The sequence below is a fragment of the Mesorhizobium sp. CA8 genome (assembly GCF_020164955.1).
Taxonomy (GTDB): Bacteria; Pseudomonadota; Alphaproteobacteria; order Rhizobiales; family Rhizobiaceae; genus Mesorhizobium.
The window spans coordinates 436,464-492,783 of sequence record NZ_JAIUHG010000001.1; the positions used below are offsets into that span (position 1 = coordinate 436,464).

General features: G+C 62.0%; 52 protein-coding genes and 3 pseudogenes (1 of these 55 running past the window's edge). 22 read left to right on the plus strand and 33 right to left on the minus strand.

What is annotated here, in order from left to right; translation table 11 throughout:
- Positions 1 to 11, minus strand: the start of a protein-coding gene (locus tag LB553_RS02475) for a hypothetical protein (protein ID WP_224510285.1). 295 nt of this gene lie to the left of the window's left edge; 11 of the gene's 306 nt are visible here — the first part of the coding sequence; the start codon lies at positions 9 to 11; its stop codon lies beyond the left edge, outside the window.
- A gap of 443 nt (positions 12 to 454) precedes the next feature.
- On the opposite strand from LB553_RS02475, the gene LB553_RS02480 reads away from it, so the two are divergent.
- Both LB553_RS02480 and LB553_RS02485 read left to right on the plus strand, forming a co-directional pair.
- The gene (locus tag LB553_RS02480) at positions 455 to 592 is read left to right on the plus strand and encodes a hypothetical protein (RefSeq protein WP_224510288.1); all 138 of its coding nucleotides are present in this window, start codon (positions 455 to 457) and stop codon (positions 590 to 592) included.
- 135 nt (positions 593 to 727) lie between these two features.
- Positions 728 to 895 (plus strand): hypothetical protein, encoded by a 168-nt coding sequence (locus LB553_RS02485; protein WP_224510291.1) that lies wholly within the window; start codon positions 728 to 730, stop codon positions 893 to 895.
- A gap of 11 nt (positions 896 to 906) precedes the next feature.
- Here LB553_RS02485 and LB553_RS02490 read toward each other — a convergent pair.
- Positions 907 to 1,488, minus strand: a pseudogene (locus LB553_RS02490) (sigma-70 family RNA polymerase sigma factor).
- 815 nt (positions 1,489 to 2,303) lie between these two features.
- Here LB553_RS02490 and LB553_RS30435 point away from each other — a divergent pair.
- Together LB553_RS30435 and LB553_RS02495 are read left to right on the plus strand one after the other, a co-directional pair.
- Positions 2,304 to 2,426, plus strand: coding sequence for a hypothetical protein (locus tag LB553_RS30435; protein WP_263483885.1), 123 nt, complete (start codon positions 2,304 to 2,306; stop codon positions 2,424 to 2,426).
- A gap of 73 nt (positions 2,427 to 2,499) precedes the next feature.
- Complete coding sequence (locus tag LB553_RS02495) at positions 2,500 to 2,781, plus strand: DUF6894 family protein (RefSeq protein WP_224510504.1); 282 nt, start codon at positions 2,500 to 2,502, stop codon at positions 2,779 to 2,781.
- On the opposite strand, the pseudogene LB553_RS02500 reads toward LB553_RS02495, so the two are convergent.
- A pseudogene (locus LB553_RS02500) lies at positions 2,771 to 3,091 on the minus strand (recombinase family protein); the annotation flags it as partial. The gene LB553_RS02495 and the pseudogene LB553_RS02500 sit on opposite strands and share 11 nt — an antisense overlap.
- Positions 3,092 to 3,416: 325 nt before the next feature.
- Here LB553_RS02500 and LB553_RS02505 point away from each other — a divergent pair.
- Both LB553_RS02505 and LB553_RS02510 read left to right on the plus strand, forming a co-directional pair.
- Positions 3,417 to 4,154 (plus strand): Crp/Fnr family transcriptional regulator, encoded by a 738-nt coding sequence (locus tag LB553_RS02505; protein ID WP_224510292.1) that lies wholly within the window; start codon positions 3,417 to 3,419, stop codon positions 4,152 to 4,154.
- 15 nt (positions 4,155 to 4,169) lie between these two features.
- Positions 4,170 to 4,409 carry a DUF6894 family protein gene (locus LB553_RS02510; RefSeq protein ID WP_224510294.1) on the plus strand — a complete coding sequence of 80 codons (240 nt, stop codon included), beginning with the start codon at positions 4,170 to 4,172 and terminating at the stop codon, positions 4,407 to 4,409.
- A 322-nt stretch (positions 4,410 to 4,731) separates the two neighbouring features.
- Here the strand turns inward: LB553_RS02510 and LB553_RS02515 are convergent, their stop codons facing one another.
- The 3 genes from LB553_RS02515 to LB553_RS30640 all read right to left on the minus strand — a co-directional run bounded on the left by LB553_RS02515 (position 4,732) and on the right by LB553_RS30640 (position 8,504).
- The gene (locus LB553_RS02515) at positions 4,732 to 5,139 is read right to left on the minus strand and encodes a response regulator (protein ID WP_224510297.1); all 408 of its coding nucleotides are present in this window, start codon (positions 5,137 to 5,139) and stop codon (positions 4,732 to 4,734) included.
- Positions 5,140 to 5,203: 64 nt separating this feature from the next.
- Positions 5,204 to 7,906, minus strand: coding sequence for a PAS domain S-box protein (locus tag LB553_RS02520; RefSeq protein ID WP_224510299.1), 2,703 nt, complete (start codon positions 7,904 to 7,906; stop codon positions 5,204 to 5,206).
- Positions 7,907 to 7,922: 16 nt separating this feature from the next.
- A complete protein-coding gene (locus tag LB553_RS30640) occupies positions 7,923 to 8,504 on the minus strand; it encodes an autotransporter outer membrane beta-barrel domain-containing protein (RefSeq protein ID WP_318011475.1) in 582 nt (193 codons plus the stop codon).
- A gap of 988 nt (positions 8,505 to 9,492) precedes the next feature.
- On the opposite strand from LB553_RS30640, the gene LB553_RS02530 reads away from it, so the two are divergent.
- A complete protein-coding gene (locus LB553_RS02530) occupies positions 9,493 to 11,676 on the plus strand; it encodes an acyltransferase family protein (RefSeq protein ID WP_224510300.1) in 2,184 nt (727 codons plus the stop codon).
- Positions 11,677 to 11,692: 16 nt separating this feature from the next.
- Here LB553_RS02530 and LB553_RS02535 read toward each other — a convergent pair whose 3' ends face one another.
- The 3 genes from LB553_RS02535 to LB553_RS02545 all read right to left on the minus strand — a co-directional run bounded on the left by LB553_RS02535 (position 11,693) and on the right by LB553_RS02545 (position 14,307).
- Positions 11,693 to 12,793, minus strand: coding sequence for a glycosyltransferase family 9 protein (locus tag LB553_RS02535; RefSeq protein WP_224510302.1), 1,101 nt, complete (start codon positions 12,791 to 12,793; stop codon positions 11,693 to 11,695).
- Between the two features lie 162 nt (positions 12,794 to 12,955).
- Entirely contained in the window at positions 12,956 to 13,654 is a 699-nt protein-coding gene (locus LB553_RS02540) for a hypothetical protein (RefSeq protein WP_224510305.1), read from the minus strand.
- Positions 13,651 to 14,307 carry a hypothetical protein gene (locus LB553_RS02545; RefSeq protein WP_224510307.1) on the minus strand — a complete coding sequence of 219 codons (657 nt, stop codon included), beginning with the start codon at positions 14,305 to 14,307 and terminating at the stop codon, positions 13,651 to 13,653. The genes LB553_RS02540 and LB553_RS02545 overlap by 4 nt, the downstream gene beginning before the upstream one ends.
- A 915-nt stretch (positions 14,308 to 15,222) precedes the next feature.
- Between LB553_RS02545 and LB553_RS02550 the strand changes: the two genes are divergently transcribed.
- The 5 genes and pseudogenes from LB553_RS02550 to LB553_RS02575 form a co-directional block, all read left to right on the plus strand.
- A complete protein-coding gene (locus LB553_RS02550) occupies positions 15,223 to 15,660 on the plus strand; it encodes a curlin (protein ID WP_224510309.1) in 438 nt (145 codons plus the stop codon).
- Between the two features lie 70 nt (positions 15,661 to 15,730).
- Positions 15,731 to 16,129, plus strand: a complete 399-nt coding sequence (gene csgH / locus LB553_RS02555; protein ID WP_224510311.1) for a curli-like amyloid fiber formation chaperone CsgH — start codon at positions 15,731 to 15,733, stop codon at positions 16,127 to 16,129.
- Between the two features lie 259 nt (positions 16,130 to 16,388).
- Entirely contained in the window at positions 16,389 to 16,805 is a 417-nt protein-coding gene (locus LB553_RS02560; RefSeq protein ID WP_224510313.1) for a curlin, read from the plus strand.
- 268 nt (positions 16,806 to 17,073) lie between these two features.
- Positions 17,074 to 17,376 carry a hypothetical protein gene (locus LB553_RS02565; RefSeq protein WP_224510315.1) on the plus strand — a complete coding sequence of 101 codons (303 nt, stop codon included), beginning with the start codon at positions 17,074 to 17,076 and terminating at the stop codon, positions 17,374 to 17,376.
- Positions 17,377 to 18,141: 765 nt separating this feature from the next.
- Positions 18,142 to 19,461, plus strand: a pseudogene (locus LB553_RS02575) (PQQ-dependent sugar dehydrogenase); the annotation flags it as partial.
- A gap of 229 nt (positions 19,462 to 19,690) precedes the next feature.
- Here LB553_RS02575 and LB553_RS02580 read toward each other — a convergent pair.
- Positions 19,691 to 19,993, minus strand: a complete 303-nt coding sequence (locus LB553_RS02580; protein WP_095765383.1) for a DUF982 domain-containing protein — start codon at positions 19,991 to 19,993, stop codon at positions 19,691 to 19,693.
- Positions 19,994 to 20,292: 299 nt separating this feature from the next.
- On the opposite strand from LB553_RS02580, the gene LB553_RS02585 reads away from it, so the two are divergent.
- Positions 20,293 to 21,750, plus strand: coding sequence for an NCS1 family nucleobase:cation symporter-1 (locus LB553_RS02585; RefSeq protein WP_224510319.1), 1,458 nt, complete (start codon positions 20,293 to 20,295; stop codon positions 21,748 to 21,750).
- A 144-nt stretch (positions 21,751 to 21,894) separates the two neighbouring features.
- Here the strand turns inward: LB553_RS02585 and LB553_RS02590 are convergent, their stop codons facing one another.
- From LB553_RS02590 to tpiA, 5 genes are all read right to left on the minus strand, one after another.
- A complete protein-coding gene (locus LB553_RS02590; RefSeq protein ID WP_224510320.1) occupies positions 21,895 to 22,440 on the minus strand; it encodes a DUF1697 domain-containing protein in 546 nt (181 codons plus the stop codon).
- A 22-nt stretch (positions 22,441 to 22,462) separates the two neighbouring features.
- Positions 22,463 to 24,100 (minus strand): CTP synthase, encoded by a 1,638-nt coding sequence (locus tag LB553_RS02595; RefSeq protein ID WP_318011476.1) that lies wholly within the window; start codon positions 24,098 to 24,100, stop codon positions 22,463 to 22,465.
- A 195-nt stretch (positions 24,101 to 24,295) separates the two neighbouring features.
- Positions 24,296 to 25,414: a L,D-transpeptidase gene (locus LB553_RS02600; RefSeq protein WP_224510325.1), complete on the minus strand. Its 1,119-nt coding sequence runs from the start codon at positions 25,412 to 25,414 to the stop codon at positions 24,296 to 24,298.
- A gap of 212 nt (positions 25,415 to 25,626) precedes the next feature.
- The gene (gene secG, locus LB553_RS02605) at positions 25,627 to 26,139 is read right to left on the minus strand and encodes a preprotein translocase subunit SecG (RefSeq protein WP_224510328.1); all 513 of its coding nucleotides are present in this window, start codon (positions 26,137 to 26,139) and stop codon (positions 25,627 to 25,629) included.
- Positions 26,140 to 26,440: 301 nt separating this feature from the next.
- Positions 26,441 to 27,208 (minus strand): triose-phosphate isomerase, encoded by a 768-nt coding sequence (tpiA, locus tag LB553_RS02610; RefSeq protein ID WP_224510331.1) that lies wholly within the window; start codon positions 27,206 to 27,208, stop codon positions 26,441 to 26,443.
- A 143-nt stretch (positions 27,209 to 27,351) separates the two neighbouring features.
- Here tpiA and LB553_RS02615 point away from each other — a divergent pair, with 143 nt between their 5' ends.
- The 6 genes from LB553_RS02615 (at position 27,352) to lexA (ending at position 33,611) form a co-directional block, all read left to right on the plus strand.
- Positions 27,352 to 29,247, plus strand: a complete 1,896-nt coding sequence (locus LB553_RS02615) for a peptidylprolyl isomerase (protein WP_224510333.1) — start codon at positions 27,352 to 27,354, stop codon at positions 29,245 to 29,247.
- Positions 29,244 to 30,254, plus strand: a complete 1,011-nt coding sequence (trpD, locus tag LB553_RS02620) for an anthranilate phosphoribosyltransferase (protein ID WP_224510335.1) — start codon at positions 29,244 to 29,246, stop codon at positions 30,252 to 30,254. The genes LB553_RS02615 and trpD overlap by 4 nt, the downstream gene beginning before the upstream one ends.
- 4 nt (positions 30,255 to 30,258) lie before the next feature.
- Positions 30,259 to 31,071, plus strand: coding sequence for an indole-3-glycerol phosphate synthase TrpC (trpC, locus tag LB553_RS02625; RefSeq protein ID WP_224510337.1), 813 nt, complete (start codon positions 30,259 to 30,261; stop codon positions 31,069 to 31,071).
- 1 nt (position 31,072) lies between these two features.
- The gene (moaC, locus tag LB553_RS02630; RefSeq protein WP_224510339.1) at positions 31,073 to 31,549 is read left to right on the plus strand and encodes a cyclic pyranopterin monophosphate synthase MoaC; all 477 of its coding nucleotides are present in this window, start codon (positions 31,073 to 31,075) and stop codon (positions 31,547 to 31,549) included.
- Positions 31,549 to 32,754: a gephyrin-like molybdotransferase Glp gene (gene glp, locus LB553_RS02635; protein ID WP_224510341.1), complete on the plus strand. Its 1,206-nt coding sequence runs from the start codon at positions 31,549 to 31,551 to the stop codon at positions 32,752 to 32,754. The genes moaC and glp overlap by 1 nt, the downstream gene beginning before the upstream one ends.
- Before the next feature lie 116 nt (positions 32,755 to 32,870).
- Positions 32,871 to 33,611, plus strand: coding sequence for a transcriptional repressor LexA (gene lexA, locus LB553_RS02640; RefSeq protein WP_224510343.1), 741 nt, complete (start codon positions 32,871 to 32,873; stop codon positions 33,609 to 33,611).
- Here the strand turns inward: lexA and LB553_RS02645 are convergent.
- Positions 33,605 to 36,064 (minus strand): ComEC/Rec2 family competence protein, encoded by a 2,460-nt coding sequence (locus LB553_RS02645; protein WP_224510345.1) that lies wholly within the window; start codon positions 36,062 to 36,064, stop codon positions 33,605 to 33,607. The genes lexA and LB553_RS02645 overlap by 7 nt on opposite strands.
- Before the next feature lie 101 nt (positions 36,065 to 36,165).
- Between LB553_RS02645 and gltX the strand changes: the two genes are divergently transcribed.
- Positions 36,166 to 37,590 carry a glutamate--tRNA ligase gene (gltX, locus tag LB553_RS02650; protein WP_224510346.1) on the plus strand — a complete coding sequence of 475 codons (1,425 nt, stop codon included), beginning with the start codon at positions 36,166 to 36,168 and terminating at the stop codon, positions 37,588 to 37,590.
- A gap of 182 nt (positions 37,591 to 37,772) precedes the next feature.
- Positions 37,773 to 39,101, plus strand: coding sequence for a citrate synthase (gene gltA, locus LB553_RS02655; RefSeq protein WP_224510348.1), 1,329 nt, complete (start codon positions 37,773 to 37,775; stop codon positions 39,099 to 39,101).
- A 39-nt stretch (positions 39,102 to 39,140) separates the two neighbouring features.
- Here gltA and lpxB read toward each other — a convergent pair whose 3' ends face one another.
- The 13 genes from lpxB to LB553_RS02720 all read right to left on the minus strand — a co-directional run bounded on the left by lpxB (position 39,141) and on the right by LB553_RS02720 (position 52,279).
- Positions 39,141 to 40,328 (minus strand): lipid-A-disaccharide synthase, encoded by a 1,188-nt coding sequence (lpxB, locus tag LB553_RS02660; RefSeq protein WP_224510350.1) that lies wholly within the window; start codon positions 40,326 to 40,328, stop codon positions 39,141 to 39,143.
- On the minus strand, positions 40,318 to 41,235 hold the full coding sequence (locus LB553_RS02665; RefSeq protein WP_224510502.1) for an LpxI family protein: 918 nt from the start codon (positions 41,233 to 41,235) through the stop codon (positions 40,318 to 40,320). The genes lpxB and LB553_RS02665 overlap by 11 nt, the downstream gene beginning before the upstream one ends.
- Positions 41,222 to 42,064, minus strand: coding sequence for an acyl-ACP--UDP-N-acetylglucosamine O-acyltransferase (gene lpxA, locus LB553_RS02670; protein ID WP_224510353.1), 843 nt, complete (start codon positions 42,062 to 42,064; stop codon positions 41,222 to 41,224). The genes LB553_RS02665 and lpxA overlap by 14 nt, the downstream gene beginning before the upstream one ends.
- Positions 42,065 to 42,079: 15 nt before the next feature.
- Positions 42,080 to 42,541 carry a 3-hydroxyacyl-ACP dehydratase FabZ gene (gene fabZ / locus LB553_RS02675; protein WP_224510356.1) on the minus strand — a complete coding sequence of 154 codons (462 nt, stop codon included), beginning with the start codon at positions 42,539 to 42,541 and terminating at the stop codon, positions 42,080 to 42,082.
- On the minus strand, positions 42,534 to 43,589 hold the full coding sequence (gene lpxD / locus LB553_RS02680) for a UDP-3-O-(3-hydroxymyristoyl)glucosamine N-acyltransferase (protein WP_224510359.1): 1,056 nt from the start codon (positions 43,587 to 43,589) through the stop codon (positions 42,534 to 42,536). The genes fabZ and lpxD overlap by 8 nt, the downstream gene beginning before the upstream one ends.
- A gap of 78 nt (positions 43,590 to 43,667) precedes the next feature.
- Positions 43,668 to 46,031, minus strand: coding sequence for an outer membrane protein assembly factor BamA (bamA, locus tag LB553_RS02685; RefSeq protein WP_224510362.1), 2,364 nt, complete (start codon positions 46,029 to 46,031; stop codon positions 43,668 to 43,670).
- Between the two features lie 218 nt (positions 46,032 to 46,249).
- Positions 46,250 to 47,392 carry an RIP metalloprotease RseP gene (gene rseP, locus LB553_RS02690; RefSeq protein WP_224510364.1) on the minus strand — a complete coding sequence of 381 codons (1,143 nt, stop codon included), beginning with the start codon at positions 47,390 to 47,392 and terminating at the stop codon, positions 46,250 to 46,252.
- A 104-nt stretch (positions 47,393 to 47,496) separates the two neighbouring features.
- Entirely contained in the window at positions 47,497 to 48,312 is an 816-nt protein-coding gene (locus tag LB553_RS02695; RefSeq protein ID WP_224510368.1) for a phosphatidate cytidylyltransferase, read from the minus strand.
- A 12-nt stretch (positions 48,313 to 48,324) separates the two neighbouring features.
- Complete coding sequence (locus tag LB553_RS02700) at positions 48,325 to 49,044, minus strand: isoprenyl transferase (RefSeq protein WP_224510371.1); 720 nt, start codon at positions 49,042 to 49,044, stop codon at positions 48,325 to 48,327.
- Between the two features lie 29 nt (positions 49,045 to 49,073).
- Entirely contained in the window at positions 49,074 to 49,628 is a 555-nt protein-coding gene (gene frr, locus LB553_RS02705; RefSeq protein WP_082037291.1) for a ribosome recycling factor, read from the minus strand.
- Positions 49,629 to 49,718: 90 nt separating this feature from the next.
- The gene (gene pyrH / locus LB553_RS02710) at positions 49,719 to 50,441 is read right to left on the minus strand and encodes a UMP kinase (RefSeq protein WP_040987265.1); all 723 of its coding nucleotides are present in this window, start codon (positions 50,439 to 50,441) and stop codon (positions 49,719 to 49,721) included.
- Positions 50,442 to 50,607: 166 nt separating this feature from the next.
- Positions 50,608 to 51,717 (minus strand): aldo/keto reductase, encoded by a 1,110-nt coding sequence (locus LB553_RS02715; protein ID WP_224510374.1) that lies wholly within the window; start codon positions 51,715 to 51,717, stop codon positions 50,608 to 50,610.
- Positions 51,718 to 51,751: 34 nt separating this feature from the next.
- On the minus strand, positions 51,752 to 52,279 hold the full coding sequence (locus LB553_RS02720) for a nuclear transport factor 2 family protein (protein ID WP_224510377.1): 528 nt from the start codon (positions 52,277 to 52,279) through the stop codon (positions 51,752 to 51,754).
- A gap of 114 nt (positions 52,280 to 52,393) precedes the next feature.
- On the opposite strand from LB553_RS02720, the gene LB553_RS02725 reads away from it, so the two are divergent.
- Entirely contained in the window at positions 52,394 to 53,320 is a 927-nt protein-coding gene (locus LB553_RS02725) for a LysR family transcriptional regulator (protein WP_224510379.1), read from the plus strand.
- A 54-nt stretch (positions 53,321 to 53,374) separates the two neighbouring features.
- On the opposite strand, the gene tsf is transcribed toward LB553_RS02725, so the two are convergent.
- The 4 genes from tsf to LB553_RS02745 form a co-directional block, all read right to left on the minus strand.
- On the minus strand, positions 53,375 to 54,295 hold the full coding sequence (gene tsf, locus LB553_RS02730; protein ID WP_224510382.1) for a translation elongation factor Ts: 921 nt from the start codon (positions 54,293 to 54,295) through the stop codon (positions 53,375 to 53,377).
- Positions 54,296 to 54,415: 120 nt separating this feature from the next.
- Positions 54,416 to 55,195, minus strand: a complete 780-nt coding sequence (rpsB, locus tag LB553_RS02735; protein WP_224510385.1) for a 30S ribosomal protein S2 — start codon at positions 55,193 to 55,195, stop codon at positions 54,416 to 54,418.
- A gap of 176 nt (positions 55,196 to 55,371) precedes the next feature.
- A complete protein-coding gene (locus tag LB553_RS02740; protein WP_224510388.1) occupies positions 55,372 to 55,983 on the minus strand; it encodes a LysE family translocator in 612 nt (203 codons plus the stop codon).
- Positions 55,980 to 56,258, minus strand: a complete 279-nt coding sequence (locus tag LB553_RS02745) for a DUF4031 domain-containing protein (RefSeq protein WP_140841277.1) — start codon at positions 56,256 to 56,258, stop codon at positions 55,980 to 55,982. The genes LB553_RS02740 and LB553_RS02745 overlap by 4 nt, the downstream gene beginning before the upstream one ends.
- Between the last annotated feature and the right edge of the window lie 62 nt (positions 56,259 to 56,320).

Consider the following 56,320-nt stretch of genomic DNA (forward strand, 5'->3'; position numbering starts at 1 on the left):
TGGCGTTCCATCGCAGCGGGCCTGCCGCTCCCTGATCACCGACTGGCGCGATGCATGACGATTCAGAACGGTGCCGTCGTCTGTTCCTGTTACGGACTTCATCACCGCGATTCGGGCTGTGGTGCTTTCGATCCGGCTGATGCCGACGAAAGCCCCGGCGCGGTTCTGATCGGCCACGCCATCGCCGGGGGCCAGCGAGGGCGCGATGGAATTCGATTCCTGTGCGGCCGCGAAGGCCGCAAGTATGGCTGGGGAGCGAAGGACCGCTGGACGGCGAAAAGGTTGGCAGCTTCGACGATGTGCCGGTTCCCTTATCCGCCGCGCCGGCGGAACATAACGTGCGGGCGGCAGTTCGGACCCGGTGTATCTCAGTGAATTCAAGGCCTCTGCTGTTTGAGTGAACGCGATGTCTCGCAGGAGAGAGGGCGATCTTTGCGCCCAGGCGATCCACAGCTTGGATCAGGAGATCGCTTCGCTGTTGACCGCTATCGGGCGGGAACATGTTTCTGACCGGCTCACAAAGCTTGCACTCGAACTGGAGAACGCGCTGATCGAAAAACGCAAGAGCGACATCACCGGCGAGCGCGGTTGAAGACGTCACCGGCGAAGATGCAGCATTGCTTGAGATTGGGCTCCAAGGCTCGTCGTTGCCGCTATCGTTGCGCCAGCGCTGAGCGGTGGAACGCTAAAATAGACGAGTTGTCGTAGCCGATTGCGAGTCGTGCCGATGGCGCAGGATAGCAGAACTCCGGAAGTGGACGAATTCGTTCGGCGGCTGGTCGCAAACACGGGCATCACCGAAGCGCAGGCGCTCGAACTTGTTTCTTTGCTCGGCCTGAATTGGGCCTCGTTGATGAGAGAAGCGAAGGCAATGAAGGCAGCTCAGCGCCGGTAGATTTGGCGGTCTTAGCGTCTTGCGCCTTCAGTGTCCCAATGGTTGCCCGAAAATTGAAGTCGTCGCTCGATCAGCTCTTGCGGCGAGCTTTCCCCGAGGAGCCCTAGAACACCGGCACGGGCACGGTTGAGACGGCTTTTGACGGTGCCGACGGCGCAACCGCATATCTCCGCGGTTTCTTCGTAGCTTACGCCTAGCACACCAATCAGCATCAAAACCTCACCCTGATGGGACGGCAGCTTCTGGATGGCTTGATGCACTTCCCTGCTTTAGACGGACCTATCCTGGGACGGTTCCGAAATTGGCCGGCTGGAGGCGCAGTCGAGCAGCCCTGGGGCCTCCCGCGCCGCGGCCTTGATACGCGTAAAATACGTGTTGCGCATGATCGTGAAGAGCCAGGACTTCAGGCGCGTGCCGGGCTCGAACTTGTCCACGTTGGTAAGTGCCTTGGTCAAGTTCTCCTGCACGAGATCGTCGGCGTCGTCGGCCCCCCGACAGAACGTTCGCGCAAATGCCCGCAAGGCAGGAATGAGATTGACGATCGAGATCTCACCGGCGCGAGGGTTCGACGGATTATGCTCTGTGGCTGGCAATTTTCCGGGCCCGGCAATTAGGAGTGGATGAGATGCAGACCGAGGAAAATGCCTGACAAAAGGGAACGTTCCTATTTTTTGTTGCCCGCCGCGAGCGCCATCGTGCAGGTCAAGCGCTTCGGAGCGAACGACCACGATCCGCAGTGTGGTGGGCCGCAGTCGGAGCGACATTGCAGGACTTATTCACGCGGCCTCCCCCGTGCACGCGTGACCGGCAGAGAGCTGCCGGAAGGACTGGCAGTGCCGTCGAGCCCGGTTCCTCTCGGCGTCAAGCAACTCATGCTCCCCAGTCAAGCCGTTCATAAATAGCTTGAGCAAATGGGAAGCTAAGCGCTCCCCCTGTTCCGAAACGGGTAAAATGCCGCGCTCTTTGCAGACTGTCTGAAGAACGCGAACGAGCATCCCGATTTCGTTCGCCTCCAAAAACCGACCTGGATACAGCATTGCGTCCTCGCCCGAAAAGCTCGTTGACCCAGCAATTACGCAAGGTGAGGCACCGCACGCGATTACATATGATAGCCTTTTTCGATTTTTCGGATTTAAGGCCGCCAAGTTTCGCTGTTCCGGCCGAGAGGCCGTTAGAACAGGATCAAATCCATTTCTGTCGTTCTAACAATCGATGGCGAGCCGATGACGCACTCTCGAGCTCACGACTGAAGACTTCATACGAGCAGGCGGTCGCAGCTCTCGCCAAGACCCGATTTCAGTTTCAGGTGTGCCTAAGCTCAGAAACAGTTTTTTCGTGCCCCGCTAACATGTGTTATTCCACGGGAACACGTCGCGGCCTAGCTTGGACACCAGAAAAGGACAGGGACATGCGGGGACGCACCATGAATTTCGTAAGAAACGGCGTCGGCCCGTTTGAAGCCGCAATGGTCGCGGTCATGACCTTGGCAGCGATCGGAATCATCCTCGTTATTGTCCTGGGGATTTACTGAGGCCAACCTCCGTCCGTCCCTTCATCATCAGATTACGAGTGCCCGCCAGTCACCCGCGGCATCATGAGGCGTCATGGCCAGGTTTTTCTTTGATCTGTCCCACAGCGGCGATGTCTACCACGATGCGCGAGGGACCAACCTTCCGGGCCTCAAGGAAGCCAAGGAGAGGGCCTTCGAGGTAGCGCGCAGGCTGGTAATTGGTGGAAAGGACCGCGATGTGGTGTGCACAATCCGGGATATCACCGGCAGCGAGCTGATGCAGCTCCGGGTTCAGTGCGCAATTCCGGTGAAACCGAAACATCCTTCGCTGACGAGATCAGCACTAGGGGCCGAGCAACGTGGTGCGACTGAATAGTGCGGTATACCTCCATTCTGGAGCAACCAATAACCTTAGCGATGCCAGCCATGCCAAGGCCGTCGGCCTGGAGGACCATAACACGGCTTCTATCCAGCCGCTGTTTACCTCCTTTGTACACGCCATCGCGCTTGGGTGCTCAAATGCCATCGCGTTGCCGCTCTCTGATGAACCGACGCTCCATCGAGCGACATGCCAAGGACAGTAAGCCCGATGTGGCCCAGCTTGCCGCGGGTCGAAACGTGTGGATCGAGTACGATAAGAAAGCGCCTTTTTGCTCACACCGGCCAAGCCGATCAAGCCTCGTCAAACGATGTCTTATCCCTTGTTGCGGTCATGCCTCTTTGAAGCCACGCCTATGCCAATTATCTCGGGCCGCGACCTCGTGCAGAGGCTTTTGGAAGAAACCGGGATTACCGAGGCACAGGCACGACAGTTGATCTCGCTACTCGGCACGAACTGGTCCTCGCTCGTTCGAGACGCGAAAGCCATCACCCATAAGCCGAGGCCGCCGCAACCAGCTCCTAGAACATTTGCAAGCGCTCTTTCTTGGAGGCAAAGCCGCTCGACAGACGCGATCGGGAACATTAGCGCCCGATCCATGTTCGGGAGGCAACCCAAACCGGTCACCCAAATTGGCACATGTCCCTTCTCCGAACCTTCTGATCCGTAAGCTTCAGAACATCTCCGATCTGACCCAGTCAGACGTAGCTATTTTAGAAGCCATCCCTCTTTCAAAAAGGGACTGTGCGGCGAACGAGGACATTGTGCGCGAGGGAGATGGCCCCACTCATTCGTTCGTCGTCCTGGAGGGGTTGGTGGGAACGACCAAGCTTACCGGCGAGGGCAAACGGCAGATCACGTCATTCTTTGTTCCGGGCGATATTCCCGATCTGCACGGAATGCATCTCTCGGTGCTTGACTGCACCTTCTCGTCGCTGACGCGCACCAGTCTCGGCTTCATGCGGCACGATACCTTACGAGCCATCTGTGACCGACATGCCTCCATAGCAACCATTTTTTGGCGCTCGACGCTGATCGATGCAGCAATATACCGAGAATGGGTTACCAACGTTGGAAGGCGCGACGCCTATACTCGTATGGCTCACATATTGTGCGAATTGATCGTCCGCCTTCACTCGATGGGAGTCATCGAGGATCATGTGGCCAATCTTCCGATTACGCGGGCAGTCCTTGCCGACGCGTTGGGCCTATCAACCGTCCACGTGAACCGAGTGCTTCAGGAACTACGACGCAACGGGCTGATATTTACCGAGGGCACCCGGTTTCATGCTGTTGACTGGGCCGGCCTCGTCCGAGCAGGAGATTTTGACGCCACCTACTTGCATCAAAGGACCGCAAACACATTCTGATGGCGAGCTGGTGCGATGGCGAGATACTTCTTTGACAGCGGTGATCGCGACGTTGTCCTCAAGGATGAGGTAGGCATCGAATGCGATGGGATCGCGAGCGCGCGTCATCAGGCCATAGAAGGTCTGATAGACCTGACGAGAGAATTCCTCGAGGACATCGATGGCCAGGAGTTGTTCATCGAAATCCGCGACGAGCATGGAGAGAAGCTGGTAAGGTTGAGCCTCTCGCTGCATGCGCAACCGAGTGGTCAATGAAGGTTAGCCATTTCCGCGACTGATTGCGGTCACGCCGCCTGTGAAGCTCACGTGCAGGCTGTGTCAACTCGCTGCCCTAGCCCTCTAACGCGAATTCGCGTCGGGGGTTGCCTTGCAGCAGGGGCGGCCAGACCGGAGAGTCCTACCTTGGAGGCACCCAAGCTCGCGAGATGAACAACGACGGCTTTCAGGATCAGGTCTGGCGCAAAGCTGCTATTGGCCGTTATGCAACCTGTGCGGATTCCGCAACGGCTCGCCTGCGCGCCGTGCCAGGCACCGGCCGAGCTGAAGTCCAACTGCTTAAATGGCCCTCCCCGCGCGTTCAGCTCTCCTTTTCGAGCTCCTGAAAGGCATCTCGAATGGCTGCGACTAGTGTCGCTATGGAATAGGGTTTCTGCACCCAGCCCAGCGGTCTGGCCGTCTCGGCTCGAAGCCTCAAGTCGCGATCACCGTGCGCCGTCGTAAAGATGCATCGTATCCCGTGATCGCGGTACAACTCCACGGCCGCGTCGATGCCGTCCCGCTCGCCCAACAAGCGGATATCCATGAGGGCAAGCACCGGCTTGGTCGAGAGCGCCATACTGATCGCCTCATCGGCGCTGGTCGCGAGGCCCGCTAGCGAGAAGCCTTCGGCCAGCAGTCCGGCTTCTATATCCAGCGCGATCAGGTAGTCGTCTTCGACGACCAAGATCAACTGGTTCCGGGTGATTTCGCCCTGTTCTCCGCTCACCTCATCTCGGGAAAAGACGACCTGCGGCTTGAAGGACCCATTGATGTCCCCCGCACGGCTCAACTCAGGTATCGCTGCTCTTGGTCGCAAGGCCAATCTCCTGGGGCATCTGGCAAAAGGTCACGATACATCTGGACGGCTGCCGGCCGACTTCGAAAGCCCCGCCGATCTGTCGCACCAAGCCTTCGACGAGTCGCAGGCCTGACGAAGACGAGCGCACAGAATTCAATTCGAAGCCCGGGCCCTCATCCTCGACCGCCAGGCTAATAGCTCGGCCATTTTTTCTGATGGAAACGCGAATGGTTCCATGCCCATTTCCAGGCAAGCCATACTTCACGGCGTTGATCAAAAGCTCGTTGATAGTGAGCGCCAGCGGCATTGCAATGTCGTTTGGCAGTTGGATCGGATCTGCCTCGCAGATCAACTGCACAGCCGGGGGGAACATCTGTCTAGCGGTCTCGCAAACAGCTTCCAAGAAAGGTCCGGCACCGAAGTTGACGGCGTCGGGCGTGTCATAGAGGACCCGCTGAGCGGCAGCCATGGCGGCCACCCGCTTGCTGGCCTCATCCAGAACGGTCCGCGCCTCCGAACTCTTGCTGGTCCTCGCGGCAACCGAAAGCAGGGACTTCAGCATCATCATGTTGTTCTTCACGCGATGATTGAGCTCGTCGAGCAATATCCGTTGCTGGGTTTCGGCCTGCTTACGCTCGCTCACATCGACCAGCATGTTTATGGCGCCGGTGATGTTTCCAGCGGCATCGCGCATCGGGGTCGGATAGGGAATGAATGGAACCCGGGTTCCATCCGGCCGCTCGGCCACCGCTTCATATCCTCGGATGGGCCGGCCCTCGCGCAGTGAGATGGCCATGGGACACTGATCGTGGGGAAGCGGGGTTCCATCCGGCCAGTAGAGCTTCCATGTCACGCACCACTCGTCGGTGCCAATGACGGGCGTGCGGCCGGCGAGTTGCACCGCAGCTTCATTGAAATAGGTGATCTTGCCGTCGCGGTCGGTGGTGTAGATGGCGGCAGGAATGGCAGCGAGCAGGTCTTGAAGGTGGCGCTCGCTGTCTCGTATCTTCGCTTCCGCTATCCTTTTGTCAGTTATGTCTCGGGCGATTTTGGAAGCTCCGACGATACGGCCGGACGCATCCCGCACCGGCGATATTGTGAGAGAGATATCTATCAGCGTTCCGTCTTTGCGGCGGCGAACCGTCTCGAAATGATCTATGAGTTCGCCATTGCGGATGCGACCCAATATCAGCGGCTCCTCATCCAGCCGATCCTCGGGAATGATGGTGGTGATGGGCTTGCCTACCATCTCCGCGGCCGTATAGCCGAAGAGGCGCTCGGCGCCGCGGTTCCAGGTCGAGACGACGCCTCTGAGATCCTTGCTTACGATGGCGTCATGGGACGACTCCACGATTGCCGCCAGTCGCTGGGCCGCATTCTGTGTCTTAACACGCTCAATGCCGAACCCGAGCTGGCGTGCGATTGTCCGGGCGACTTCGATCTCTTCTGCCGAGCATTCATGCGGCTCGTCGAAATAGGCCATGAACTTGCCCAGCAGACGCCCGCCTTCGATTATCGGAATGAAACAGACCGCGCCGATGCCTTCTGTTCGGATTGCGTGTCTTAAGTTGCTGGGGAGCTCGGCCTGTTCCACATCGCGCAAACAAATTGGCTGCGGATCGTGGTCTGCTGCGGACCAGGGCGAATGGCCTTCCACGGCGCTTCGATACGCGTCCGACAAGCCCCGCCAGGCGACAAACTTCATGATCCCGCCTTCCAAAAGCAGAATAGAAGCGCGCTGACATCTTAGCCCGCGCTGGATCGCATCGAGCGCAGCTTCGTAGACGTCTTCGCGGGTATGGGCGTGCTGCAGCATTTCCGTCAATTGATGCAGCGCAGCCTGCTCCTCGGCCCTTTGCGCGAGTGTCGCCTCAATCTCTTTCCGCTCGGTGATATCGTGCTGCACCCGTACTGCGTAGTGAAACCGCCCGGTGCCGTCGTAAACGCTGGAAGAGGTTACGACAGCCCAGAAAAGCGACCCGTCCTTGCGGACGAACCGCTTCTCGATCGTGTAGCTTTTGATCTCGCCGGCGACCTGTTGGCGATATTTCGTGCGATCCGCCTCGACGTCGGAAGGAAAGGTTCGATCGAAAATAGATCGGCCAACAAGGTCCTCCTGCGTACAGCCCAAAAGACGGCACAAATGTCCGTTCACCCGCAGCAGCCGGCCTTCGGCGTCAGCTTCCACGATTCCCACGCCAGCGCTGTGATAGGTCAGGGCAAGTCTGTGCTCCTGTTCGCGCAACAACTCTTCCGCTTCGACCTTTTCCGTCACGTCGATGGTGATGCAGCGGGTGTTGAGGAACCGACCCCCAACTGAACGCGCGTTCGATGATATCTCCACCCAACGCATAGAGCCGTCTTTGGCGCGCAACCTCGCGCGATAGTGTTGAAGCTGCTCATGCCGAGAAAGGCGGTTCAAAATGTCGTCGATTGCGGCGGCATCCGCGTGAAATTCCCGGATGTTGCGGCCGACGTATTCCTCCGCGGCATAGCCGAGCAAGTCCAGTTCGGCTCGATTGGCGCGCAAAATGGTGCCGTCATTGGCCACCAGGTGGAGAGCCACGGCTGCATTCTCGAAGAAATCTTCCAGCTCGCTGCCGGAGTGGAGGGTCGCGATGTTTACTTCACGGCCCTCGCCACCCGACAGGGTTCGCGGGCCAGAAATGCTGGAGGGCAAAGCTCGTTGTTCCATGAGAGGCTAAAGTCCCCTAAACTCGGTTTAACACCCGATTTCGCAAGAGGTTCCAACGAGCTGCACTATTCACACGACCAGTAACGGCAAGTGCTGATGCTGGAACGCGTTCGCCGGCGCTAGGCCAGCAAATCCGGCGACTAAACGATGCGCTATTTCGAGCTGTTCGCCGCAGCTTGCACGGCACCACGCCCAGACCTATGCAGAAAAGCAGCCAGTCAAGGACCAGCGTACGAGTTGATGTCGCTGTCGTACCAGTCGCCTGGGCCTGCGTATCGACGTAGAAGCCGCTGTTGCCGAACCAGGTCAGCGTGCCGCCGACGCCGTAGCCGGTGGCCGAGATCGAGCCGGTGCCGAAGGTCGACGAGACGTCCGACGAGACGGTGCCGTAGTGGACCGCTGGCAGACACCCGAAACCAAGCACACTGAGACTGGCGGGATTGCCCGAACGCCGACCAATGCGGATCGCGGGGTCCGAGTTCGCATCGTCTGCTTCTGGCGCACGGCGACCTCCAGTATTGTCACCTGCGATGTCCGCTTCCGGCCAAAGGCAAAGTTTGCCCCAATGGCCGACATGAGTCGCAAAGCCGCCGTTCATTGTCGGGAGATGCGTGCTGACGCGCGCTATTCTAACAGCGCACACGCCATCAGCCGGGCCTTAGAAGTCGTCCAAAAAGCGTATCTAGTATCCTGCTTTGTCCAGAACAACCGCAATTCGGGCTGAGGCCTGCCCAGAAGTTCGAAAAGCTTCCAAGAACCCCAGGGAAATCGGACGCCCATCGGACTTTAAGGCCGATGGGTATCGCAGCGAACGTACGCGATGGAGCGGCCAACATCGGCGGCAAGAGAGCATCCGATTAGGACTGTCGACGGCTCCGTCGTGAGAACGAAAAAAGAAAAGAAGCAGAACTTTCGTGTGTGATTTTTGCACACGGCTTCTTGCAACTATTTGATATTGCATATCCATCCGTCCAGTCCATCATGGGCGCAACGGCTACTCTATGCTCTTGGTTTTAAGCATTTTTTTAACATCAACTCGTTTAAATCTGCCGAGTGCACACGAATTTACGCCAGAATACCACCCTTTTCGGCCGTTGACCGGGAACTCAGCAACGGAACCCCTTCGCCAATCTGGTTGGATCGGTCGTCGAGAAGCGCCTCGATCGGCCACTTTCGCTCTTCTCCCCGACGTGGACGCAGCCCGACGCGAACACGCCGCGTGACGTGCTGGCCAACGAACTCCAATCGGCGCGCCTTGCCGTTCGCGCCGACGCGGCGGCCGCCGGTTGGGATGGGCGGTCCTGCTGCTACGCGAACGTTGCCTCCAACGGGCAGGCAACCAGTGATCGCCGCTTGACGGTAGCGCCGCGAGGGTTCGGTCACAAGCCCGAAACTGTCTCAGGACGTCGCCTGGCAGAGCGAGCAAGAAATATCAACGAGTTTGCCGCAGAATCCCGAATGAGACAGGTTGACTGTTCAGATAAGTCGCCGAGCTTGTGAAAACCCCGGAGGACGGACGCATCGAGCTTCGTACCGTAACCGGCCCCGGAATGGCCTCGCCCTTCGTCAGAAGATCGAGACCAGTCATGCTGAAGCCATACTGCGCTTATAAAACGCCTGCCACCGGCAATATTTCGGGAAATAAACGTTTGAATCTCGTTCTCAGGCGTCCATTCGCCCAGGCTTCAATTCACGGGGATGGGCAAGCGGGGCTTACTTATCGTGGGGATATTGACGGGCTGCGTGCCTTCGCAATCGTTCCGGTGATGCTGTACCATACCGGCATTCCGGGTTTCGGCGGCGGCTTCGTTGGCGTCGACGTGTTTTTCGTCATCTCTGGCTTTCTCATGGCATCGCTGATTTCGGGGGAAATCACTCGGGGCGGTTTCAGCTTGCTGCGTTTTTACGAGCGTCGCATCCGGCGGATCTTTCCGGCGCTCTTTGCGGTTCTGGCGGCCTCGTCCATTGCCGCATGGTTCCTGCTGATGCCCGCCGAGCTGGAATATTTCGCCCGCAGCCTGAAGGCCGCAGCGTTGTTCACATCGAATATCCAGTTCGAGAAAGAAAGCGGCTATTTCGACATTGGTGCGCAGATGAAGCCGCTGGTGCACACATGGTCGCTTGCGGTCGAGGAGCAGTTCTACATTCTGTTTCCGCTGCTGCTGGTCGCGGTCAACCGGTTCGCGCAGCGACATACGGTGTCCATCCTGATCGGGTTGCTGATCGTCTCGTTTGTGGCGAGCGCATGGACGGTCTTCCATTCGCCGATCGCGGCGTTCTATCTGCTGCAGTTTCGCGCCTGGGAACTGCTGGTTGGCTCGCTGATTGCCTTCGACGCGATACCGAGGCCGAAGCGGTCGATCATGCGGGGAGGCTTGGCAGCCGGCGGCATGTTGCTGATCGCCTTGGCCGTGTTCGGATTTGATGATCGCACTCTCTTTCCCGGCCCGACGGCACTGCTGCCCTGCGTTGGCGCCGCGCTGGTGATCTATGCACACGACGAGCAGGGGCCGGTCGGCCAAATCCTGCGATCGAAGCCAGTTGTATTCATAGGCTTGATCTCCTACTCGCTTTATCTGTGGCATTGGCCCGTCATCGTGTTCAGCCGGGAGATGGCCGGGCGTGAACTGTCCTTGCTTCACGGCAGCCTGATCGCCCTGACGTCGCTCGCCATCGCCGCTTTTTCGTGGTGGTTTATCGAACAGCCCTTCCGCGGTCGCAATGGCTGGATCGGCCGGCGTTCGCTGTTTGCTGGAGCGGTCCTTGTGATTGCGGTAGCCATCAGCTTTGGAAGTCAGATGATCCACGACAAGGGCGACCCATCCCGTCTTCCGGTTGATGCTCGGAATGTCTACGCCGCGACCTACGATGAAAGCCGGTTCAGCGTTCCGCCCTGTTTCGCCGATTCCGACACAACGGGACCGACGCCGGCCGATATACGCATGGGCAAGCTGTGCCCGCTCGGCATCGAAGGTTCGGACAATCCCGCTTTCCTCGTGTGGGGAGACTCCCACTCCGGCGCAATGGCTCCGGCTTTTGATGCAGCCGCCACGCAAATAGGCGTTACTGGTCTCTTTGCCGGACATTCTTCATGTCCGCCTTTGCCAGGTGTTCAGCTCACACCGCGCGGCGAGACCAAACGGTGCGGCGACTTCAACGGAGCAGTGCGCGATCTGATCGCATCCAGGCACATCCCGCTCGTCTTCCTAGTCGCCTACTGGCCCAAATACGTGCACGATGCCGAATTGCCGAACGAGGGTGTTTATTTCGACCCGTCGGTGCCGCCACCGCTTGAAGACAGATCCGCCTCGGTCGTCGAAACGCTCGACCGCCTGATGGGAGAGTTGACGCAACAAGGCAACAAGGTTGTCTTGGTCATGGATGTCCCTGAGATGGGACATTATATGCCGGAGGCGGTCGCCAAGGCGATGATAGCAGGACGTTCCACCGATGTGGCCGCTCCTTGGGATTATGTCGAGAAACGGCAGGCGCTTTCGCGTGCGATCTTGGCGCGCCTGGCTGAAAAATACGGTGCTGCCATTGTCGATCCACTTCAAACGATCTGCAGCAATGGACATTGCGACGCCGTTCGAAACGGCTTGCCGATCTATAAGGATGCCGATCACATTACCGCAACCATGGCGAGGAGCCTGAGCTCTCTGTATGTGCCCTTGCTGTCAACGGCTCGTCAGGCGCCGGCCCAACCCCTGAAGATCCAGGTGCGTTTGGTACCGCCGAGCGCCGCGGCTGGCAGGTTAGATGCGCAGTGAGAGACGATGGGATGGTTCAAATGGCCGTCTCATCCGCCTGTCGTCTCACTGCATCTATCAAGTCTCTTGTCGCTTGAGCGACCTTGGCAACAGGTAGCCGATGAACGCAGTAGACTGCACTCGGGTTGCCGGGTTTGCACAAATCGGGCGCAACACACTGGCAAGGCAACGGCGGCTCAACGGTGCGGTGAAGCACCCCCAAAGGCCCCCAGATGTCGGGCGACGTGAGGCCATACAACCCCACAACTGGGGTTCCGACCGACGCGGCCAGGTGCATTGGGCCACTCTCGTTTCCCAGAAAGATAAATGCGTCCGCAAGCAAAGCAGTGAGTGTCTCAAGCGAGACCTTACCAACAACGCTCACCAAAGGTGACGTTGCCACATTCAAGATTGCTTTGGCGGTCGCACTTTCATCGGGTCCACCAACCAGTAGTGACCGCAGGCCCGTCGTTGCATAAACCTCGTCGATTACTGCAGCGAACCTCTCAGGTTGCCAACGCCGCCCTTCGAACCCTGCTCCAGCGTGTACTGCGACGAAAGCTTTTGTAGCCAGATTGCTTCGCGCCAGAACCTGGGCAGACGCGCTTCGCCCGACTGGTGTGGGTTCGAGCCTCGGTATCACTTCGCGTATTTCTATCCCAAGCGCTTCAAGCGGGGACAGATATCGGTACAAATAGTGTGCGCCTCCATGGCCGCGTGCTTCAGCAAATATGTTAGCAGGCTGAACTTCCCAAAATTTCAGGCGCCTGTCCGGGGGATTGTATCCAACGCGCAGCGGGGCGCCGATTGCCCTCTGCACTATCCTTGATGTCTTTGAGTCAGTCACATCAATGGTAAGATCGAATTTTCGGCGGCGGAGGTCAGCAGCCAAGCTTGAATATTCCTTCACTCGCTGAAGCAGACTTCTACCAGCACTTCGACGGTCGAATCCGATGGCCTCGTCTGCGATATTCTGGGTGGCCACGAAGTCTCGCAGGCCAGCAGCGCAAAGCATGGCTATCGCAGCGTTTGGACAAGCGAGGCGCAGATTTCGCACGAGCACCGAGGTCAAAATGACGTCCCCGATGTACTTCGTCTGAATAACGAGAATGGACCTAATGCTCTGCCGATCAACCATCGAAGTATTCACCGCACCGAACTCCCGAAGGTGGGGGATGCTGGTCGTTGGTCGGCTCGCACTCCGAGAAATCTTTGTCCCATTTTTCAACGTCGGAGCCAGCTCATCTTTGCTATAAAGTTCGGAATGGGCTCATATTGCGGTTTGTCTAAGAAACACTCGTCAGGGCATCTGTCCCTGCCACCAGGGCAATCCGGTTTCTGCCGCGAAGTCTCTATCCTCCGCGTAGATTGGCTCTCCTCTTCTCACGACCAGTCGCAGCAAAGCCGCATCTTCGTCGGCGTGATATCGAAAGGCATTTCGGGTGTCGTATCCATGCCCGGCCTGAGACAGGGAAAACCCGCTGACTACAACAGGAGCGAAACCAGCGAAACGCGCCAGCATGATCGCGAAGACTCCGGTGGAGATTTTCCGGTGCCAACGGCGGGACACATGATATTTGCCGCTAAGCCGCCAGACGATGTTGGCAAGCTGCCATTTGGTAAGCCCTTGCAAGGTGTCATAACGATAATTGAAGGTACGACAACCGGCTTTCAGCTTGTCCTCAACGTCCGTCCAAACCGGGATGATCAGATGCTTTGCCTGTCGTCCTTTTAACAAATCACGCTTGTAACAATCCTGCTCGCCCGCACCGACTAAAATGCCGCGGCGTATCAGGGCGACATCAGGAACGGGAAGACCGAAGGTTTCCGCCAAAAGCTGGGAAGCGTTGACGGTCACAAGTGCCCAATCGGCATCATGTCCCTCGGGGAGGCGAAAATTCGGTGCCGACCCCATCACCAAAGCGGGACCCGTGACCCTGGACAAGCGAAGAATGGGCTTTGAGAAAGTTGGCAAGTGATTCAAAAGCCGAGTTTTCATGGGGGAATCTGAACCGCCTGTTCCTCAAACGCGCGCAGAATGCTTTCTTCTCGGCTCCACAATTCGTCCCATTGCGTGGCGCCAGACCAGCCCGCAAACCAAGGACCGCCGAGCGTGTAGTGCGCCAGCGAGACATCGGCGGGGTCGAGTTCCGAAGCCGAAGCCCCTACGAGGTAATTCCATGCCAAAGGTAATTCCCCGATCTCATGGTCCTCAAGCCATTTGAAGGCGTGGAGGTCACGTCCAGGCCACGTATTGAGCATCTCGTTGGTCAACCGTTTGTTGGACGGATGATCCAGGTTCCACAAAACGACCGACGACCAGTTCTTGCGGCGATAGAACGTCTGCGTTTGTCCGTCCATCTTGACCGCTTCGGATTCGCGTTGCTGGTGCTTAACCGCCATAATCGCGTAGGAAGGATCGACTAGGTCGAGCAGCTTGACTGGATCCTTCAGAAACAGGACGTCACAATCGCAGAACATGGCCCAGCCGCCTTGCCTCATAAACGGAACGGCAAAGCGCGATATGGCAAACTCGGTCGCCATCGGTGCCTCGGAAATCGGGCACCAGAGCTTCCCATCACGAACCACCATCGGTCGCTTCATGATTCCCTGGGCTTCAAGCTCTTTGAGCACGAGTGGCTGTATCTGCAACGGCCTGCTCGTCCGCCGATAGGCGCTCCATCGCGCTACCTCTAGAACTCGGGATTCGCGTGGGTCATACCCAATGTAGATTGGTATCACGTGGCAACTCTATAATTGGTGCGGATTTACTCGAATTAAGCAGGGAACCACTGCAAGCGGAAGACCCGAAGTACAGCGGATCACTTTGACGCGGTGGCGACCGTGCACTGTGAGCGGCATCCATCGCGCTGTCGGGAAAGCTCTCGGCGTAGAAGCGGCTGCGGCCTCCAAATCGCATTCTCTGGCATTGCGTGTTCCTTTCGATCTGAAGCCAGGATTCCGTCTTTGTTCCTACCTAGCGAGTGGGGGGAAAGGCGGTAGCGCTCCTCCGATTCGAACCCCCGATGGCGAGCGCACGGCCCGAGTTTGCCCCAATCCGTGACAGGAAGTCCAATCTCTTTCATAAGCGCACGCAATTCGGCTGGAGGAGCAGACAGAACGTTCGAAAAGCTTCCAAGAACCCGGCCAAATTGGATGCTCTTTGGATACGTGCCTCCACGAGTTTCTTTAGTTGCCGCAGCCGTTGCTGTTCTGCAAGCAAATCAACGGGTTGCCGAGGGCCCCGCGAACTCGCCTAGTGTCATTTGCAGTCGACAGCACCAGATCAAAGCCGTTTTGACCAAGGGTTAATCGCTCATCTGCTGGTCTCCAAACACAGTGACCGTGGCTGACCTCGTTGGACCGGCACTTGGCTGGTGGTGCGATGGTTGAGCGCCTGGGCGGGATGGCTTCAATTGAAGGGAGACGCGCTACCAGTTCTGCAATGTCTGAATGAAGCGGCCATGAACTTTCGCTGAATGGAGCCTTCAGCCTCCATTCGGGCCGAACCTCCTACAAAGGGGCCGTCCAACCCCGCGGTCCCTACCGCATCGAAGGAGAAGTCCCATGACCCGTACATCAGTCGTCGCCGCAGCCCTTGCCGCCGTCGTCGGCTTCACCGCCGTCGCGCCCGCGATGGCCAACAACGTCAACATCGAACAATATGGCTGGCGCAATTCCGCCGGCGGCGCCCAGCACGGCTACCGCAACCGCATACACGTTTATCAGGATGGCCGCTTCAACACCGCCATAGGCCAGCAATATGGTCATCGCAACCGGTCGGTGATCGGGCAGCAGGGCGTCAACAATTACGGAGCGACCTATCAGTACGGCAGCCGGAACGCCGCAGGTATTGCCCAGTTCGGCTCGAACCACACCGCGATCCTGACACAGGACGGCAACGGCAACATCGCCGCCGGCGTCCAGGTCGGCCACGGGTGCAATGCCGACGTCAGCCAAGGTGGCAGCGGCAACGTCGCCGCCTTCGTCCAGGACTGCCCCTGAACCGTGGACGGTCGGCAAGGTCGGCAAGAGTGGTGTCGGCCACCGTCCTGCAATCACAAGGAGATGATCCATGACCAAACTGGATAAGCGAACAGCAGCGGCATCTGCCGCGTTCCTGGCTGTGATCGTCGCCAGCGCGACTGCCGCGACGGCCGGCAAGGATGGCTCGAATTCCGGACCGCTGCGATGCGAGATCCGGGACACGCTCCAAGGCGACGCCATCCTGCTCGAGCCCATGGTTTATGCCGACGAGAGCATTAACGGCACCTACAAGGTCAGCGTCTCCCGTGGTGGCAGATCCGGCTCCGCCAATATCCGGCAGGAGGGCGCCTTTGACGCCCGTCCGGGCAATCCGGTGTCGCTTGGCCAGATGAGTGTCGAGGGGAATGGCGCCTATGAGGTTGAGCTGAAAGTGACCGCAGGCGCGGCGAGTGTCAGTTGCGTCAAACAGGTGTCCGGCGCGACCTGAGCGCCGGCTATCTTCGAGCATCGAAAGGAGGGCTCTGGGCAACCGGAGCCCTTCATTTTCATCAAACCGGAACGACTGCAGTGCGCGGTGGATTTCCACCCGGAGTGATGCAAAACCAAGTATTTAAGGCTTCGGCGGTTCCGTCGAAGGCGGCGCCGCTCCAAGTCTTGAACCGCGGCTGAACGAACCCTTCCACCACGGTTCAGCTTCGCCGTGCGACTGTGGCGCATCAGATGATGAAGCCACAAGGAGAGGCATCATGAACCGCCAGGTCACAAAACTTATCGCCGCCATCGCGCTCGCGAGCGCCGTCGGCCTGCCCCTCTTCTGCGCTCCGGCGAAGGCGGGCGGTTCGATCGGGTTCTACTACTCGCCTCCGACGGCTCGCGATGCGCGGGCGCTGGATCTCGGCCTGCGCGCCTATTCGGTTTACAAAGGGCTGCGTAGCGCTGCCCATATCAGGCAGCGCGGGTGGAACAACCGTGCCGGCATAGGTCAGGACGGAGCCGGCAATCTCGGCATAATTCGACAGGAGGGCAGCGGACACTCCGCTACCCTGCGCCAGAACGGCAACGACAATTCCTACGGTATCTTCCAGTTTGGCCGAAACACCGACGCCGACGTCGTGCAGGCCGGCGACAGGCAGAGCGGCGCGGCTTTCCTGTTCGGGTGGTAGGCAGAAATCGCCTGGTTGCGGATACGTGACGACTGTCCGGCACGCATCCGCCGCCGATGATCGATTGCGCCCGCGAGGCCCGCAACCATTGCCTCGGAGACGCTATCGAGGGCTGCGGTCGGAACGCCCGGCGAGACGAACGTTTCCCGCCAGACACAATCCAGAAACATCCAGGAAAAACTCCAGAAATCATTCAACCGTATTGTGCTCAAGAGGGTCAGTTCATCGGCTGCAGCAGTGCTGCACTTGCTCGGGTTTGCGACAAGCGATGCACAGAATCTCGATCAACTTGATGGGTGCGTTGCTCAGCTTGTCGCTTACCGCGGCAGCGACCGGAATCCCCACCTCAAAGGTGGCACCGCTCACCCGGACCGAGCGCTGCACCAATCTTAGCCGTCAAGTTGACGAAGCCCTCAAAACGCATGCCGCGGCAATGCAGGTCACCGCGGCGAAGGCTCTTCAGAGAAAGGGAAACCGGTACTGCGCCAAGAAGAAAGAGGCGCAGGGGATCCGGATGTTCGCGAAAGCTTTGAAGCTGCTCGGAGTGACACCCATCGATCCAGATGAGTGACGCTCAAACCCGACTTGCCAAACAAGGAACAGGCACATGAAAAAGTCTCTTCTGTCCGTCGTCGGTCTTGCATTCGCGCTCGCCGTCTCGATGCCAGTTCTCGGTCCCAACAACGCCGCTGCGGCTACAAAGCCGGCGCCGGCAGCGACGGCCGCAACTAGCTCAGCGCCCGCTTCGGATGCTATGACCACGAAGAAGCACGTCACGAAGGCCTGCAAGGTGACCAGGAAGCACAAGTGCCCAGTCAGGCACAAGAGGGGCGCCGCCAAGAAGGCAGCCCCCAAGAAGGCCTATTAAGCCTTGCAGTATTGCAAAAGAGGCCATCGATCTCCGCATTTACCTGGATGGCCTTTTTTGGCTTTTCCCGCTGGCGACTGACTGGGCGCAACTATCGCATCTTCGCGCCGGTCCGCTCTTTTGGTCGCGGACAGGAGCAGGCTGGTCAAGCGCCCTTGTGGCGTCCTCGATCAGCCTGACCCCTAAGTTGCGGAATCTCTGGCCAGACTTATCCCTTATATTTCCAACCTCCTCCGCCACCATTCCGGGTGCAGAAGCAGACACCTCTCCACTCAACTAAGCGCTGACCGCGAGTATCTTTTCTGCTACCTTTTCTGATCCCCGGTTCCTGTAGGTTTGGAATCGAACAAGGGGTGTTAATGCTTCCAATTCACCGCGCGGCATGGTTTTCGATGTCAATTTGGAATAAAACGCCGCTGGATGGCGTTTATGCGAAGACCACGGCGCAATCCGTGCGGAGGACGTCCGATGTACGCCGACTTCCCGCGAAACTCGGTCCTGGTCGTATTGGTTATCCTCATGGCTAGCTGCTCCAGCGTTCCGGTGCAGCAAACGCCGGCGGCAGCCGGCTACGGCCCCAACCCCACTCTGCCGAAACCAACACCCTCGCTGATCCCGACTGTTAACATCGCCCAAGCAACAGGCTGGCAGGAAGGTGATATGCCGACCCCGGCGGAGGGGCTGAGAGTGACGGCCTTCGCCACCGGCCTCGACCATCCGCGCTGGCTGCATGTGCTCCCGAACGGCGACGTGCTTGTTGCTGAAACCAATGCCCCTGCCAAGCATGACGATGGCTTCAGCCTCAGAAAGCTCTTCATGACCCAGGCCATGAGGCGGGCCGGCGCGGCGACGACCAGCGCTAACCGCATCACTCTGCTGCGCGACACCAATGGTGACGGCATCGCCGATGTGCGCCGGATTTTCGCAGAAGGCCTTAATTCGCCCTTCGGCATGACGCTTTCCAAGGGCAAGCTCTATGTCGCCGACACCGACGCGCTCGTCGCTTTTCCCTACTCCAACGGCCAGACCCGAGTAACCACGCCACCAGAAAAGATAGTCGACTTGCCGGCCGGAGACATCAACCATCACTGGACCAAGGATGTGATCGCAAGTCCGGACGGAAGCAAACTCTATGTGACCGTCGGCTCGAACAGCAACGCTGGAGAAAACGGCATAGAGGCGGAAAAGAACCGCGCCGCCGTCCTTGAGGTGGATCGGTCCAGCCGCAGCATCCGGGTCTTCGCATCGGGGCTGCGCAACCCGAACGGGCTTTCCTGGAACCCTGAGACCGGCAAGCTTTGGGTCGCCGTGAACGAGCGTGACGAGATTGGCGACGATCTCGTGCCCGATTACATCACCTCAGTTCGCAACGGCGCTTTCTATGGCTGGCCCTACAGTTATTATGGACAGAACGTCGACGAACGCGTCAAGCCGCAACGCCCCGATCTGGTGGCGAAGGCGGTCAAGCCCGACTATGCGGTGGGTTCCCATACCGCCTCGCTGGGACTGGCCTTCTCCGGCCGCGCGTCGCTCGGCCCCGCCTACGGCAACGGCGCTTTTATAGGCCAGCACGGCTCATGGAACAGAAACGTGCACAGCGGTTATAAGGTAATCTTTGTGCCGTTCCGTGGAGGCAGACCGAGCGGGTCCCCGAAGGATGTGCTCACGGGCTTTCTCGGACGTGATGGCAAAGCCATGGGCCGTCCGGTTGGCGTTGCTGTCGACAGGGCCGGAGCGTTGCTCGTCGCCGACGACGTTGGCAATGTCATCTGGCGGGTCAGCCGCGCGAACGGGCGTCGAGCGCCGGTGCTTTCTGGCTGCCTTTATCGGACCTGTTCAAGCGCATCTTTTACCAGTTACGCGCGCTGCGCGTTACTCGCATCGTCTGAAGGAAATAACGCGCCTGGAGTTGCAATTATTCCGTGCTTCGCCCTCTGACGGACCTACGCACGTCCGCGACACGACCGCCGCGCAGGTCAGACGCAGCGTTCTCAATTTGCGAAATGCTGACTCGCCCCTAGCGCCTCAGGGCGTGGACATTGTCCATCGACGCGCCACCCAGCGGCAGCGCCATGTCATCGTCGAGCAGCCGGGTAATGCGAGCAAAGCCGACAAAGGCTTTTCGCGCTTCCTCGGCCGACATCTTGCCCGACAGTGCCGCCGCGCAGCAATTCAGGGCGCACTGATAAACCGGTCCGCGCCGTCCCGTTGGCCATTTCCGCAGGAACACCATCGCCTCGGAGACGCTATCGACTTCCTCCACAGGGTATCCCTGCCCACGCGCAATTCGCACTGGGGTAAAGAAATGCAAGCGATCCATAATTATCCTCCCGGTCGACCGCAATGCAGCCGAACCGCAATAAACGCACGTATCGCGAATCAGTTCCAAACAAATTTGGTTGCCGTCGGAAAAGTTTGGAACCAGTCCGCCCCGGCCCCGAAAGCACCGTCGCGACTCAAGCTCGACGCGCGCCGCAAGGCAGCGGATAAGGGCGATTCTCATTGAATATCTTTAAGGCGAAAGCCGGCAAATGGATTGCTTGCCGGTTCCCCTGCGTCAGGCTTAACCTCCGCGATTAAACGCGTGAGGGCGCGTTTTGCAAAAGGGGAACACATGCAATGACCATTCAAGGCGCATCGCCCGACCTCTACAATGAGGATCTGGCTCCCGCAACCGTCAGGAACTGGGGACCGTTTTCGATCTTCAACGTCTGGACCTCGGACGTCCACAGCCTCTGGGGCTACTATCTGGCGGCCAGCCTGTTTCTGTTCTGCGGCGGCTTCGTCAACTTCGTCATCGCCATCGGCATCGGCTCGCTGATCATCTACGCGCTGATGAACCTGGTCGGCTATGCCGGCGTGAAGACCGGCGTGCCCTACCCCGTGCTTGCCCGCGCCTCATTCGGCATCTGGGGCGCCAACATCCCAGCCCTGGTCCGCGCCATCGTCGCTTGCTTCTGGTACGGCGCTCAGACGGCTGCGGCGTCGGGCGCGATCGTCGCGCTGCTGACGCGCCTGCAATGGTTCGACGAGTTCAACAAGAGCTCGCATATGCTGGGTCATTCCACGCTCGAGGTGATCTGCTTCGTCATCATCTGGGCGCTGCAGTTGCTGATCATCCAGAAGGGCATGGAAACCGTCCGCCGCTTCCAGGATTGGGCCGGCCCGGCCGTCTGGATCATGATGCTGATCCTGGCCATTTTTCTTTGCGTGAAGTCCGGCACTTTCGCCTTCACCAGCGACATCCCGATGGATGTGCTGCTGGACAGGACCAAGGATGCCGGCGTTCCGGGCGAGCCTGGGTCCTGGACCGCCCTGTTCGCGGTGGCAGCGATCTGGGTGACCTATTTCTCGGCGCTCTATCTCAACTTCTGCGACTTCGCCCGCTATGCACCGGACAATGCAGCACTTCGCAAGGGCAACATCTGGGGCCTGCCGGTCAACCTCATCCTGTTCTCGCTGGTCGCCGGCGTCACCACGATCGCCGCCTACGACGTCTACCATGAGGTGCTGCTGCATCCCGACCAGATCTCGGCCAAGTTCGACAGCTGGTTCCTGGCGGCGCTTGCCGCGCTGACCTTCGCCGTGGCGACGCTGGGCATCAACGTCGTGGCGAATTTCGTCTCGCCGGCCTTTGACTTCTCCAACGTGTTCCCGCGCCAGATCGACTTCAAGAAGGGCGGTTACATCGCGGCGCTGATCGCCCTGGTGCTCTATCCCTTCGCGCCATGGGAAGGCAGCGCCGCTTCCTTCGTCAACATCATCGGCGCGACGATGGGACCGATCTTCGGCGTGATGATGGTCGACTACTATTTGATCCGCAAAAGCGAGGTCGACGTCGAGGCGCTCTATCGCGAGGACGGCGAGTTCCGTTTCCAGAGCGGCTGGCATGTCAACGCCTTCATCGCCGCCGGCATCGGCGCCATCTTCTCCTCGATCCTGCCCAACTTCACCAACTGGCTGCCGTCCTGGTGGGGCGTCTATGGCTGGTTCTTTGGCGTGGCGATCGCGGGCGCCGTCTACTACGTCCTGCGCACCATGGCGCTTGGCGCCGGGGCAAGGACCGCCAAGGCCTGAAACAAGGCGGTAGGCAGTAGGGATCTAGGCAACAGAAGATGCCACCCTACTGCCTACTGCCTACTGCCTACTGCCTACTGCCTACTGCCTACTGCTTACTGCCTACTGCCTGCTGCCTGCTGCCTGCTGCCTACTGCCTACTGCCTACTGCCTACTGCCTACTATCTCCGCCAGCCGGCGCACCGTGTTCCAGTTGCGCGACGTGCCGACGCCGAAGCGCTTGTGATTGGCGGCGGCCAGCAGCCGCGAGTTCGGCCGCTCGCGCGAGAAGACAAGCCAGATATCGCCGTCGACCCAAAGCACCTTCTCGTCCCCGGCGGCATAGGCCTGGAGCGCTTCAACGGCATCCGCCGGTGCCGGCTCGCGCATCACGCGTACCGCAACCTGATCGGCCGTAGTCGCGGATTCAGCCGGGAATGGATTGCCGGCCGCAAGCTTCAGCCAGTCCTCGGCGCCGCGCACGATGATGTCGACACGGCGGCCGAAGGTCTTTTCGAAGGCCTTTTCCAGCCGCTGCTCGAGCTTTGAGATTTCACCCGCCCGCGCCTCGAACACCAGATTGCCGGTCGCGACCAGCGTGCGGACGTTCTTCAGCCCCAGCTCCTCGGCCATAGCCTTGAGGTCGGCCATGACCACGCGCCGCCCCTCGCCAAGTATGATGCTGTAGAGCAACGCGACATAAGTTTGCATGGCCAATGTGCCGGCTGGTCGCTCAAACCAGCCGAGACTGATCCACGGCGGCCGAAATGAAGCTGGCAAACAGCGGATGCGGGTCGAGCGGCCGGCTCTTCAGCTCGGGGTGATATTGCACGCCGATGAACCAGGGATGGTCGGGATATTCGACCGTTTCCGGCAGCACGCCGTCGGGCGACATGCCGGCAAACACCAGGCCGCAATCCTCGAGCCGCTGCTTGTAGTCGATGTTGACCTCGTAGCGGTGCCGATGACGCTCGGAAATCTGCGTGTCGCCATAGATCTCCGCAATCTTCGAGCCCTTGGCCAGTTCGGCCTGATAGGCGCCGAGCCGCATCGTGCCGCCGAGATCGCCGGTGGCCCGGCGTTTCTCCAGCATGTTGCCCTTCAGCCATTCGGTCATAAGGCCGACGACCGGCTCATCGGTCGGGCCGAACTCAGTCGACGATGCATGGTCGACGCCAGCCAGCGAGCGGGCCGCCTCGATGCAGGCCATCTGCATGCCGAAGCAGATGCCGAAGTAAGGTACCTTGCGCTCGCGCGCGAACTTTGCCGCCAGGATCTTACCCTCAGAACCGCGCTCGCCGAATCCGCCGGGAACCAGGATGCCGTGCACCTTCTCCAGCCAGGGCGTCGGATCCTCCTTCTCGAAGATCTCGCTTTCGATCCAGTCGAGCTTGACCTTGACGCGATTGGCGAGGCCGCCATGCGAGAGCGCTTCGATCAGCGATTTATAGGCGTCCTTGAGGCCGGTGTACTTGCCGACGATGGCGATGGTCACCTCGCCTTCCGGATTGTGGATATGGCTGGAAAGCTTTTGCCACGGCTCCATGCGTGGTTTCGGCGCCGGGTCGATGCCGAAGGCCGCCAGCACTTCCGAATCGAGGCCCTCCTGGTGATAGGCCAAAGGCACGTCGTAGATATGCGGCACGTCCAGCGCCTGGATAACGGCGCTTTCGCGCACATTGCAGAACAGCGAAAGTTTTCTGCGCTCTTCCTTCGGGATCGGCCGGTCGGCGCGCACCAAAAGGATGTCGGGCGCAATACCGATGCCGCGCAATTCCTTCACCGAATGCTGGGTCGGCTTGGTCTTCAGTTCGCCGGCGGTCGGGATGTAGGGCATCAGCGTCAGATGCACATAGACCGCGTTGTTACGCGGCAGGTCGTTGCCGAGCTGACGGATCGCCTCCAGGAACGGCATCGCCTCGATGTCGCCGACCGTGCCGCCGATTTCGCACAGCACGAAATCGTAATCGTCATTGCCGTCCAGCACGAAATGTTTGATCTCGTCGGTGACGTGCGGGATCACCTGCACCGTCGCGCCGAGATAGTCGCCGCGCCGCTCGCGCTCGATGATGTTCTTGTAGATGCGGCCGGTGGTGATGTTGTCCTGCTGGTTTGCCGATCGGCCGGTGAAGCGCTCGTAATGGCCGAGATCGAGATCGGTCTCGGCGCCGTCATCGGTCACGAACACTTCGCCATGCTGATATGGGGACATCGTTCCGGGATCGACATTCAAGTAAGGATCGAGCTTTTTGATCCGCGCGCGATAGCCTCGCGCCTGCAGAAGAGCCCCGAGAGCTGCTGCGGCGATGCCTTTTCCGAGTGAGGAAACCACGCCGCCTGTGATGAATACATATCGCGCCATGGGAGTCATCGCTTAACGCGGCCTGATTGATTCCGCCAGAGAAAAAACCGCCGCGAAGGCTTTTTCCCAAAATGACGTCGGTGCTCCCGAGGGAGGCTTGGCGAAACATGTTGCCCAAAAGTGCAAAGCAGTTTTTGGGAAACAACATGCGTCAAAACAAAAGGGCCGGCGATGCCGGCCCTTTCGGCAGTTTGATGAAAGTCGTTATATAATCACAACCTTCGTGCCGATCTTGACGCGGCTGTAGAGATCCATGACGTGCTCGTTGATCATGCGGAAGCAGCCATTGGAGGCGCTGGTTCCGATCGACTGCGGCGCGATCGTTCCGTGGATGCGCAGATGCGTGTCCTTCTTGCCGTCATAGAGGTAGATGGCACGCGCGCCCAGCGGGTTCTCGCCACCGCCGGGCATGCCATCCTTGTACTGGCCATAATGCTTCGGCTCGCGCTTCTGCATGTCGAGCGTCGGGATCCAGCGCGGCCATTCCTGCTTGTCGCCGACGGCTACCGTGCCCTTGAACTGCAGGCCTTCGCGGCCGACCGCTATGGCATAGCGGCGGGCAGTGGAGAACGACTCGACGAGGTAGAGGCGGCGCGCGCTGGTATCGATGACGATGGTGCCCGGCTCGTAGCCCGAGAAGGAAACATCCTGCGGCACGAATTCCGGCTTCACCTTGAAGGGTCGCTTGGCCGCCTTCTTGGCCAGCGCCGAATCCAGCGCGCGGGTTTCCGGCAAATAGTTGATGGAAGTCGCCTGGGCGCCACCGAAGAGGCCGGCGAACAGCCCGCCGCTGCTCGTCTGCTTCTGGCCGGGGTTTTCGCTGCGCAGCTCGCCATTGTTGCCCGTGGCCGTGATGTTCATTACCTCGGCCGGGATCGGCTCGGCGGTCTGGATCGGAGCGATCGGGGCAACCGGTGCCAGCGGCTCGATCACTTTGACGGTCTTCCTGGCAGGCTTGGCGTCGGCGACTTCGGCGCCCCCGCTCTTCTTGGCGAGCCACTCCTGGCGCGCGGCGTCCGCCTTGGCCTTGGCCGCCTCGCGCATCGCCATCTTGCGAGCATCGAGCGCCTTCTGCTTGGCGGCTTCCTTGTCGGCCGCGATCTTGGCTTCGAGCTTGCTGATCTGCGCAAGATCGTCCGAGCTCGGGTTTTTCTTCTTCTTGAGAAGCCTCAGCTGCGATGCGTCGCTCTTGGCGGCGACAGGAATTGCGTCGGTCTTCTCAACCGACGGGGAAGTGGCCAGATTTGCCGGTCCGGCAAGGGCCAAGGAACCCATGCCGAGGACGGCACAGAATCCCAGAAGGATTAAGCTGCGAAGCTGCATGGCGAAGATCCGATTTTTAAAGCAAGTTGCCCACGGCGTCGCCCGGCGCCCCCCAAGGACGCCGAATAGTGCCGCGCGCATTCTATAATCGATTAGCCGTCATCGCCTCAAGCTGAGGCAGGCGCTACGCCCGGTTGAATCTTCGTGATCGGGCGCGCATTTGCCGCGACTGTGTTCAAAGAACCACAGATCGCGGCCCGGTGCTTGTCCGGCTACTGGTTCGGAACCTGCGGGGTGACCGGCAAGGCGACGCCATTGTTTGCCGGCGGCGTGGCCGGATTCGCGGGCGCGGGAGCGGCCGGAGCGGGCGTCGTTGCCGGGGCCGGCGCGGTCGTACCATTGGCGAGTGGCGCGGTCGTCGTCGTGCCGCCCGACGGAGCCGCACTGCCGGCCGGAGCCGCAGGCTTGGAAGTGCCCACCGGCCCATTGGAACCCGGCAGCTGGTTGAGCACGCCGTTGCCCTGGCTGGACGTCGCCGGACGGTCGAGGATGTCGATCGGCTTTTCGCCGTAGCGGGCAAGGATCGACAGCGCCAGCGAGGTTACGAAGAAGGCCGCCGCCAGGATTGCGGTGGCGCGGGTCAGCGCGTTGGCGGCGCCGCGCGCGGTCATGAAGCCGGAACCGCCGCCGATGCCCAGGCCGCCGCCTTCGGAGCGCTGCAGCAGCACCACGCCGACAAGGGCGAGCACGACCATGAGGTGTATGACGATCAGTACGGTTTCCATAATTTATCCTGGCGAGGCCAAGCGCTGCCGCGCATACGACCGGTGTTTTGGAGGCGGCTCCTTACAATGCTTTGGCGGCATTTCCAAGCCCGTGGCCGGGAATATGGGAAGCAATGCGGCCAATACAACGATTTATGCCGCGCGAGTCTGGCAGACGGGCTAGGGTGTGTTGAGATTCAGGTCAGGCCGAGCCGAAACGGTGTTTCCGAGAACCGGAGCGGAGCGTACTTGAAGTACGTGAGCACCGGAAGCGCAGGAAACCATCGTTCGCAGGCCGGCATCACCTGAATATCAACGCAGGCTAGGAGATGTTCATATAAGCTTCCGCGATCGCCAGGAAGTCGGCCGCCTTCAGGCTGGCGCCGCCGACCAGCGCGCCGTCGACATTCTCGACCCCGAGCAGTTCCACTGCATTGGAAGGCTTGACCGAGCCGCCGTAAAGAATGCGCATCCTGGCCGCGGCATCACCGAGCAACCCGATCAGCTTGCCGCGGATGTGCGCATGCGCCTCGGCGACGTCGGCCGCGGTCGGGGTCAGGCCGGTGCCGATCGCCCAGACCGGCTCATAGGCGATGATGGTGTTCGCCGCGGTAGCGCTGGTCGGAACCGACCCTTCGAGCTGGCGCGACAGGACATCGAGCGTGGCGCCCGCCTCGCGCTCGGCGCGCGTCTCGCCGATGCAGATGATCGCCACAAGCCCTGCCCGCCAGGCGGCCGATGCCTTGGCATTGACTATCGCATCATTGTCGCCGAACAGCTCGCGGCGTTCGGAATGGCCGACGATCACGTGGCTTGCGCCGGCATCCTTGAGCATCTCGGCCGAAATCTCGCCTGTGAAGGCGCCGCTCTCCTTGGGATGACAATCTTCTCCGCCGGCTCGCACCGGCGTGCGCGACAGGATCTCGGCGGCGCGCTGGAGCAAGGTCGCCGGCACGCACACCAGCGCTTCGGTCTCCGCGTCGAGCCCGCTCATGAAACCGTTGCCGATCGACCGCAACTCGTTGAGCGAGGCGCTAGTGCCGTTCATTTTCCAGTTGCCGGCGACAAGCGGGCGAATTCCAGGGGTCATGGGGCGCGTTCTCCGAGCGACATTAAGCAGCGCCCTCACTACCAAAATCAGGTCACAAAGCAATCGACAGTGGACCGGAAGGGCGCTATTGCGCTTGTTTCAGACTCGGCGCAGGCGAAAATGCGCAAAACTCGGAAGTATGTATGCTTGGTATATTGAGAAGCGCGGCAGGCACTTGGGTCGCGAAGGCGTTGCTGTCCTTGCTGGTGGTGAGTTTCCTCGCCTGGGGCGCGACCACGCGCATGGTGGGAGGCGTGCTGGGCGGCCATCACGCGGTGATCACCGCCGGCGGCACGGAGGTCTCGATCAACGAGTACCGCCTCGCCTATGACCGCCAGCTCAGCCTTCTGTCGCAGCAATATGGCCAGCGGGTCACCCAGGAACAGGCCAAGCTGCTCGGCGTCGACAACCAGGTCCTGGCGCAGCTCGTTTCGGGCGCCGTGCTCGACGAGCAGGCGCGCAAGCTCGGGCTCGGCCTTTCCAAGGATCGGCTGGCCGATCTGACGCGCGAGGATCCGGCTTTCAAGGGACCTAGCGGCCAATTCGATCGCCGGACCTTCGAGTATCTCCTGCGCCAGCTCGGCATGCGGCCTGAGGACTACCTCAAGAACCGCGCGCAGGTGGCTGTGCGCCAGCAGATCGTCGAGGCGATTTCCGACGGCCTCAAGGTGCCGCAGACCTTCCTGAAGGCGGTCTCGCTCTACCGCGGCGAGGATCGCACAATCGACTATCTCGTGCTGCCGAAGACGCTTGTGCAGCCGATCGAGGCGCCGTCCGACAGCGCCCTCAATGCCTATTTCGACGCCAACAAGAAGAACTACGCCGCGCCGGAATACCGCAAATTCTCCTATGTCCGGCTGGAGCCTCAGGACATCGCGGATCCGTCCGCCGTGACCGACCAGCAGGTCAGCGACGACTACAAGAAAAACATCGCGCGCTACACGACGCCCGAGATGCGCACCATCGAGCAGTTGGTGTTCAAGACGCCGGATGCGGCGAAGGCCGCCTACGATTCGCTGAAGGCAGGCGCCACTTTCGACAAGCTCATCACCGCCGAAGGCAAGACACCGGCCGACACGCTGCTTGGCACGCTGTCGAAGGACAAGATCGCCGACAAGGCGGTCGCCGATGCGGCCTTCTCGCTCAATGCCAATGAGGTGAGTCCAGTCGTGCAGGGCGCCTTCGGTCCCGTGCTCTTGCGCGTCACAGAGATCAAGCCGCAGGTGGTGAAGCCGCTTTCGGAAGTGTCCGGCCAGATCCGCAAGGACCTGGCGCTCGGCGAAGCGAGCCGCATCCTCCTCGACGTGCATGACAGCTATGAGGATACCCGCGCCTCGGGCGCCTCGCTTGCACAGGCCGCCGAGAAGCTGAAGCTCAAGGTCGTCACCATCGACGCCATCGACCGGACCGGCCAGCGCCCGGACGGCACGATCGTCAACGACCTGCCGGAATCGGCCGCGCTGATCAAATCGGTGTTCGCGGCCGAGCCCAATACCGAGAATGAGGGCCTGACCACCGCGGACAACGGCTTTGTCTTCTACGAGGTGCAGTCGATCACGCCGGCGCGCGATCGCACGCTGGACGAAGTCCGCAAGAAGGTCGTGGCCGACTGGACCGAGGCCGAGACCGACAAGCGGCTCAACGCGAAGGCTGAGGAACTGGAGAAGCGCCTCAAGGCCGGCACCACGCTCGACGCCATTGCCGGTGAGCTCAAGCTCGAAAAACAGACCAAGCGTGGTCTGAAGCGCGAAGCCGACGATGCCGATTTCGGCAAGGAGGGTGCTGCGGCGATGTTCGGCGTCGGCGAAGGCGGCACCGGTTTGATCCCCTCGCCCACCGGCGACGGCCAGATTCTGTTCAAGGTCGCCGAGGTCTTCGAGCCGGCGGGCGCCGATGGCAGCGCGGTGCCGGAAGACGCGCAGAAGTCCTTCGGCGCCGGCATGTCAGACGACCTGCTCGACCAGTTGGTAGCGCAGTTGCAATCGCAATATGCCGTTCGCATCGATCCGAACGCCGTTTCGCAAGCACAGACACGATGAGCGCGCTGAAGACACACATAGCCAAGGTTGCCACCGGCACCGCGCTTTCCTTCGAGGAAGCCCGCGAGGCGTTCGATATCATCATGTCGGGCGATGCGACGCCCGGCCAGATCGGCGGCTTCCTGATGGCGCTGCGCGTGCGCGGCGAGACCGTGAGCGAGATATCCGGCGCGGTCGCCACGATGCGCGCCAAGATGCTGCGTGTCGAGGCGCCGCACGGCGCCATCGACATCGTCGGCACCGGCGGCGACAATTCGCACTCGGTCAACATCTCGACCGCTTCGGCCTTCGTCATCGCCGCCGCCGGCGTGCCGGTCGCCAAGCATGGCAATCGCGGCCTGTCCTCGCTGACCGGCTCGGCCGATGTGCTGACGGCGCTGGGCGTCAGAATAGACATCTCGCCGGAGCTGATCGGTCGCTGCATCCACGAGGCCGGCGTCGGCTTCATGTTCGCGCCGGCGCACCATCCGGCGATGAAGCATGTCGGACCGACCCGCGTCGAGCTCGGCACGCGCACCATCTTCAACCTGCTCGGGCCTTTGTCGAACCCGGCCGGCGTCAGCCGCCAGATGGTCGGCGTTTTCCTGCCGGAATGGATCATGCCGGTCGCCGAGACGCTCAAGGCGCTGGGCGCCGATCACGCCTGGGTCGTCCATGGCGACGGCTATGACGAGATCACCACGACGGGCGAGACCCAGGTGGCTGAGCTTGCCGGCGGCGAAATCCGCAGCTTCACCCTGACGCCGGAAGCCGTCGGCTTGAAGCGACACACCAAGGAAGAGCTGCGCGGCGGCGACGCGGCCTACAACGCCAAGGAATTGCGCGATATGCTGGGCGGAGCGGCCGGCGCCTATCGCGACACCGTGCTGATGAATGCCGGCGCCGGACTGGTCGTGGCCGGCAAGGCGACGACGCTGGCCGACGGCATCGCGGCGGCGGCGCAAGCGATCGACAGCGGCCGCGCGCTTGGCGTGCTGGACAAGCTCGTCGAGATTTCGAACGGATAAGGCCTTGTCGGACATCCTGCGCAAGATCGAAGCCTATAAGCGCGACGAGATCGCAGCGGCGAAGGCAAAGGTACCGCTGGCCGAGATCAAGGCGCGGGCAAATGATGCCGATGCGACGCGCGGTTTTTTGGCGGCGCTTGAGGCGAAGCGCGGAGCGGGGAGCTTCGGCCTCATCGCCGAAATCAAGAAGGCTAGCCCTTCCAAGGGTTTGATCCGCGCCGATTTCGACCCGCCGTCATTGGCACAGGCCTACCAGAAAGGTGGCGCCGCCTGCCTTTCGGTGCTTACAGACGCCCCGTCCTTCCAGGGCGCTCCGGAATTTCTCACCAATGCGCGCAAGGCGGTTTCCCTGCCCGCGTTGCGCAAGGATTTTCTGTTCGACCCCTACCAGGTCTACGAAGCACGGGCCTGGGGCGCAGACGCCATCCTGATCATCATGGCAAGCGTGGACGATGCCCTGGCGAGCGAATTGGAAGCTACCGCCTTCGAACTCGGGATGGACGCGCTGATCGAGGTGCATGACGAGGCCGAAACGGAGCGCGCGCTAAAATTGTCGTCGCGGCTGATCGGTATCAACAACCGCAATCTGCGGACCTTCGAGACCAGCCTTGAGACTTCCGAGCGACTGGCGCCAATGGTGCCGGACGGCTACCTGCTGGTCAGCGAAAGCGGCATCTTCACCCACGACGACTGCCTCAGGATGCAGAAGACCGGCATTGGCACCTTCCTTGTCGGCGAGAGCCTGATGCGGCAGGCCGACGTAGCCGCGGCGACTGAGCTTCTGCTTGCACGCAAGGCAGCGGCCGAGGCCATCTGAAATGGCCCTCACCCATCTCGGCGCCAAGGGCGAAGCCAACATGGTGGATGTCGGCGACAAGGCCGAGACGACACGCACGGCAGTCGCCGAAGGCCTTGTCACTATGCAGCCCGCAACGCTGGAGATGATTCTCGCCGGCGACGCCAAGAAGGGCGATGTGCTGGGCACAGCGCGCATCGCCGGCATCATGGCGGCGAAGAAGACGCATGAGCTGATCCCGCTTTGCCATCCGCTGCTTCTCGCCAAAGTGGCCGTCGAGATCGAGCCGGACCGCGCGCTGCCCGGCCTCAGGGTCACCGCGCTTGCCCGCGTCACCGGCAAGACCGGCGTGGAGATGGAGGCGCTGACCGCAGCCTCGGTCGCCTGCCTCACCATCTACGACATGGCCAAGGCGGCGGATCGCGGCATGGTGATTTCCGGTATCCGGCTGGTCGAGAAGACCGGCGGCAAGTCCGGCGACTACAAGGTGGATGCCTGATGGCTTTGGTTCCGGTCGCCGAAGCGCTCGATCGCTTGCTCGACGACGCGGCGCCATTGCCGGGCGAGAGCGTTCCGCTGGCGGACGCCGCCGGTCGGGTCCTGGCGGAACCGGTTGTCGCGCTGCGCACGCAGCCGCCCTTTAACGCCTCCGCGATGGACGGCTACGCCGTGCGCTCCGCCGATATTGCCGCGGCGCCGGCGCAGCTCGAGGTCGTAGGCATGGCACCCGCCGGGCGCGGCTTTTCCGGAACCGTCCGCGAAGGCCAGGCCGTGCGCATCTTCACCGGCGCGCCGCTGCCCGAGGGTGCCGACACCATCGTCATCCAGGAAAACGTCCGCGATCTCGGCAATGGCAGGATCGAGGTGACGGAACCGACCGCGGAAGGACGCAATGTGCGCCGCCGCGGGCTCGACTTCGTCCAGGGCGACGTGCTGCTTGAAAAGGGCCGCGTGCTCGACGCGGCGGCCCTTTCGCTGGCGGCCTCGGCCAACCACCCCGCCTTGAACCTCGTGCGCCGGCCGCTGGTCGCGATCGTCGCCACCGGCGATGAATTGCTGCCTCCGGGCAGCACGCTCGGCCCCGACCAGATCATTTCATCGAATGCCTATGGCGTTGCCGCCGTCGCCCAGTCGGTCGGCGCGCGCACGCTCGATCTCGGCATCGCTGCCGACCGCAAGGAGGCAATCGCTGCGCTGGTCCGGAAAGCGGTCGAGGCGAACTGCGATGTCATCGTCACCCTCGGCGGCGCCTCGGTCGGCGATCACGACCTGATCCACGACGTTCTGACCGGCGAAGGCATGCAGCTCGACTTCTGGAAGATCGCCATGCGCCCCGGCAAGCCGCTGATGTTTGGCCGGCTTGGCAATATCCGCTGCATCGGCCTGCCCGGCAATCCGGTAGCCAGCATCGTCTGCTCGCAACTCTTCCTGAAGCCGCTGCTTGCCCGGCTCGGCGGCCGCGACCACCGGCAAGACCTGCGAGCGGCCCGGTTGGGTGCCGCAATGCAGGCCAACGACCTCAGGCAGGACTATGTGCGCGCCTCCGTGCGCGAGGAAGCCGGCGCTCTGGTCGCGACTCCCTTCGGCATCCAGGACTCCTCGATGCTCAGGACGCTCGCCGAGGCCAACGGCCTGATCGTGCGCGAGCCCTTCGCGCCGGCCGCGGAGACCGGCGCCGAATGCAGCGTGCTGATGTTACGCTGAACAAATCGTCAACAAATTCACTAAACTTTAAACGGTTGCGGAACACAACTGGAACAGATAGTGTTTGTTCTGGGTTTGTTTTTCCGATTCTGGTTTCAGAACCCGTGGGGGCCGCCATGCTGACGCGCAAACAACATGAACTTCTGATGTTCATCCACGAAAGGCTGAAGGAAAGCGGGATTCCGCCGTCTTTCGACGAGATGAAGGAAGCGCTCGACCTCGCCTCCAAGTCTGGCATCCACCGGCTGATCACGGCGCTGGAGGAACGCGGCTTCATTCGCCGGCTGCCGAACCGGGCGCGCGCGCTGGAAGTGCTGCGCCTGCCCGACTCGATCGCGCCCGGCCTCAATGCGGCGAAGAAGTTTTCGCCGAGCGTCATCCAGGGCAGCCTGGGTCAGAACAATCTCAGCCGTCAGGTGAAGCCGGCGGCGCCGTCGCGCACCCCGGCACCAAGCAATGACGACGATGCCGGCTCCGCCGTGTCCATTCCGGTGATGGGCCGCATCGCCGCCGGCGTGCCGATCGACGCCATCCAGCACCAGACGCATTCGATCACGGTGCCGCCGGACATGATCGCCGGCGGCGAGCATTATGCGCTGGAGGTCAAGGGCGACTCGATGATCGAGGCCGGCATCTTCGACGGCGATACCGTCATCATCCGCAACGCCAACACGGCAAGCCCGGGCGAGATCGTGGTGGCACTGGTCGACGACCAGGAAGCGACGCTCAAGCGCTTCCGCCGCAAGGGTGCCTCGATCGCGCTGGAGGCGGCCAACCCCGCCTACGAAACCCGCATCTTCGGGCCGGATCGGGTGAAGGTGCAGGGCAAGCTTGTCGGGCTGATCCGCCGCTACTGATCCGATTGCGAAGGTTTCGCATCCGCCCGCTCAGGCTTTTGATAGGGCGGCAGTCCTCTTGCCTCGCGTGCGTATTTCCGCTGCTCGTGCCAGGGTCGGTATGGTTCTTCGACCGCGTAGCGAATAGTCGGCGGCGCGGTTGCCGATTGCAGATCGAAGAAAACAGCGGCGCTGCCGTCGCGCGCCAGTTGCCGCTTGGTGACGACAAGCACGCGCGGATCGCGGCAAGGATTGTAGGCCGTGGCGTCGTTGATGACGATGAGGTCGGCGAAGCCGCAGGCCGGCCGGGCGCTGTCGCGGTTTTCGGCGAGCGCGACGATGGCGCCGGACGGATGCCGGCCGATGCAGAGATCACCTGTGCAGTAGAAGGGCGAGCCGGGCGGCAGGTCGACGGGGTCGGCGATGTCCAGCGCATCTTGGGCGAACGTCTCCGGCGGCACGATGTCCTCGGCTCTCAACGCCCGTTTCCAGTTGTCGGTGGTGAACTCGTTGGAGCGTGCGCGATTGACGGCAAGCTCGCCGCCGCCGATCGGCATCGCCACCAGATGCGCGTCCTCCGAAATGAGCACATCCGGCGTGCGGACATGCGGAATGGCCAGCAGTGAGGCAAGCGCGAAGGGAACAGCGGCAAGCCTTAGCCAGGTGGTGGCCATCGTCGCGATGACCAGCGCGATCGTCGCCAGCAGCACCGACTGGATCGAGATCAGCCCGACGGCGTCGACCGGTGAGCGCTCGGAGATCCATGCCGAGATGGCGATCATTGCCGTCAGGCCTTTGCCCATCACATAGAGGAACGGCCCGTCGAAGCCGAAGGGCATGGCCAGCGCGCTCAACACCGCGAACGGCATGACGATCAGCGAGACGATCGGCATGACCGCCAGATTGGCGAGCAGGCTGAGTGGCGAGACGCGCTGAAAATGCCAGATCGCAAACAGCAATGTCGCGCTCCCCGCGATGAGCGACGTCACGGCGGCGCCGCCCACGCCAACCGCCAGTTTTCGCGACAGGAACCCGAGGAACGAACGCTTTGCCGGCGGCGCGATCGTTTTGCCGGCGCGATAGTCCGCAAAGCCGGCATAGGCGCCGACCAGGGCGGCGGTGGCGGCGAAGGACATCTGGAAGCTCGGGCCGACCACTTCGTGCGGCGAAACAAGGATAACGGCAATGGCCGAGATCGCCAGGTTGCGCATGGTGAGCGCCGCGCGATCGAAGAGCACGGCCGCGAGCATTACGGCGAGCATGATGAAGCTTCGTTCGGCCGCCACCACGATGCCGGAGATGACGAGGTAAGCGGCGATCGAGATCAGCGCGATTCCAGCGGCATATTTCTTCACCGGTCGGCGCGACGAGAAATCCGGAAACAGCGCGAAGGCGCCGCGTAAAAGCACCATGATCGTGCCGGCGACCAGCGCCATGTGAAGGCCGGAGATCGAGATGATGTGATAGATGCCTGTGCGCCGCATCGACTCGTTGATCGCTTCCGGAATGCCGGCGCGCACGCCGACGATGAGCGCCGCTGCGATCTCGCCCTCGGACCCGCCGATGCTGCTCCTGATGTGATCGGCGATCCCTTCGCGCGCGTTTTCGACTGCCGATGCGACGCGCGCTCCAAAGGGTGCCTCCACCGGCGCAATCAGCTTCGGATCGCCCAGGAAAAAGCCGCTGCCGCCGATGCCGGCAAAGTAGCTGTCGAAGGAAAAGTCGTAGCTGTCCGGCCGCACCGGGCCCGTCGGCGGCAGCAGCTTGGCATAGCCGGTCAGCATCGATCCGGCCGTCATGCCGGGCGGGATCCTGCGCGCTGACAGCCTGACGCGGTCCGGCGCGTAGCGCAGCTTCGGACGCTCCGTTGAAATCAGATCGATGGTGAGCCGGACGCGGCCGTTGGCCATCGCCTCGGCGACGACGAGGCGGCCCGTCAGCCGTGTCTGGATTTCGGACCCAAGCATCGGGGTCGCCATCCGCCAGGTCTCCACTTTGGCCGCGAGAAAGCCCAGGGCGCAGAAAAGCGTCGCCATGAAGAGAAGATGCGTTCTCTGCCAGGAGCGCGACACCGCCGCGCAGACAGCCATCAGAGCCACTGCCGCAAGCGGCCTGTAGAGGTCCGGCTCGGTGCTCAGCGAAAAATAGTAGATCACGCCGGCTGCAAGGAACACCGGCACCAGCAGAAAGCCGGCGCCACGGTCGAGTTCGGTCGCGGCAGCGACGGCAACGCTTCGGCGCAGCGCAGGAGGCGAAACGCGGCCAAGCTGTTTGCGGATCCTGTCGGCGATAGCTGTTGGCGAGGCTGGCTGCAGCGCACCGCCACCGGGCGGCGACGGCTCGGCGGGTGGATGGAGTTCCGGAAGCGAAAGCGGCGCGTCTTCGGCGGGCGCAGCATGGGCAAACATCAGGCGCTCGCTGACGCCAGCTGTCGTTCCCCTGCCCTCCTCCGCACCCCGGCCACGTCCAGCCATCGGGTCTGCCCCTTGCGCCCCAGACCGCCTATGCTACATGAACGCCGACCGCGCGAAAGCCCGCGCGAAATATGCCGTTTCAGTGCTTCTTCGAGAGTTCAATGTCCGACAAGGTCGTCACACGTTTTGCCCCCTCGCCTACAGGCTACCTGCATATTGGCGGGGCGCGCACGGCGTTGTTCAACTGGCTTTATGCCAAGCACACCGGCGGCACGATGCTTTTGCGCATCGAGGACACCGATCGCGAGCGTTCCACCGAGGCCGCCACGGCCGCCATTCTCGACGGTCTGACCTGGCTTGGGCTTTCCTGGGACGGCGACGCCGTCTCGCAGTTCGAGCGCGCGCCGCGCCATCGCGAGGTAGCCGAGGAGCTCGTGCGCATGGGCAAGGCCTATTACAGCTATGAGACGCCGGCGGAGCTGGAGGCAATGCGCGAGGCAGCTAGAGCCAAGGGCCTGCCGCCGCGTTACAACGGCCAGTGGCGCGACCGCGATCCGTCCGAGGCGCCGGCAGGCGTCAAGGGCGCAATCCGCATCAAGGCGCCAACCGAGGGCGAGACGGTCGTGCAGGACCGTGTGCAGGGCGAGGTGCGATTTCCCAACAAGGATCTCGACGACTTCATCATCCTGCGTTCGGACGGCAACCCGACCTACATGCATGCCGTCGTCGTCGACGACCACGACATGGGCGTTACGCATATCATCCGCGGCGACGATCACCTGACCAACGCCGCGCGCCAGACGGTGATCTATAACGCCATGGGCTGGGCGGTGCCATCGATGTCGCACATCCCGCTGATCCATGGCGCCGACGGCGCCAAGCTGTCGAAGCGGCATGGCGCGCTGGGCGTCGAGGCCTATCGCGCCATGGGCTATCTGCCGGAGGCCCTGCTCAACTATCTGGCGCGGCTCGGCTGGAGCCATGGCGACGACGAGGTGATGTCGATCAAGGACATGATCGCCTGGTTCGACATCGCCGACGTCAACAAGGGCGCGGCCCGCTTCGACTTCGCCAAGCTCGAGGCGCTGAACGGCGTGCATATGCGCAAGATGGACGATCGCGCGCTGTTCGACATCTTCGTCGCCACTCTGCCCTATCTCGAAGGCGGCCCGGCGCTCGCAGCAAAGCTCGATGAAAGGCGCAAGGCACAGCTGCTTGCCGCCATGCCTGGCCTCAAGGAGCGGGCCAAGACCCTGGTCGAACTGGTCGATGGCGCGGGTTTCCTGTTCGCCGAGCGGCCCTTGCCTCTCGACGAGAAGGCGGCGAGCTTGCTCAACGCGGATGCGCGCGTGATTCTGCGCGGCGCGCATGGCGCGTTGTCCTCCATCCAAGGCGACTGGAGCGCCAGTTCGGCGGAGGCTTCGATCCGCGAGTTTGCGCAGGCCGGCGGACACAAGCTCGGGGCGGTGGCCCAGCCGCTCAGAGCCGCGCTGACTGGGCGCAGCACCTCGCCCGGCGTGTTCGACGTGCTGGCCGTGCTGGGCCCCAAGGAAAGCCTGGCGAGGATTGCAGATCAAATCGATTAGGAGCGAACTGGCCCAAGAAGATTGGCATTGAAAGGTGTGTTTCGCAGTGCAACATTAGGCCTTGGCCCAATCTGGCACGCACCTCCTAAAATGCGGTGGCGAGTTCGCGCATTCCGGTGATTTCGACGTGTCGTTTGCAGGAATTGCCTTGCCGGCATGAGGAAACATAAAGGAGTTTGGGAATGAGCGAAGCTGCGACAAAACTGGGATCTGGCGGCAAAGCGCACGAGTCGACCGCCAGGCTCGAACTCGCCGGCAAGACGCATGAATTCAAGGTGCGAAGCGGGTCGACCGGGCCTGACGTCATCGACATCGGCGCGCTCTACAGCACCACCGGCGCCTTCACCTACGATCCCGGCTTCACGTCGACAGCGAGCTGCGAGTCGGCGATCACCTTCATTGACGGCGATGCCGGCATCCTGCTGCATCGCGGCTATCCGATCGACCAGCTTGCCGAGCATGGAGACTTCCTCGAGGTCTGCTACCTGCTGCTCTACGGTGAATTGCCGACAAAGGCCCAGAAGGAAGATTTCGACTATCGCGTTACGCGCCACACCATGGTGCACGAGCAGATGTCGCGCTTCTTCACCGGCTTCCGCCGCGACGCACATCCGATGGCCGTGATGTGCGGCGTGGTTGGCGCGTTGTCGGCCTTCTATCACGACTCGACCGACATCTCAGATCCGTATCAGCGCATGGTCGCCTCGATGCGCCTGATCGCAAAGATGCCGACCATCGCGGCGATGGCCTACAAATACCATATCGGCCAGCCCTTCATTTACCCGAAGAACGATCTCGGCTTCGCGGCCAATTTCCTGCACATGTGCTTTGCCGTGCCGTGCGAGGAGTACAAGATCAATCCGGTGCTGGCGCGCGCGATGGAGCGCATCTTCATCCTCCATGCCGACCACGAGCAGAACGCCTCGACCTCGACGGTTCGCCTCGCCGGCTCTTCCGGCGCCAACCCCTTCGCCTGTATCGCCGCCGGCATCGCTTGCCTGTGGGGTCCCGCGCATGGCGGCGCCAACGAAGCGGCGCTGAACATGCTGGGCGAGATCGGCCATGTCGATCACATTCCGGAGTTCATTGCCCGCGCCAAGGACAAGAACGACCCGTTCCGGCTGATGGGCTTCGGCCACCGCGTCTACAAGAACTATGATCCGCGCGCCAAGATCATGCAGAAGACCGCGCATGAGGTATTGGGCGAGCTCGGCATCAAGGACGATCCGCTGCTCGACATCGCGATGGAGCTGGAGAAGATCGCGCTGACCGACGAGTACTTCATCGAAAAGAAGCTTTATCCGAATGTCGATTTCTATTCCGGTATAACGCTGAAGGCGCTCGGCTTCCCCACCACCATGTTCACCGTGCTGTTCGCGGTCGCGCGCACCGTCGGCTGGATCGCCCAGTGGAAGGAAATGATCGAGGATCCGCACCAAAAGATCGGCCGCCCGCGCCAGCTCTACACCGGCGCGACAGAACGCGATTACGTGCCGATTGCTAAGAGATAGGGAATAGTGAGTAGGCAATAGGCAGTAGGGGCTCTCTTTCTACTGCCTATTGCCTACTGCCTTCCTGATACACCCCATCACCACTTCGGCGGCGATCTCGCCCGGGGGCCGCTCGGTCGTCATGCGCCGGGCAATCTCGGCAAAGCCCGCCTTTTGCCAGTCGCGCATGCCGGTATCGGCAAAAAGGGCTTCCAACTGCCTGGCGAGATTTTCCGGGCGGACATACTGGTCATAAAATTCCGGAACCAGCGCGCGGTCGGAAATGAGGTTGGGCAGCAGCGCCGACCATGTCGTCACCATATGCTGCAGAAGCTGGCGCGCGATCGGGTCGAGCTTATAACAGGACACCATCGGAAGGCCGGCAAGCGCCAGCTCGAGCGAAACCGTTCCAGACGCGATCAACGCCGCATCGGCCTTGCCGAAGGCCTGCCATTTGCGCTCCGGCTCGGTGATGATCTCCGGCTTGTCGTCCCAGCTGGCGACCGAACCCTTCACCAGTTCGGCGACATGCGGCACTGTCGGCAGGATGAGGCGCAGGCGATGGCCGCGTTGGCGCAGCACCGACATCGCCTTGCCGAAGGGTTCCATCAGCCGGCGGACCTCGCCGCGGCGCGAGCCGGGCAGCACCAGCACCGCCTTGACGCGGTCGTCGGAGAGATCGCGCGGCTGGCTCTGCGCCTTGGCGGCGCCGAGCACGCCCGGATCCTGCGTCAGCCGATGACCGACATAGGTGCCGGGGGGGCCGCCGAGACGGGCAAGCGCCTTCACCTCAAACGGCAGGATGCACAGGATATGGTCGACATACGGCCTCATGGCCACCGCCCTGCCCGGCCGCCAGGCCCATACGCTTGGGCAGACATAGTGGACGATCGGGATGGCGGGTGCTGCCGCGCGGACCTTCTTTGCGACGCGCAGCGAAAAGTCCGGACTGTCGATGGTGACGAGGCAATCGGGCCGCTCGGCCGCGATCATCACCGCCGTCTGGCTGATCCGGCGCATCAGCCGTGGCAGGTCGCGCAGTACCGCGCTGAAGCCCATCAGCGCGATCTCGCTGCCATCGAAAAGCGGCGTCAGCCCCAGCTGCTGCAGATGCCGGCCGCCAATGCCCACAAGTTGCACCTTGCGCCCGGTCGTGCGCTCGAGCGCACGCACGATGTCGGCGCCGAGCAGATCGCCGGATTCCTCCCCGGCGACTATCGCGAGCTTGAGCGGCTTGTCAGCGACCATTAGCCGGCTCCCCATTGGCCAGCTCCGCTGCGGGCAGGCCGACGATGAACAGGCCAAGCGCATTGGCGCGCGCCAGCGTTTCCGGACCTTCGAGAATAAGCGAGCGGCCAGTTTCCAGGGCGATGCCGGCCAGTCCGGCGGCATGCGCGGCCTCGACCGTCTGCGGACCGATCGAGGGCAGGTCCGCACGCAACTCCTGGCCGGGCTTCGCGCATTTGACAAGGACGCCGCGCGTCTTGCCGGCGAGCCTGCCGTGGCCGCGCAATTCCCTTGTCCGCTCGAGTAGCGCGGCGGTGCCCTCCACTCCCTCGAGCGCTATCGCCCGCCCGCCGATCGCGATCGCCGCCTGTCCGATGTCCAGGACGCCGATGGCCTTGGCCGCCGCGCGGCCGGCCTCGATATCGCGCCAATCCGATTGCTTCGGCGCCGTGACCGTCAGCGTCCCCTCGCCGGCGGCGAGTTCCGGCACGACCTCATGCGCGCCGACGACCGTAATGCCGCGCTTCTCCAATCCGCGCGTGATGATCCTCAAAAGCCCGTCATCGCCGCGCGCCAGAGCCATGACCACGGAAGGGATTATCGCCAGCAGGCCAAGGGTCGGGCGGATCTTGGTCAGCCGAGGCCTGCGCCGGATCTCGCCGGCGAGAACCAGATGGCTGATATTGCGGCGTTTCAGCAACGGAACCAGGGAGCCGACATCTTCCAGCGCGAGCGTCGCCTGCTCGTACCTTGCGAAATCCGCCTCGCGATCGACTTCGCCTTCCGCCATGATGATGAAAGGCGAATGTCCCTGCCGCGCAAGGCCCTCCGCCACTTCGACCGGCAAGCTGCCGCCGCCGGCGATGATGCCGACCTTGGAGCCGGGCGGGAGTACAAGCCGTGTTTCGGCGGGCTCAGCCCTCGTCATCGCTGTCATTGTCGTCGCCGTCACCGCCCCTCGACGACGGCATGGCATAGTGCCGCTTGCCGCCGCTGGCGATGAAGTCGATCATCTTCAGGGCGGCAGGAGACGAGGCGGCGAATTCCGCCCTGGCGAGCTCGATGTTGTCGGCGACGCTGCGGGAGCGGTCGAAAATTAACCGATAAACCTTGCGCAGCAGATAAATCTCCGAGCGTGGCAAGCCGGAACGCTTGAGCCCGATGATGTTCAGGCCACGCAGCTTGGCGCGATTGCCGGCGGCGATTGCATAGGGAATGATATCGCCGACCACCGCGGAGCAGCCGCCGATGAAGGCGTTGTCGCCGATGCGCACGAACTGGTGAACGGCGGTCAGTCCGCCGATATAGACGTTGTCGCCGATCTCGCAGTGGCCGCCGAGCGTCGCGCCATTGGCGAAGGTGGCGTTCTTGCCGACGACGCAGTCATGGGCGATGTGGGCATAGGCGAGGAAATTGCCGTTGGCGCCGACACTCGTCTCGCCACGGCTGGAATCCGTGCCGACATGCATCGTGACGCCTTCGCGGATGGTGCAGTTCTCACCGATAACGAGCGTAGTGCGCCCGCCCTTGTGCTTGGTGTTCTGCGGCGGCGCGCCGAGCGTCGCCATCGGATAGACCTTCGTCCCTGCCCCGACGGTCGTGGCGCCCATCACCGACACATGGCTGACCAGTTCGACGCCGTCGGAGAGAATTGCATCGGGCCCGACATGGCAGAACGGTCCGACGCGGACGCCTTTGCCGAGCCGGGCTCCTTCTTCGACGACCGAGGAAGGATGAATGGATGTCTCGACTTTCATGAGCATTTCAAATCGTCAGCCGGTAACCATCATGGCCGAAACCTCGGCTTCGGCGACCTTCGCGCCGTCGACCATCGCCTCGCAGGCGAATTTCAGCAGATTGCCGCGTTTCTTGATCTTTTTGACATGGATCCTGAGTTGATCGCCCGGGACCACCGGTTTGCGGAACTTCGCATTGTCGATGGTCAGGAAATAAACCAGCGAGGGCTTTTCCGTGTTCAGGCTGCGAATGGATATCGCGCCGGCGGTCTGGGCCATGGCCTCGATGATGAGCACGCCGGGCATGACGGGCTGCTGGGGAAAGTGGCCCTGGAAATGCGGCTCGTTGATGGTCACATTCTTGATGCCGACGGCGGAGTCGTCGCCGTCGATCTCGACGATACGGTCGATCAGCAGGAACGGATAGCGGTGCGGCAGGAGCTTCATGAGCCCCATGATGTCGACCGCCTCGAGTGTCGTTGCCACCACGTCAGCCATTTCCGTCGCCTTGCTTGCGCGTCCTGGCCATCTTGCGCAGCATCGCTATCTCGCGCATGGCTTCCGCCATGGGCTGCGCCGGGTAACCTCCCCAGACCTCGCCTGCCGGCACGTTGTTCATGAATCCACTTCTCGCAGCAAGCTTGGCTCCCGGACCGATGGTCAGATGATCGGCGAGGCCGACACCGCCACCCATGGTGACGTTGTCGCCGACGACGACGGAACCGGAAATACCCGAAAGCCCGGCTATTATGCAATTGCGGCCGATGCGAACATTGTGGGCGATCTGCACCAGATTGTCGATCTTGGTGCCTTGGCCGATGATGGTGTCGGACATCGCGCCGCGGTCGACGGTCGAATTGGAGCCGATCTCGACATCGTCCTGGATGATGACGCGGCCGATCTGCGGCACGCGTTCAGGTCCTTTGGCGCCACCGACGAAGCCGAAACCGTCCTGGCCGATCCGGGCGCCGCCATGGATGATGACGCGATTGCCGACAAGCGCATATTGAATGCTGGCGCCGGGGCCGATGAAGCCGTCGCGGCCGATCTGGCAGGACCGGCCGATAACGGCGTGGGGAGCAACGACCGTGCCGCGGCCGATGGACACGCCGGGGCCGATCACGGCGCCGGCCTCCACGATCGCCCCGTCTTCGACATGCGCGGATGGATCGACAAACGCATGCGCCGATATGCCGGTTTCTCCGGTCATTGGCCCCGGTGTCGCGGCTTGCGGAAACAACAGGCGTCCGACCATTGCGAAAGCCTGTTGCGGACGTGGATGCATGAGTACGGCGACGCCCGATGGCGCCTTGCTGGCAAAATCGGCGGGGCACAGAACCGCGGCCGCCCTCAGCGACGGCATGAGCGCGAAATTGCGCTTGCCGTCGACAAAGACGAGCGCGCCGTTGCCACCTTCACTGGCGGGAGCCAGCGCCTCGATGGCAATTTCGGCCTGAGCGGAATCGAGCAGGCTGGCGCCGGTCAGATTCGCGACCTCGCCAGCCGTATACCGGCGTGAAGGCGCGAAGAACACCGGATCGGTCATTCCAGAAGCAATATCCAGCTGGGTCGGATTAGTCCACTCCGGGCCGTCAACCGGCCCGGAACCATCGCGACCACAAAATTAGAAGCGGGTCGCGATACCGAAGTTGAATTCCTGCGTTTTGTCGGTCGGCTCTTTCTTGACCGGGATCGCATAGTCGATGCGGATCGGGCCGAACGGCGAAGCCCACATCAGGCCGACACCGACCGAAGCGCGAAGCTTCATGCCTGTTGAGGACGGATCGACGCCGACAAGGTTGTTGCCATAGAGCGTCGCTGCATCCGCAAAGACGGCGCCACGCAGGCCGAAGCTCTCCGGAATGACGGGCAGTGGGAACTGAGCTTCAGCCGAGGCATTGAAGTAGGTCGTGCCACCGAGATGGTCGCCACTGCCTCCGCTAGCCACGGGACCAATACCGCCATACTCAAAACCGCGGATCATGCGGTCGTTGCTCTGGAAATAGTCAAAGACACGCAGATCGTTGCTGCCATAGGCCGCAAGATAGCCCGCGCCGCCCGAAACGAGGCCGACCAGGTCGAGCTGCTCTGACAAGGTCTGGTAAACACTGGCACGCCCGGTCACCTTCACCCACTTGGCATCGCCGCCGAGGCCGGCAAATTCGGTGGTACCGGTGATGTAGAGACCCTCATGCGGGTTCTTCATGTCGTCGATAGTGTTGTAGACAAGACCCAAGCTGACCGATGACTTCAGCCACGGGCTTTCTGCGATACCAGCTTGAATTGCGTCCGAAACATCACACTTCGCAGGGTCTAGCACACCGTTGGTCAAGCAATGGTCTGGGTAATCATACTTTTCCTGCGAGATGTTGTACGCCAGCTGCGTCGAAATGCTGTCGGTGATCGGCAGGCCGAAGCGAATGGTCGCGCCGGTGACGTCGGTGTCGTAGTGGTCATACTCGCGGGTCGACTTGTAAATGTCGAAGCCCGCCGCGATGCGCCGGCCGAGGAAGTAAGGCTCGGTGAAGGAAACAGCGAAGTCGCGCGAATGCTTGCCGCCGCCGGCCGACAGCTTGATGTATTGGCCGCGTCCGAGGAAGTTGCGCTCCGTGATCGAGCCTTCGATCGACGGGCCGGGCGTGTCGCCGCCGGTCGAATAGCCGGCGCCGACCGAGAATTCGCCGGTCGACTTCTCGACCACGTTGACCACCAGCACGACCTGGTCAGGCGCCGAGCCCGGAACCGTCGAGATATCGACGGACTGGAAATAATCAAGGGCTTCCAGCCGCTTCTTCGCGCGCTGGATGAGAACCTGGTTGAAGGCGTCGCCCTCGCTGACATCGAATTCGCGACGGATGACATAGTCGCGCGTGCGGTCGTTGCCGCGGATTTCGATGCGCTCGATATAGGCCTTGGTGCCCTGGTCGATGGTGTAGACGACCGAAATGGTGTGGTTCTCGAAGTTGCGGTCGCCGCGCGGCGTCACTTGGGCGAAAGCATAGCCCGAGCCCGCGACCTTCTCGGTCAAGGCGACGATCGAATCCTCGACGTCCTTGGCGTTGTAGACGTCGCCCTTATGGGTCTCGACTGCGGATTCCAGCGACTTCGAGTCCACCTCGGGAATGGTGCTTTCCACGCTGACGTCGCCGAACGTGTAGCGGTCGCCTTCCTGCACGGTGATGGTGACCGTGTATTTGTTGGTGGTGTCGTCGAGCTCGCCGACGGCCGAGACGACCTGGAAGTCGGCATAACCGTGATTGTAGTAGAAGCGGCGCAGCAGCTCCTGGTCGGCGCGGAGCTTGTCCTCGTCATAGACGTCGTCGCGCAGCACGAAGGACAGCCAGGACGAGCGCTTGGTGTTGATGACATCCGACAGGCGGCGGCTGGAAAAAGCGTGGTTGCCAACGAAATTGATCGCAGCAATCTGGGTGCGGCCGCCTTCATTGATGTTGAAGACCACGTTCACGCGGTTGTCGCCGAGATCCATGACCTGCGTGGTCACCGCGGCATCGTCACGACCGATGCGCTTGTAGGCCGTCTTGATCGCCTCGACATCGGCGTCCAGCGTCTGCTGCGAGAAGGTTGCACGCGGCTTCAGCTGGATACCCATCTGAAGCGCGTTGTCCTTGATCTTCTTGTTGCCCTGGAACAGGACCTGGTTGACGACCTTGTATTCGGAAACCTTGACGACCAGGCTCGAACCGACTTGGTTGATCCGGACGTCCGAGAACAGCCCGGTGCCGAACAGCGCCTTGACGGCGTCGTCGATATCGGAGCTGGAGAAAGGCTTGCCCGGCTTGATCGCGATATAATTGCGGATCGTCTCGGCATCGACGCGCTGGTTGCCGCTGACCTCTACCCGCGAAATGACCGCGGCTTCGGCCACGGATGTGGCGGCCAACTGCACTGCGAGCGCGCCTGGCATGACCAGAGCGGCGGACAAAGCCGCCGCGGAAGCGGCGCTCAGAAACTTGGATGCTGCCTTCATCGGGCTTTTGTACCTTTTTCTCGTAGTCCCCACGGCGAGAAAACCGGACGTGCGGTATTTTCCCGTACCGTATTAACCGGATTTTCCCTACACGCAAGGCTCCCGGTTAATTTGTATTTACTTAACCGTACCGCGTGGCTTTCGCGTCACGCATATCCCCACGCATGGTAAACGGCATCTCAATACGACCGGCGCTGAAGCCAAATTTCTTCATGATTTCAGCACCCAAACAGATCGTTCCAAAAGACGAAGCCCATGAAGCCGAGCACCAGGAACAGCCCGGTCCGATAGGCCATCTCCATCATTCGCTCCGAAACGGGCCGCCTAATGACGGCCTCCACGCCGTAGAACAACAGGTGGCCGCCGTCGAGAGGGGGAATCGGCAGGAGATTGAGAAATCCTATTCCGACTGACAGAAATGCAACAAGCTGCACCAGCCACTCGAAGCCGAGCTTGGCTGCCTGACCCGACATCTTCGCGATCTTGATCGGGCCGCCCAACTGGCATTTGTCCTCGCGCCCAAGCGCAAAGCGCTGCAGGAATTGGCCGGTGCGCTCGATCACATGCCCGGTTTCTTCGACCGCCGCCACCACGGCGCCGGCCGGCGTATAGGAGATCAGGCGCGGCTGGCCGAGCTCGGCGTTGTTGACGACTCCGATCACCGCGACCTTGACCTTGTTGCCCAGCGCATCCTGCTGCTCCATGGGCTCCGGGGTCGCCGTAACGTCGATTTCCTTGCCGTCGCGCAGCATGGTGAAGGTGATGGCGTCGCCCGCCCGGCCCGAAACCAGCCGCTGCACGTCGGCGAAGGTCTCCACCTTGCTGCCGTCGACTCTAACGAATCGGTCGCCCGGCTGGATTCCGGCTTTCTGCGCCGGGCTGCCGGCGGTCACTTCGGCCACCGTCGGCTCCAAGACCGGGCGGCCATAGAGAGAAAACAGCACCGCAAACACGGCAATCGTCAGCAGGAAATTGAAAAGCGGGCCCGCGACGACAGTGGCGGCGCGCTTCCAGATGGGTTGCGTGTGAAAGGCGACCGCGCGCTCGGCTTCCGTCAGCGATTCGAGCCCTTCCGTGCTCGGCTGGCTCGACGTCGCATTCATGTCGCCGACGAATTTGACGTAGCCGCCAAGCGGAATGGCGCAAAGCTTCCAGCGCGTGCCGCGGCGGTCGTAAAAACCGAAGAGCTCAGGGCCGAAGCCGATGGAAAAAGCCTTTACGCCGATGCCGCACCAGCGGCCGATCAGATAGTGGCCCATCTCGTGGACGAACACGACCACGGTCAGCACGAACAAAAACGGCACGAGCGTGCCAAGGACGAAGCCTTGTGTGCTGAAGACCGCGTGAAAGATGTCGTTCAAGTCATGCCCTCAAATTCGCCCGCACGCGACATTCCACCGCGACTGTGGCATCAATCCGGGCGAATCGGTGGCGCGCGCCATTTTTCGCCTTACTGCTGTGTCGTTCAGTTTGGAAAAAGCCCCAATGCCGGATGCTCGGCGCCCGCCGCGACCCAGCCTATGACGTACAGCGCGAACGCCGCCGCGACAAGCCCGTCCACCCTGTCCATGACGCCGCCATGGCCGGGAATGAGATTGCTGGAATCCTTGGCGCCGTGCCGGCGCTTGACCCATGATTCGAACAGATCGCCGATCTGCGAAACGATCGAGAGAGCGAGCGCGACGAGGCCAAGCTGGACAAGATTGCCGGCGCCGGCCGCGATTGCGAGCAAAACTCCGGCGATAACGCCGCCCACCGCGCCACCCAGCGCGCCGCTCTGGGTCTTGCCGGGCGAGATCGAGGGCGCGAGCTTCGGGCCGCCGACCGCGCGGCCGACGAAATAGGCCGCTATATCGGTCGCCCAGACCACCGCGAACAGGAAGAGAATCGCAATCAGCCCGGAATGATTGTCGTCGCGGAGATAGGCGAGCGAAAGGCCGGAAAGAGCCGCGTAGGCCAGCCCGGAAGCTTCCCAAGGCGCTGCCCCCCTGATCCGGGCGACAATGGCCGCGACCGCCACAAGGATTGCGACAAGGAGGAGCAGCCACAAGGCCGGCAGGCCGACGATCAGCGCGCCGATGAAGATCACAATCAGCGCTTCCGGCAGGAAGCCGAGCGCCGCGCCGTTGCCGGGGCGCGCCATGCGCGTCCATTCATAGAAGATCAGCGCCGCTATTCCTGCGCAGAACAGCCGGAACGGCAATCCGCCGAACCAGGTGAGCGCAAGCGTCAGAGCCGCCATCACGACTGCCGAGATGACGCGCTGCTGGAGGTTGCTCATTCCTGGCCGCGCCTAAAGCGCGACATCGCGGGCGGTGAGCCCGCCGAAGCGTCGTTCACGGCCGGCAAAGTCGCGCAGGGCATCGGCCAGATGCTCGCGGCTGAAGTCCGGCCAATAGCAAGGCAGGAAGACAAGCTCGCTATAGGCGGCCTGCCAGAGAAGGAAGTTCGACAGCCTGAGCTCGCCGCTGGTGCGGATCACCAGTTCGGGATCGGGAATGCCCTGTGTGTCAAGCGACGCCGCGAAGCTTTCGGCCGTGATCGCGTCGCTCGCCATGTCGCCGCGCGCGACGGCATCCGCCAGTGTGCGAGCGGTGCGCACGATCTCGTCGCGGCCGCCATAGTTGAAGGCGATCACCAGCGTCAGCGCCTCGTTGCCGGCGGTCAGCGATTCGGCGTCCTGCAGCAGCCCTCTGATGTCGGGTTGCAGACCTTCCTTGTCGCCGATCACCCTCACCCGCACCCCGTTCTGATGCAGTTCGGCGAGATCGCGGCGGATGAACAGCTTCAAAAGACCCATGAGGTCGCTGACCTCGGATTTCGGCCGCGACCAGTTCTCGGAGGAAAAGGCGTAGACGGTCAGGTAGGAGACGCCGAGTTCTGGTGCGGCGCGGACCGTCTGGCGCAGAGCCTCGACGCCGGCGCGGTGCCCGGCAAGGCGCGGCAGACCGCGCGCCTTGGCCCAGCGTCCGTTTCCATCCATGATGATCGCGACATGCGCAGGCGTTGCCATAGTCTCGCTTTCGAGCCGGAAACCCGACCCTAAACCTGCATGATTTCAGCTTCCTTATCGGAAAGCAGGTGATCGATGGTGCTGATCATCTCGTCGGTCAGCTTCTGGACCTGGTCGGACCGCTTGCGCTGGTCGTCTTCGCTGATGGTGCCGTCCTTCTCAGCCTTCTTGAGGAAATCCATGCCGTCTCGGCGGACATGGCGCACCGCGACGCGCGCGTTCTCGGCATAACCATGCGAAATCTTGACCAGTTCCTTACGGCGCTGCTCGTTGAGCTCGGGCAGCGGGATCCTCAGCGTGGTGCCGTCGACGATCGGGTTGAAGCCCAGATTGGCTTCGCGGATGGCGCGGTCGACCGCGCTGACCATCGACTTGTCCCAGACCGATACCGAAATCATGCGCGGCTCCGGCACCGAGACATTGGCGACCTGGTTGATCGGCATCGCCGTGCCGTAGGCCTGCACCTGGACGGCGTCGAGCAGGTTGCTTGAGGCCCGGCCGGTGCGCAGCGAAGCCAGGTCATGCTTGAAGGCGGCGATCGCCCCGTCCATGCGTCGCTTCAGGTCTTCGTACTCGCCACTCATGATCATCTCCTCGACCCGTTCGCCGGGTTCACTGTTTCTATCGTCGTTCGGTTCGCGGTTCCGTAGTCGCTCAACGAATCCTGGCGCCTGTTACTTGTCCGTGACGACCGTGCAATGGCCGCCGCCTCTCAGAATATCGCCGAAACCACCTTTTTCGTGGATCGAATAGACGATTATCGGAATGTTGTTTTCGCGCGCAAGTGCAATCGCTGCCGTATCCATGATCGCAAGCCCGCGCTTAATGACTTCGGCGTGGCTGATGCGGTCGAAGCGGACAGCGTTCGGGTCTTTCTTGGGATCGGCCGAATAGACCCCGTCGACCTGCGTGCCCTTGAACAGCGCATCGGCGCCGATCTCGGCGGCGCGAAGGGCCGCGGCCGAATCGGTGGTGAAGAACGGATTGCCGGTGCCGCCGGCGAAGATGACCACCTTGCCCTGGTTCATATAGGCCGTCGCCTGGCGCTGGGAAAAGCTCTCGCAAAGTTCCGGCATGGCTATAGCCGAAAGCACGACGGCATCGACGCCGATCTTGTTGAGCGAGGTGCGCAGCGCCAGCGAATTGATGACGGTGGCGAGCATGCCCATGTGGTCGCCGGTGACACGGTCGCCGCCCTTCGAGGCGACGGCCACGCCGCGAAAAATGTTGCCGCCGCCGATGACGACGCCCACTTCGACGCCCAGCGCGCGCGCCTCGGCAATGTCGGCGGCGATGCGGTCGACCACCGAGACGTCGATGCCGAAATGCTGCTCGCCCATCAACGCTTCGCCGGAAGCTTTCAGCACGACACGTCGATAGAGGGGCTTCACCGTCATCTCATTCCTCGAAATATCGGCGCGGCAAATTTGGAGGCAAACCGCCCCCGCTTCATCCGGCGATGCTGTCATGACGGGTTGACCCGATACACGAAGGGCGCGGCGATGTCACGCCGCGCCCTCGTGCAAAATTCGAAGGCTTTTTCGATCAGTTGCCGTCTTTCGATCAGTTGCTTGAGATGCTGACCGCCTCGCCTTCGATGATAACCGCAGGCGAATAACCGGCCGGCTTGTCGCCCGTCACCGCGCCGCCGGTCACCCGGACCTGGATCTCGGGGCCGAAATAGGAATGCGGGAACGGCGCAGGCGTGGCGCTGACCTTTTCCAGCCGAGCGCGAAGCTCTGCGGGAATCGAAAAATCGAGCGCGCCAAGATTATCCTCGAGCTGGTTGAGCTTCGTCGCTCCGAGGATGACGGAGGCGATGCCGGGCTGCGTCGCCACCCAGTTGAGCGCGACCTGGGCCATGCTGCGGCCGAGTTCGGCCGCCACCTTCTCGAGCTCCGCGACGATCGCCCAATTGCGGTCGCTGAACTTCTGGAAGCTGGGATGCGTGGTGTTGCGGAAACCGTCGAGCCTGCCGGCGTTTCCGGCTTGGGTCGGCCTGTATTTGCCGCTGAGCAGGCCGCTGGCCAAAGGGCTCCACACCATGATGCCCGCGCCATGACGGATGGCGAAAGGCACATATTCATGTTCGATGGCGCGCTCGGCGAGCGAATATTCGAGCTGCAGCGCCGAGACCGGCTCATAGCCGCGCAATTCGGCGATCGCCTGGGCGCGGCCGGCATACCAGGCCGGCACGTCGGAGAGGCCGATATGGCGCACCTTTCCGGCGCGAACGAGGTCGTCCAGCGTGCGCAGCACCTCCTCGGCCGGAGTGATCCTGTCCCAGACATGCAGAAGGTAAAGATCGATATAGTCGGTGCCGAGCCGTTTCAGCGAGGCGTCCACGGCCCGCATGATGTTCTTGCGGCCGTTGCCGCCGGCATTCGGATTGCCGGCTTCGGAATTCATGGTGAATTTGGTGGCGATGACCGCCTTGTCCCGCAGGCCGCGCTCGGCGACGAACTCACCGAGCCAGGTCTCGGCAGTGCCGGCGGTATAAAGGTCCGCCGTATCGAAGAAGTTGCCTCCCGCTTCGACATAGGCGTCGAACATCGCGCGGGCTGTGTCCCTGTCCGCGCCCCAGCCCCATTCGGTGCCGAAGGTCATGGTGCCGAGCGCCAGCCGGCTGACGCGCAGGCCGCTGTTGCCAAGCGTGTAATAGCTCATGGTCATGGTGATCTCCGATTCTGAACTGATTTGCTGCCGGTCACTGGCCGGGGGTCGCCTTGACCCAGGGATTGCCGCGCTCATGCGTCATGCGGAAGGTGAAGCCGTCGACCTTCCAGCCGGCAGCCGAGCGTGTCAGGTGGTGCTCATAGGTGCCCCAGACTTCCCAGAGCGGGTTGCCATTGCCTTCCATCCGGTTCCAGGCATAACCGTTGGACCGGACAGTCGCGGCATCGGCTTCGAGCACGACCTGGTGGTTGGTGCGAAGATGCAGGCTGGTCTTGCTGCCTTTGAGGTTGCCCGCCCAGGCGCCGATCAGGTCGTCGGACGCGATATTGGCCGCGGGCTGCCCGGACAGGCTGCTGAAATCGGCGGTGACACGCTCGGCGAAATAGCTGCGCGCCAGCTTCCAATCCTGCGCATCCACCGCGCGGTCGATCGCATCGGCAATGCGGATAACGGTGCGCTCGTCGGCAAGCGCCTGCCAGCCGGCCGGTTCGGCGCCGCCGGCATCGACCGGCGCCAGTGCCATGCCTGCCGCAAAAGTTACATGTCTCAACACGTTCATTTCGCCTCTCCCAGGGCATCAGCCCGCCGCCGATGTGTTGACACCAGTATGAGCTGGCCCAGGAGTATGGATAAGATTGCATTGTTCGCAAAGACTGTGCGATATCATTCATGAATGGATCGCGATCTGCTCACACACCTGCCGGTCATCGTCGCCGTGGCGCGCCGCGGCGGCTTCGCGCTTGCCGCGGCTGAGCTCGGCATGAGCCCATCTGCGGTCAGCCACGCGGTCCGGCTGGTGGAAGAGCGCATCGGCCAACCGCTCTTTGCGCGTACGACGCGCAGCGTCTCGCTGACGGAAGCCGGCAAAGCGCTGGTGGAGACCGCGGCTCCTGCCCTGCAGGACATCGCCGAGCGGATGGATCGCATTCGCGGCGTGAAAGGAAGGCCGGCCGGCCTGCTGAGGATCAACGCCTCCAACATAGCGATCCCCTTGGCGGTGACGCCGGTGGTCGCGGCGATGGCCGAACGCTATCCCGATGTGACGGTCGAAATCGTTGCCGATCAGGGACTTATCGATATCGTCGGCGAAGGTTTTGACGCCGGCATCCGGCTGGGTGAAATGATCGCGCAGGACATGGTCACCGTCAGGATGACGCCGCCGTTCAAAGCCGTGATCGTCGCCTCTCCCGCCTATGTCGGAAAGCACGGCCGTCCGCGCGACGTGGCCGATCTCGCCAATCACAACTGTGTCGGCTACCGGCTGGTTCGGTCCGGCGCGCTTTACCGCTGGGACCTGAACGACAATGGCAAGGATGTCGTCGTCGAAACGCGCGGCACGGCCACTGTCACGGATTCGCTTGGCGCCATCGATCTGGCGCTGGCCGGCGTCGGGCTCGCCTACGCCTTCGAGCCGCTGGTGCGCGCCGACCTTGCCGCCGGCCGCCTCGCCCAGATCCTGCCGCAGACGGCGATCGAGGAGCCCGGGCTCTTCCTCTATTTCCCGCGCCGCGCGTCGATGGCGCCGAAGCTCAGGGCCTTTATCGATACCGCACAAGAAATCGGCCGGGCATCCATGCGGACACCCGGCCGAGTTGCCTGAGCTCGTGAGCTCTTCACCTTAAGGGAAACGCTGCGCGATTCCCTTGGATCAGAGCTATTTCTTGACCGCAGCCGCGACTTCCGCCGCGAAATCGGTCGTTTCCTTCTCGATGCCCTCGCCCAGCGCGTAACGCAGATAAGCGGTGATCTTCGCCGGAGCGCCGATCTCCTTCTCCGCATCCTTCAGCGCCTTCTCGACGGTGACGTCGGGATTGAGCACGAAGGCCTGCTTCAAAAGCACCACCTCTTCATAGAACTTGCGCAGGCGGCCCTCGACCATCTTCTCGATGATGGCTTCCGGCTTGCCCGACTGACGCGCCTGGTCGGAGAAGATCGCCTTCTCGCGCTCGACAAGCGCCGGGTCGACTTCCTCGGCGCTCAGTGCGACCGGGTTGCTGGCGGCGACATGCATCGCGACCTGGCGGGCAAAGGCGTTGGCCGCATGCTCGTTGCCGGTGGTCTCGATCGCCACCAGCACGCCGAGCTTGCCGAGGCCGTCGGCAACCGCGTTGTGGACATAGGTCGCCACCACGCCGTGCGGCACGGTGAGCTTGGCCGAACGGCGGAAGCCCATGTTCTCGCCGATGGTGCCGACCGCGTCTTTGATGGTCTCGGTGACCGACTTGTCGGAGCCCGGATATTTGGCGGCGGCAACGGCTTCGGTCGTGCCGTAGGCGAGCGCGACCTTGGCGACGTTGGCGACGATTTCCTGGAAAGCCGCATTGCGGGCGACGAAGTCGGTCTCGGAATTGACCTCGACAATGGCGGCTTCACGCACGCCGGCATCGACGCCGATCAGGCCCTCGGCGGCAGTGCGGCCAGCCTTCTTGTCGGCCTTGGAAATGCCCTTCTTGCGCAGCCAGTCGACGGCCGCTTCCATGTCGCCGTTGGTCTCGTTCAACGCCGCCTTGCAGTCCATCATGCCCGCGCCGGTCAAGTCGCGGAGTTCTTTGACCTGTGCAGCCGAAATCGTCATTGTCGCCTCTTTGTTTCAAATGCGCCGACGCACCAACCGGACTCGGGTGATGCGCTCGGCAAAAGCGCTTTAGCGCGCCAACTTATTGGAAAGATGAAGGCCGGGGCCCGGCCTTCCTTATCAAGCTTCCGGAGTTTCGGCGGCCGGAGTGTCGAGCGCCGGCTCGACCGGAACCTCGGCCGAAGCGCCGACGTCGACGCCGAGCGCGCCCTGCTGGCGCGCGATGCCGTCGATGGCGGCCTTGGCGATCAGGTCGCAATAGAGCTGGATGGCGCGGGCCGCGTCGTCATTGCCGGGAATCGGGAAGTCGATCTTGTCCGGGTCGCAGTTCGAATCGATGATGGCCACGACCGGGATGCCGAGGCGCTTGGCCTCGAGGATGGCGATCGCTTCCTTGTTGGTGTCGATGACGAACATCAGGTCCGGCGTCGAGCCCATGTCCTTGATGCCGCCGAGAGCCTTGTTGAGCTTCTCGCGCTCGCGGTCGAGGTTCAGGCGCTCCTTCTTGGTGAGGCCCTGCGCCTCGCCGGCGAGCGTCTCGTCGAGCTTGCGCAGGCGCTGGATCGAGTTCGAGATCGTCTTCCAATTGGTGAGCATGCCGCCCAGCCAGCGCGAGTTGACATAGTACTGGGCCGAACGCTGCGCCGCGTCGGCGACGATGTCGGACGCCTGGCGCTTGGTGCCGACGAACAGCACGCGGCCACCCTTGGCGACGGTGTCGGACACCTGCTTCAGCGCCTGGTGCAGCAGCGGCACCGTCTGCGACAGGTCGATGATGTGGATGTTGTTGCGGGCGCCATAGATGTAAGGCGCCATCTTCGGGTTCCAGCGGTGGGTCTGGTGGCCGAAGTGAACACCAGCTTCCAAAAGCTGGCGCATGCTGAAATCTGGCAGAGCCATTCTTTAGTTCCTTTCCGGTTGGCCTCCACGGACACAGGCATTTCGGACAGGATGTCCTGATGCCACCGGAGGTTTCAGCCGGATTTCTCCCGGGCAGACACCAAAGTCCGTGTGTGGAATGAGCGCGCATATAGAGGGGAAGTCCTATAAACGCAAGCCGGGTGTCACTTCGCGCATCAACGTGCGGCAATCAGCGCACCGGTGCCGATCATCGCGCCGCCAGCGAGCCTGTTCATGAGGCGCATGCGCTTCGGGGTTTTGAACCACCCGGCTGCCCGACCCGCCATCGCGGCATAGAGGCCCATGGTGATGATATTGACGCTGACCACGACAAGGACCACGAGTAGGCCATCGGCGAACGTCATGGTGTCAAGGTTGAGGATCAGCGGCATGATGGAGGCGTGGAACAGAATCGCCTTCGGATTGCCGAGCGCAATGGATGCGCCGAGAAAGAAGGACCGCGACAGCCGCGCCTGTATCTGACGAGAGTCGTCCGGTTTCTGAGCGGCGGTCCGCCACATCCTGATGCCGAGAAAGACCAGATAAGCGGCGCCGGCATATTTCAGCAAAAGAAAAACCCACTCGAAGGTCTGGGCCAAGGCCACCAATCCGAGCAACGCCAGGGTGACCAGGACGGCGTCGCCCGCGGCGACCCCCATGCCGGCTATGAAAGCGCGCAAGAACCCACGCGACAGACCGTTGGTGATGACCGCGAACATCGCCGGTCCAGGCGTGGCGGCGGCCAATGAGATCGCGACGCAATAAGCCAGGAACGCCGTCACCGTCATCGTCTTACCTTCCCATTCGGAACCCGCACGCGGCGGAAGATCGCCACGATGTCCTCACGGCTGCATTCGATCGCCCCAAGCCTGACCGCGCGATCACGCTCGAACCCAGTGATATCGTAATGCGGCGCCGATGTCTTGGGCGGCCCCTGATAGGACGAGCGCTTAAGGCCTAGCTCGGCGGCAAAGCGATGGAGTTCGTCGGTATTGTCGGCGAGCAGATGACACCAGCGGTGGCCGGCCCATTTCCAGATCGCCGCATCGACATAGACCGCCATCAGGCCCACCGCATGCGGTGAGCCTCACACATGGCATTCGCAGGCCAAGCCTGCAAGCCGGG

Excerpts from the sequence above, each read along its gene's own strand:
- LB553_RS02725 (WP_224510379.1), top strand. The coding sequence starts at position 52,394 with ATGGATCGCGATCTGCTCACACACCTGCCGGTCATCGTCGCCGTGGCG.
- gltA (WP_224510348.1), top strand. The coding sequence starts at position 37,773 with ATGAGCGAAGCTGCGACAAAACTGGGATCTGGCGGCAAAGCGCACGAG.
- LB553_RS02485 (WP_224510291.1), top strand. The coding sequence starts at position 728 with ATGGCGCAGGATAGCAGAACTCCGGAAGTGGACGAATTCGTTCGGCGG.
- LB553_RS02565 (WP_224510315.1), top strand. The coding sequence starts at position 17,074 with ATGCACAGAATCTCGATCAACTTGATGGGTGCGTTGCTCAGCTTGTCG.
- LB553_RS02720 (WP_224510377.1), bottom strand. The coding sequence starts at position 52,279 with ATGAACGTGTTGAGACATGTAACTTTTGCGGCAGGCATGGCACTGGCG.
- trpD (WP_224510335.1), top strand. The coding sequence starts at position 29,244 with ATGAGCGCGCTGAAGACACACATAGCCAAGGTTGCCACCGGCACCGCG.
- lpxD (WP_224510359.1), bottom strand. The coding sequence starts at position 43,589 with ATGACCGATCCGGTGTTCTTCGCGCCTTCACGCCGGTATACGGCTGGC.
- LB553_RS02590 (WP_224510320.1), bottom strand. The coding sequence starts at position 22,440 with ATGCAAACTTATGTCGCGTTGCTCTACAGCATCATACTTGGCGAGGGG.
- csgH (WP_224510311.1), top strand. The coding sequence starts at position 15,731 with ATGACCAAACTGGATAAGCGAACAGCAGCGGCATCTGCCGCGTTCCTG.
- fabZ (WP_224510356.1), bottom strand. The coding sequence starts at position 42,541 with ATGGCTGACGTGGTGGCAACGACACTCGAGGCGGTCGACATCATGGGG.
- LB553_RS02540 (WP_224510305.1), bottom strand. The coding sequence starts at position 13,654 with ATGAAAACTCGGCTTTTGAATCACTTGCCAACTTTCTCAAAGCCCATT.
- LB553_RS02580 (WP_095765383.1), bottom strand. The coding sequence starts at position 19,993 with ATGGATCGCTTGCATTTCTTTACCCCAGTGCGAATTGCGCGTGGGCAG.
- LB553_RS02560 (WP_224510313.1), top strand. The coding sequence starts at position 16,389 with ATGAACCGCCAGGTCACAAAACTTATCGCCGCCATCGCGCTCGCGAGC.
- LB553_RS02520 (WP_224510299.1), bottom strand. The coding sequence starts at position 7,906 with ATGGAACAACGAGCTTTGCCCTCCAGCATTTCTGGCCCGCGAACCCTG.
- lpxB (WP_224510350.1), bottom strand. The coding sequence starts at position 40,328 with ATGGTCGCTGACAAGCCGCTCAAGCTCGCGATAGTCGCCGGGGAGGAA.
- pyrH (WP_040987265.1), bottom strand. The coding sequence starts at position 50,441 with ATGACGGTGAAGCCCCTCTATCGACGTGTCGTGCTGAAAGCTTCCGGC.
- LB553_RS02550 (WP_224510309.1), top strand. The coding sequence starts at position 15,223 with ATGACCCGTACATCAGTCGTCGCCGCAGCCCTTGCCGCCGTCGTCGGC.
- LB553_RS02535 (WP_224510302.1), bottom strand. The coding sequence starts at position 12,793 with ATGGTTGATCGGCAGAGCATTAGGTCCATTCTCGTTATTCAGACGAAG.
- glp (WP_224510341.1), top strand. The coding sequence starts at position 31,549 with ATGGCTTTGGTTCCGGTCGCCGAAGCGCTCGATCGCTTGCTCGACGAC.
- LB553_RS30435 (WP_263483885.1), top strand. The coding sequence starts at position 2,304 with ATGCGGGGACGCACCATGAATTTCGTAAGAAACGGCGTCGGCCCGTTT.
- secG (WP_224510328.1), bottom strand. The coding sequence starts at position 26,139 with ATGGAAACCGTACTGATCGTCATACACCTCATGGTCGTGCTCGCCCTT.
- LB553_RS02745 (WP_140841277.1), bottom strand. The coding sequence starts at position 56,258 with ATGGCGGTCTATGTCGATGCGGCGATCTGGAAATGGGCCGGCCACCGC.
- rpsB (WP_224510385.1), bottom strand. The coding sequence starts at position 55,195 with ATGGCTCTGCCAGATTTCAGCATGCGCCAGCTTTTGGAAGCTGGTGTT.
- LB553_RS02665 (WP_224510502.1), bottom strand. The coding sequence starts at position 41,235 with ATGACGAGGGCTGAGCCCGCCGAAACACGGCTTGTACTCCCGCCCGGC.
- LB553_RS30640 (WP_318011475.1), bottom strand. The coding sequence starts at position 8,504 with ATGAACGGCGGCTTTGCGACTCATGTCGGCCATTGGGGCAAACTTTGC.
- gltX (WP_224510346.1), top strand. The coding sequence starts at position 36,166 with ATGTCCGACAAGGTCGTCACACGTTTTGCCCCCTCGCCTACAGGCTAC.
- LB553_RS02530 (WP_224510300.1), top strand. The coding sequence starts at position 9,493 with ATGCTGAAGCCATACTGCGCTTATAAAACGCCTGCCACCGGCAATATT.
- LB553_RS02615 (WP_224510333.1), top strand. The coding sequence starts at position 27,352 with ATGCTTGGTATATTGAGAAGCGCGGCAGGCACTTGGGTCGCGAAGGCG.
- LB553_RS02700 (WP_224510371.1), bottom strand. The coding sequence starts at position 49,044 with ATGGCAACGCCTGCGCATGTCGCGATCATCATGGATGGAAACGGACGC.
- LB553_RS02715 (WP_224510374.1), bottom strand. The coding sequence starts at position 51,717 with ATGACCATGAGCTATTACACGCTTGGCAACAGCGGCCTGCGCGTCAGC.
- LB553_RS02585 (WP_224510319.1), top strand. The coding sequence starts at position 20,293 with ATGACCATTCAAGGCGCATCGCCCGACCTCTACAATGAGGATCTGGCT.
- lexA (WP_224510343.1), top strand. The coding sequence starts at position 32,871 with ATGCTGACGCGCAAACAACATGAACTTCTGATGTTCATCCACGAAAGG.
- frr (WP_082037291.1), bottom strand. The coding sequence starts at position 49,628 with ATGAGTGGCGAGTACGAAGACCTGAAGCGACGCATGGACGGGGCGATC.
- LB553_RS02645 (WP_224510345.1), bottom strand. The coding sequence starts at position 36,064 with ATGGCTGGACGTGGCCGGGGTGCGGAGGAGGGCAGGGGAACGACAGCT.
- lpxA (WP_224510353.1), bottom strand. The coding sequence starts at position 42,064 with ATGAAAGTCGAGACATCCATTCATCCTTCCTCGGTCGTCGAAGAAGGA.
- LB553_RS02595 (WP_318011476.1), bottom strand. The coding sequence starts at position 24,100 with ATGACTCCCATGGCGCGATATGTATTCATCACAGGCGGCGTGGTTTCC.
- LB553_RS02495 (WP_224510504.1), top strand. The coding sequence starts at position 2,500 with ATGGCCAGGTTTTTCTTTGATCTGTCCCACAGCGGCGATGTCTACCAC.
- tpiA (WP_224510331.1), bottom strand. The coding sequence starts at position 27,208 with ATGACCCCTGGAATTCGCCCGCTTGTCGCCGGCAACTGGAAAATGAAC.
- LB553_RS02740 (WP_224510388.1), bottom strand. The coding sequence starts at position 55,983 with ATGACGGTGACGGCGTTCCTGGCTTATTGCGTCGCGATCTCATTGGCC.
- LB553_RS02510 (WP_224510294.1), top strand. The coding sequence starts at position 4,170 with ATGGCGAGATACTTCTTTGACAGCGGTGATCGCGACGTTGTCCTCAAG.
- LB553_RS02600 (WP_224510325.1), bottom strand. The coding sequence starts at position 25,414 with ATGCAGCTTCGCAGCTTAATCCTTCTGGGATTCTGTGCCGTCCTCGGC.
- moaC (WP_224510339.1), top strand. The coding sequence starts at position 31,073 with ATGGCCCTCACCCATCTCGGCGCCAAGGGCGAAGCCAACATGGTGGAT.
- tsf (WP_224510382.1), bottom strand. The coding sequence starts at position 54,295 with ATGACGATTTCGGCTGCACAGGTCAAAGAACTCCGCGACTTGACCGGC.
- bamA (WP_224510362.1), bottom strand. The coding sequence starts at position 46,031 with ATGAAGGCAGCATCCAAGTTTCTGAGCGCCGCTTCCGCGGCGGCTTTG.
- LB553_RS02695 (WP_224510368.1), bottom strand. The coding sequence starts at position 48,312 with ATGAGCAACCTCCAGCAGCGCGTCATCTCGGCAGTCGTGATGGCGGCT.